General features: G+C 72.1%; 45 protein-coding genes and 2 tRNA genes (1 of these 47 running past the window's edge). 9 read left to right on the top strand and 38 right to left on the bottom strand.

Going from position 1 to position 57671, the window contains the following annotated elements; all coding sequences use genetic code 11:
• Positions 1–59: 59 nt before the first annotated feature.
• Entirely contained in the window at positions 60–1196 is a 1137-nt protein-coding gene (dnaJ, locus tag ACTWP8_RS11655; RefSeq protein ID WP_443314850.1) for a molecular chaperone DnaJ, read from the bottom strand.
• Complete coding sequence (gene hrcA, locus ACTWP8_RS11660; RefSeq protein WP_443314849.1) at positions 1197–2213, bottom strand: heat-inducible transcriptional repressor HrcA; 1017 nt, start codon at positions 2211–2213, stop codon at positions 1197–1199.
• A gap of 203 nt (positions 2214–2416) precedes the next feature.
• On the opposite strand from hrcA, the gene ACTWP8_RS11665 reads away from it, so the two are divergent.
• Together ACTWP8_RS11665 and ACTWP8_RS11670 are read left to right on the top strand one after the other, a co-directional pair.
• Positions 2417–3154 carry an MBL fold metallo-hydrolase gene (locus tag ACTWP8_RS11665; RefSeq protein ID WP_443322072.1) on the top strand — a complete coding sequence of 246 codons (738 nt, stop codon included), beginning with the start codon at positions 2417–2419 and terminating at the stop codon, positions 3152–3154.
• A 35-nt stretch (positions 3155–3189) separates the two neighbouring features.
• A complete protein-coding gene (locus ACTWP8_RS11670; protein WP_443322073.1) occupies positions 3190–4017 on the top strand; it encodes a DUF3097 domain-containing protein in 828 nt (275 codons plus the stop codon).
• A gap of 50 nt (positions 4018–4067) precedes the next feature.
• Here the strand turns inward: ACTWP8_RS11670 and hemW are convergent, their stop codons facing one another.
• The 4 genes from hemW to lepA all read right to left on the bottom strand — a co-directional run bounded on the left by hemW (position 4068) and on the right by lepA (position 10261).
• Positions 4068–5300, bottom strand: a complete 1233-nt coding sequence (gene hemW, locus ACTWP8_RS11675) for a radical SAM family heme chaperone HemW (RefSeq protein WP_443314846.1) — start codon at positions 5298–5300, stop codon at positions 4068–4070.
• A 170-nt stretch (positions 5301–5470) separates the two neighbouring features.
• Positions 5471–7345, bottom strand: coding sequence for an AMP-dependent synthetase/ligase (locus ACTWP8_RS11680; protein WP_443322225.1), 1875 nt, complete (start codon positions 7343–7345; stop codon positions 5471–5473).
• Positions 7346–7631: 286 nt separating this feature from the next.
• On the bottom strand, positions 7632–8177 hold the full coding sequence (locus ACTWP8_RS11685; protein WP_443322074.1) for a hypothetical protein: 546 nt from the start codon (positions 8175–8177) through the stop codon (positions 7632–7634).
• Positions 8178–8386: 209 nt separating this feature from the next.
• A complete protein-coding gene (lepA, locus tag ACTWP8_RS11690; RefSeq protein WP_443322075.1) occupies positions 8387–10261 on the bottom strand; it encodes a translation elongation factor 4 in 1875 nt (624 codons plus the stop codon).
• A gap of 230 nt (positions 10262–10491) precedes the next feature.
• Here lepA and rpsT point away from each other — a divergent pair, with 230 nt between their 5' ends.
• Together rpsT and ACTWP8_RS11700 are read left to right on the top strand one after the other, a co-directional pair.
• Entirely contained in the window at positions 10492–10758 is a 267-nt protein-coding gene (gene rpsT / locus ACTWP8_RS11695; protein ID WP_443322076.1) for a 30S ribosomal protein S20, read from the top strand.
• Between the two features lie 745 nt (positions 10759–11503).
• Positions 11504–12151 carry a hypothetical protein gene (locus ACTWP8_RS11700; protein WP_443322077.1) on the top strand — a complete coding sequence of 216 codons (648 nt, stop codon included), beginning with the start codon at positions 11504–11506 and terminating at the stop codon, positions 12149–12151.
• 140 nt (positions 12152–12291) lie between these two features.
• Here the strand turns inward: ACTWP8_RS11700 and holA are convergent, their stop codons facing one another.
• A complete protein-coding gene (gene holA, locus ACTWP8_RS11705; RefSeq protein ID WP_443322078.1) occupies positions 12292–13344 on the bottom strand; it encodes a DNA polymerase III subunit delta in 1053 nt (350 codons plus the stop codon).
• A 56-nt stretch (positions 13345–13400) separates the two neighbouring features.
• Here holA and ACTWP8_RS11710 point away from each other — a divergent pair, with 56 nt between their 5' ends.
• Positions 13401–13646: a hypothetical protein gene (locus tag ACTWP8_RS11710; RefSeq protein ID WP_443322079.1), complete on the top strand. Its 246-nt coding sequence runs from the start codon at positions 13401–13403 to the stop codon at positions 13644–13646.
• A gap of 4 nt (positions 13647–13650) precedes the next feature.
• Here the strand turns inward: ACTWP8_RS11710 and ACTWP8_RS11715 are convergent, their stop codons facing one another.
• From ACTWP8_RS11715 to leuS, 6 genes are all read right to left on the bottom strand, one after another.
• Positions 13651–14436, bottom strand: a complete 786-nt coding sequence (locus tag ACTWP8_RS11715; protein WP_443322080.1) for an arylamine N-acetyltransferase family protein — start codon at positions 14434–14436, stop codon at positions 13651–13653.
• Entirely contained in the window at positions 14334–17390 is a 3057-nt protein-coding gene (locus ACTWP8_RS11720) for a ComEC/Rec2 family competence protein (protein ID WP_443322081.1), read from the bottom strand. Before ACTWP8_RS11720 ends, ACTWP8_RS11715 begins: the two co-directional genes overlap by 103 nt.
• The gene (locus ACTWP8_RS11725; RefSeq protein ID WP_443322082.1) at positions 17387–18574 is read right to left on the bottom strand and encodes a helix-hairpin-helix domain-containing protein; all 1188 of its coding nucleotides are present in this window, start codon (positions 18572–18574) and stop codon (positions 17387–17389) included. Before ACTWP8_RS11725 ends, ACTWP8_RS11720 begins: the two co-directional genes overlap by 4 nt.
• A gap of 246 nt (positions 18575–18820) precedes the next feature.
• The gene (locus ACTWP8_RS11730) at positions 18821–19669 is read right to left on the bottom strand and encodes a DegV family protein (RefSeq protein ID WP_443322083.1); all 849 of its coding nucleotides are present in this window, start codon (positions 19667–19669) and stop codon (positions 18821–18823) included.
• Between the two features lie 115 nt (positions 19670–19784).
• The gene (locus tag ACTWP8_RS11735; protein WP_443322084.1) at positions 19785–20672 is read right to left on the bottom strand and encodes a hypothetical protein; all 888 of its coding nucleotides are present in this window, start codon (positions 20670–20672) and stop codon (positions 19785–19787) included.
• Positions 20673–20901: 229 nt separating this feature from the next.
• Entirely contained in the window at positions 20902–23844 is a 2943-nt protein-coding gene (gene leuS / locus ACTWP8_RS11740) for a leucine--tRNA ligase (RefSeq protein WP_443322085.1), read from the bottom strand.
• Between the two features lie 357 nt (positions 23845–24201).
• Between leuS and ACTWP8_RS11745 the strand changes: the two genes are divergently transcribed.
• Both ACTWP8_RS11745 and ACTWP8_RS11750 read left to right on the top strand, forming a co-directional pair.
• On the top strand, positions 24202–25674 hold the full coding sequence (locus tag ACTWP8_RS11745; RefSeq protein ID WP_443322086.1) for a hypothetical protein: 1473 nt from the start codon (positions 24202–24204) through the stop codon (positions 25672–25674).
• The gene (locus tag ACTWP8_RS11750) at positions 25671–27230 is read left to right on the top strand and encodes a ferredoxin (RefSeq protein ID WP_443322087.1); all 1560 of its coding nucleotides are present in this window, start codon (positions 25671–25673) and stop codon (positions 27228–27230) included. Before ACTWP8_RS11745 ends, ACTWP8_RS11750 begins: the two co-directional genes overlap by 4 nt.
• A gap of 113 nt (positions 27231–27343) precedes the next feature.
• On the opposite strand, the gene ACTWP8_RS11755 is transcribed toward ACTWP8_RS11750, so the two are convergent.
• The 9 genes from ACTWP8_RS11755 to ACTWP8_RS11795 all read right to left on the bottom strand — a co-directional run bounded on the left by ACTWP8_RS11755 (position 27344) and on the right by ACTWP8_RS11795 (position 32384).
• Positions 27344–27416: transfer RNA gene (locus tag ACTWP8_RS11755), tRNA-Ala, on the bottom strand.
• A gap of 99 nt (positions 27417–27515) precedes the next feature.
• A complete protein-coding gene (locus ACTWP8_RS11760; RefSeq protein WP_443322088.1) occupies positions 27516–27749 on the bottom strand; it encodes a hypothetical protein in 234 nt (77 codons plus the stop codon).
• 3 nt (positions 27750–27752) lie between these two features.
• A complete protein-coding gene (locus ACTWP8_RS11765) occupies positions 27753–27914 on the bottom strand; it encodes a hypothetical protein (protein WP_443322089.1) in 162 nt (53 codons plus the stop codon).
• A gap of 496 nt (positions 27915–28410) precedes the next feature.
• Positions 28411–28483 (bottom strand) — tRNA-Ala (locus ACTWP8_RS11770).
• A gap of 130 nt (positions 28484–28613) precedes the next feature.
• The gene (locus ACTWP8_RS11775) at positions 28614–29267 is read right to left on the bottom strand and encodes a histidine phosphatase family protein (RefSeq protein ID WP_443314870.1); all 654 of its coding nucleotides are present in this window, start codon (positions 29265–29267) and stop codon (positions 28614–28616) included.
• A complete protein-coding gene (rsfS, locus tag ACTWP8_RS11780) occupies positions 29264–29701 on the bottom strand; it encodes a ribosome silencing factor (protein WP_443314827.1) in 438 nt (145 codons plus the stop codon). Before rsfS ends, ACTWP8_RS11775 begins: the two co-directional genes overlap by 4 nt.
• Before the next feature lie 72 nt (positions 29702–29773).
• Positions 29774–31552: an LCP family protein gene (locus ACTWP8_RS11785; RefSeq protein WP_443322090.1), complete on the bottom strand. Its 1779-nt coding sequence runs from the start codon at positions 31550–31552 to the stop codon at positions 29774–29776.
• Between the two features lie 22 nt (positions 31553–31574).
• Positions 31575–32198, bottom strand: a complete 624-nt coding sequence (gene nadD, locus ACTWP8_RS11790; protein WP_443322091.1) for a nicotinate-nucleotide adenylyltransferase — start codon at positions 32196–32198, stop codon at positions 31575–31577.
• A gap of 18 nt (positions 32199–32216) precedes the next feature.
• Positions 32217–32384: a hypothetical protein gene (locus tag ACTWP8_RS11795; protein ID WP_443314824.1), complete on the bottom strand. Its 168-nt coding sequence runs from the start codon at positions 32382–32384 to the stop codon at positions 32217–32219.
• Between the two features lie 152 nt (positions 32385–32536).
• On the opposite strand from ACTWP8_RS11795, the gene ACTWP8_RS11800 reads away from it, so the two are divergent.
• On the top strand, positions 32537–33652 hold the full coding sequence (locus tag ACTWP8_RS11800) for a M48 family metallopeptidase (protein ID WP_443322092.1): 1116 nt from the start codon (positions 32537–32539) through the stop codon (positions 33650–33652).
• Here ACTWP8_RS11800 and ACTWP8_RS11805 read toward each other — a convergent pair.
• The 5 genes from ACTWP8_RS11805 to proB form a co-directional block, all read right to left on the bottom strand.
• Positions 33621–34706 carry an SCO2583 family membrane protein gene (locus tag ACTWP8_RS11805; RefSeq protein ID WP_443322093.1) on the bottom strand — a complete coding sequence of 362 codons (1086 nt, stop codon included), beginning with the start codon at positions 34704–34706 and terminating at the stop codon, positions 33621–33623. The two genes, ACTWP8_RS11800 and ACTWP8_RS11805, sit on opposite strands and share 32 nt — an antisense overlap.
• 77 nt (positions 34707–34783) lie before the next feature.
• Entirely contained in the window at positions 34784–35404 is a 621-nt protein-coding gene (locus ACTWP8_RS11810; protein ID WP_443322094.1) for an SCO2584 family spore wall biosynthesis protein, read from the bottom strand.
• Between the two features lie 69 nt (positions 35405–35473).
• Positions 35474–36778: a glutamate-5-semialdehyde dehydrogenase gene (locus ACTWP8_RS11815; protein WP_443322095.1), complete on the bottom strand. Its 1305-nt coding sequence runs from the start codon at positions 36776–36778 to the stop codon at positions 35474–35476.
• Between the two features lie 130 nt (positions 36779–36908).
• The gene (locus ACTWP8_RS11820) at positions 36909–37424 is read right to left on the bottom strand and encodes a hypothetical protein (protein WP_443322096.1); all 516 of its coding nucleotides are present in this window, start codon (positions 37422–37424) and stop codon (positions 36909–36911) included.
• A gap of 198 nt (positions 37425–37622) precedes the next feature.
• Entirely contained in the window at positions 37623–38768 is a 1146-nt protein-coding gene (proB, locus tag ACTWP8_RS11825) for a glutamate 5-kinase (protein ID WP_443322097.1), read from the bottom strand.
• A 392-nt stretch (positions 38769–39160) separates the two neighbouring features.
• On the opposite strand from proB, the gene ACTWP8_RS11830 reads away from it, so the two are divergent.
• A complete protein-coding gene (locus tag ACTWP8_RS11830; protein WP_443322098.1) occupies positions 39161–41239 on the top strand; it encodes a hypothetical protein in 2079 nt (692 codons plus the stop codon).
• A 145-nt stretch (positions 41240–41384) separates the two neighbouring features.
• On the opposite strand, the gene obgE is transcribed toward ACTWP8_RS11830, so the two are convergent.
• The 11 genes from obgE to mreD form a co-directional block, all read right to left on the bottom strand.
• Positions 41385–42821 carry a GTPase ObgE gene (gene obgE, locus ACTWP8_RS11835; RefSeq protein WP_443314816.1) on the bottom strand — a complete coding sequence of 479 codons (1437 nt, stop codon included), beginning with the start codon at positions 42819–42821 and terminating at the stop codon, positions 41385–41387.
• Positions 42822–42965: 144 nt separating this feature from the next.
• Positions 42966–43223, bottom strand: a complete 258-nt coding sequence (gene rpmA / locus ACTWP8_RS11840; protein ID WP_443314815.1) for a 50S ribosomal protein L27 — start codon at positions 43221–43223, stop codon at positions 42966–42968.
• A gap of 14 nt (positions 43224–43237) precedes the next feature.
• Positions 43238–43558, bottom strand: a complete 321-nt coding sequence (gene rplU / locus ACTWP8_RS11845; RefSeq protein ID WP_443314814.1) for a 50S ribosomal protein L21 — start codon at positions 43556–43558, stop codon at positions 43238–43240.
• Between the two features lie 302 nt (positions 43559–43860).
• Positions 43861–47556, bottom strand: a complete 3696-nt coding sequence (locus ACTWP8_RS11850) for an Rne/Rng family ribonuclease (RefSeq protein ID WP_443322099.1) — start codon at positions 47554–47556, stop codon at positions 43861–43863.
• Positions 47557–47773: 217 nt separating this feature from the next.
• Positions 47774–48574: a TIGR03936 family radical SAM-associated protein gene (locus ACTWP8_RS11855; RefSeq protein WP_443322100.1), complete on the bottom strand. Its 801-nt coding sequence runs from the start codon at positions 48572–48574 to the stop codon at positions 47774–47776.
• A 48-nt stretch (positions 48575–48622) separates the two neighbouring features.
• Complete coding sequence (locus tag ACTWP8_RS11860) at positions 48623–49855, bottom strand: hypothetical protein (RefSeq protein ID WP_443322101.1); 1233 nt, start codon at positions 49853–49855, stop codon at positions 48623–48625.
• A 97-nt stretch (positions 49856–49952) separates the two neighbouring features.
• On the bottom strand, positions 49953–51878 hold the full coding sequence (locus ACTWP8_RS11865) for a TIGR03960 family B12-binding radical SAM protein (RefSeq protein WP_443322102.1): 1926 nt from the start codon (positions 51876–51878) through the stop codon (positions 49953–49955).
• A gap of 151 nt (positions 51879–52029) precedes the next feature.
• The gene (locus ACTWP8_RS11870) at positions 52030–53643 is read right to left on the bottom strand and encodes a CYTH and CHAD domain-containing protein (RefSeq protein ID WP_443322103.1); all 1614 of its coding nucleotides are present in this window, start codon (positions 53641–53643) and stop codon (positions 52030–52032) included.
• Between the two features lie 220 nt (positions 53644–53863).
• Positions 53864–55066 (bottom strand): rod shape-determining protein RodA, encoded by a 1203-nt coding sequence (gene rodA, locus ACTWP8_RS11875; protein WP_443322104.1) that lies wholly within the window; start codon positions 55064–55066, stop codon positions 53864–53866.
• Positions 55066–57249, bottom strand: coding sequence for a penicillin-binding protein 2 (gene mrdA, locus ACTWP8_RS11880; protein WP_443322105.1), 2184 nt, complete (start codon positions 57247–57249; stop codon positions 55066–55068). Before mrdA ends, rodA begins: the two co-directional genes overlap by 1 nt.
• On the bottom strand, positions 57246–57671 hold the 3' portion of the coding sequence (mreD, locus tag ACTWP8_RS11885) for a rod shape-determining protein MreD (RefSeq protein WP_443322106.1). The gene runs 276 nt beyond the window's last position; only the last 426 of its 702 coding nucleotides appear in the window; its start codon lies beyond the right edge, outside the window; its stop codon occupies positions 57246–57248. The genes mrdA and mreD overlap by 4 nt, the downstream gene beginning before the upstream one ends.

The following is a 57671-nucleotide window of genomic DNA, read 5'->3' on the forward strand; positions in this document are numbered from 1 at the left end:
TTTTGGGGGGGAGGGGGGAACCCCCCCCCCCCCCCTAAAAAAGACCCCCCACACCACGGCTAGCGGCCGTTGAAGGCGTCCTTCAGGCGGGAGAAGAGGCCCTGCTGACCCGGCTGGAACTGGCCCAGCGGCCGTTCCTCGCCGCGCAGCTTCGCCAGTTGCCGCAGCAGGTCCTCCTGCTGCGGATCGAGCTTCGACGGGGTCTGGACCTCGACGTGGACGACCAGGTCGCCGCGCCCGCCGCCGCGCAGGTGCGTGATCCCGCGCTGGTGCAGCGGGATCGACTGCCCGGACTGCGTCCCCGGCCGGATGTCGACCTCCTCGAGCCCGTCCAGCGTCTCCAGCGGCACCTTCGTGCCGAGCGCGGCCGCCGTCATCGGGATGGTGACCGTGCAGTGCAGGTCGTCGCCGCGGCGCTGGAACACCGCGTGCGGCAGCTCGTGGATCTCGACGTACAGGTCGCCCGCCGGGCCGCCGCCCGGGCCGACCTCACCCTCGCCCGCGAGCTGGATGCGGGTGCCGTTGTCGACACCGGCCGGGATCTTGACGGTGAGCGTGCGCCTCGACCGTACGCGCCCGTCGCCCGCGCACTCCGGGCACGGGTTCGGCACGACCGTGCCGAACCCCTGGCACTGCGGGCACGGCCGCGAGGTCATGACCTGCCCGAGGAAGGACCGCGTCACCTGCGAGACCTCGCCGCGGCCGCGGCACATGTCGCAGGTCTGCGCCGACGTCCCCGGCGCCGCGCCCTCGCCGCTGCACGTGGTGCAGACGATGGCCGTGTCGACCTGGATGTCCTTCGTCGTTCCGAAGGCCGCCTCGTCCAGCTCGATGTCGAGCCGGATCATCGCGTCCTGGCCGCGCCGCGTACGCGACCGCGGCCCGCGCTGCGACGCGGTGCCGAAGAAGGCGTCCATGATGTCGGAGAAGTTGCCGAAGCCCGCGCCGAAGCCGCCCGCGCCGCCACCGGCGGCGGCGCCGGAGAGCGGGTCGCCGCCGAGGTCGTAGACCTGCTTCTTCTGCGGGTCCGAGAGCACCTCGTAAGCGGCGTTGATCTCCTTGAACCGCTCCTGGGTCTTCGGGTCCGGGTTGACGTCCGGGTGCAGCTCACGAGCGAGGCGCCGGAACGCCTTCTTGATCTCGTCCTGCCCTGCGTCGCGGCGCACGCCGAGGACGGCGTAGTAATCCGTGGCCACTTACGACTCCGCCAGGATCTGTCCGACGTAACGTGCCACTGCGCGTACCGCTCCCATCGTTCCGGGGTAGTCCATGCGGGTCGGTCCGACCACGCCGAGTTTGGCGACTGCCTCGTCGCCCGAACCGTAGCCGACCGCGACGACCGACGTGGAGTTCAGTCCTTCGTGAGCATTCTCATGCCCGATTCGTACGGTCATGCCCGGGTCCTTGGCCTCCCCGAGCAGTTTGAGGAGCACCACCTGCTCCTCGAGAGCTTCCAGCACTGGCCGGATGGTCAGCGGGAAGTCGTGCGCGAAGCGGGTGAGATTGGCGGTGCCGCCGATCACCAGGCGCTCCTCGGTCTCCTCGACCAGGGTCTCGAGCAGGACGGCCAGGACCGTGGAGACGGTGGCCTGGTCCTCCGGGTCGAAGGAGTCGGGCAGGTCCTGCACGAGCTGGGGCACATCGGAGAACCGCCGGGCGACGATCCGGCTGTTGAGCCGCGCCCGCAGGTCGGCGAGCGAGGTCTCGCCGAAGGGCGCCGGGAGGTCCACCATGCGCTGCTCGACGCGGCCGGTGTCCGTGATCAGCACGAGCATGATCCGGGCCGGGGCCAGCGACAGCAGCTCCACGTGCCGGATGGTCGAGCGCGTCAGCGACGGGTACTGCACCACCGCGACCTGCCGGGTCAGCTGCGCGAGCAGCCTGACCGTACGGCCCACCACGTCGTCCAGGTCGACGGCGCCGTCCAGGAAGTTCTGGATGGCCCTGCGCTCGGCCTGGGACAGCGGCTTGACACCCGCCAGCTTGTCGACGAAGAGCCGGTAGCCCTTGTCGGTCGGGATACGGCCCGCGCTCGTGTGCGGCTGGGCGATGTAACCCTCGTCCTCCAGCACCGCCATGTCGTTGCGGACGGTCGCCGGGGAGACGCCGAGGCCGTGCCGCTCCGTGAGCGCCTTGGAGCCGACCGGCTCCTCCGTGCCCACGTAGTCCTGGACGATGGCGCGCAGCACCTCGAGTCTGCGTTCGCTGAGCATGCGCACACCTCCAGCTGCGGTTCCTCGGCCCTCTGCTTGGCACTCACTGTGTCTGAGTGCCAGCTTCCCCCGAGCCAGTGTACGGCGCACTGGTATGACCAGGGCAAGGGCGGCCCACCTGCCGGGTTCCCGCCGGCCGGGGATGGCGGCCGGCGGGAACCCGGCAGCGGGCAACGCTACCTGGCTGCGACTAGCGTCGTCGTATGAACCGGACTTGGGAAGAGGCGGGCTGGGAGCAGCTTGCGCCGGGCGTCGCCCGGCGGAGGCTGCCCGGCTGGGACGCGACGGCGGGCCTCGTCCACGGCCCGTCCGCGGTGCTGATGGTGGACGCGGGAGCCACCCTGCGCGAGGGCGCGGAGCTGCGGCGGCAGGCGGAGGAGATGCTCGGCCGCCAGGTGACGCATCTCGCGCTCACCCACCCGCACTTCGATCACGTCCTGGGCGCCGCGGCCTTCGCGGGGACGCAGGTGTACGGCGCGATCCGGATGGACCTGATGATGGGCGGGCAGCGGGCGCGCGCGACGCTGCGCGAGGACGCGATCCGGCACGGGCTCGACCGGGAGGCCGCGGCGGAGGCGGCCGAGTTGCTGGTCCGGCCGCACCACCTGATCAGCGGGGACATGACGGTGTCGCTCGGCGACGGGCGCGAGGCGGTGCTGGTGAACGTCGGACCCGGGCACAGCGGCCACGACCTGGCGGTGCTCGTGCCGGGCCGCGGGGGCGCGCCGAGCGTCGTCTTCTGCGGCGACCTGGTGGAGGAGTCGGGCGAGCCGCAGGCCGGGCCCGACGCCATTCCGTCGCAGTGGCCCGCGGCGCTGGACCGCCTCCTGGACCTGGGCGGCGAGGACGCGCTGTACGTGCCCGGGCACGGAGCGGTGGTCGACGCCCGCTTCGTCCGGGCCCAGCGCGACGAGCTGGCGGCGCGCTTCGGCGTGTCGTAGGCGCACGGGGGCGACGGCTCCGTAGTGTCGGCCGGATGCGCAGCAGCAGACAGTACGGGCCGGATCTCACGCCGCCGTGGAAGAAGCAGAAGCCCGCGCCCGAGGTGCCGGCCGAGATCGACCTGGTGGTCGAGGAGGTCACCACCGGCTTCTGCGGTGCCGTCGTCCGCTGCGAGAAGACGGCCCAGGGCCCGACGGTCACCCTCGAGGACCGCTTCGGCAAGCACCGCGCCTTCCCCATGGAGCCCCGCGGCTTCCTGCTGGAGGGGCGCGTCGTCACGCTCGTACGCCCCTCGGTGGCGGCCCCGCGTACGCCGACCCGTACGGCGTCGGGCTCGGTCGCCGTCCCCGGGGCGCGGGCAAGGGTCGCGCGCGCCGGGCGGATCTACGTCGAGGGGCGGCACGACGCCGAGCTCGTCGAGCGGGTCTGGGGCGACGACCTGCGCATCGAAGGCGTGGTCGTCGAGTACCTGGAGGGCGTGGACGACCTTCCGGCGATCGTCCGCGACTTCGCGCCCGGCCCGGACGCCCGCCTCGGCGTGCTCGTCGACCACCTGGTCCCGGGTTCGAAGGAGTCCCGGATCGCGGCGGAGGTGACGGGCCCCGACGTGCTGGTGGCCGGACACCCCTACATCGACGTCTGGGAGGCCGTGAAGCCGTCCTCGGTCGGCATCCCGGCCTGGCCCGCCGTGCCGCGCGGCCAGGACTGGAAGACGGGGGTTTGCCGGGCGCTCGGCTGGCCGGAGAACACGGGCGCCGCGTGGCAGCGCATCCTGCGTTCGGTCCGCAGCTACAAGGACCTGGAGCCCGCCCTGCTGGGCCGGGTCGAGGAGTTGATCGACTTCGTCACGGCTCCGGCCTGACCCGCACATCGTCCCCAGGCCCCGGGAGGATGGGCGGGCAGGGGAGCGCGCTAGTCGACCAGATCACGTACGACCGCGTCGGCCAGCAGCCGCCCGCGCAAGGTCAGCACCGCCCGGCCCGCCTCGTACGGTCCCCGCTCCAGCAGTCCGTCCGCCAGCGCCCGTGCCGCGGCCCGCGCGCCCGCCGGGGCGAGCAGGTCCAGCGGGCACCCCTCGCCGAGGCGCAGCTCGAGCAGGATCCGCTCGACCCGGCGGTCCTCGGCGCCGAGCACCTCGCGGCCGGCCCCCGGGGAGCGGCCCTCGCTCAGCGCCTGCGCGTACGCGCCCGGGTGCTTCGCGTTCCACCAGCGGACGCCGCCGACGTGGCTGTGCGCGCCCGGCCCCGCGCCCCACCAGTCGGCGCCGGTCCAGTACAGCTCGTTGTGACGGCAGCGCCCGGCTTCCGACGTGGCCCAGTTCGACACCTCGTACCACTGGAAACCGGCGGCCGACAGCGTCTCCTCGGCCATGAGGTAGCGGTCGGCGTGCACGTCGTCGTCCGTCATCGGCACCTCGCCGCGCCGGATGCGGCGGGCGAGCTGCGTGCCCTCCTCGACGATCAGCGCGTACGCGGAGACGTGGTCGGGGCCCGCTCCGATCGCCGCGTCCAGCGAGGCGCGCCAGTCCTCGTCGCTCTCCCCCGGCGTCCCGTAGATCAGGTCCAGGTTCACATGCTCGAACCCGGCGGCGCGGGCCTCCGCGACGCAGGCCTCAGGGCGCCCGGGGGTGTGCGTACGGTCGAGTACCTGCAGGACGTGCCGGCGCGCGCTCTGCATCCCGAAGGAGACGCGGTTGAAGCCGGCGTCCCTGAGCTCTGCGAGATAGCGCGGATCCACGGACTCCGGGTTGGCCTCGGTCGTGATCTCGGCGCCGTCCGCGAGGCCGAACTCGTCCCGGATCGCGGCGAGCATCCGCCCCAGGTCGTCAGCGGCGAGCAGAGTCGGCGTCCCGCCCCCGACGAATACGGTCTCGGCCCGGCGGGGGTCGTCGCCGAGCACCTTCCGGGCGAGCCGGATCTCCTCGGTCAGGGTGTCGGCGTAGTTGTCGCGCGAGGCCAGAACGCCGCCGGAGCTGCGCAGCTCGCTCGCGGTGTAGGTGTTGAAGTCGCAGTAGCCGCAGCGGGTCGCGCAGTACGGCACGTGCAGGTAGAAGCCGAGGGGACGGGCGGCCGCGCCGGCGAGCGCGTGACGGGGCAGTGCGCCGTCGCTGGGCATGGGCTCGCCGTCGGGCAGGGCGGATGGCATGCCCCCATTGTCCCCCGCCCCGGGGAACCGCCGACCGGGGAGCCCCGGCCACGCTTCCACCCGACCGGCGCTTCGCGCCGGAACCTTCCCGCCCACCTGCCCTTGAAAGGGCAGGTGGGCGGGAAACGGCGCGAGGCCGGGTGGGGGTGCCGGGGCCGCGCCGGAGGGGGTTACGCCTCGCGTGTGCCGTCGTACATCTCGTCGATCAGGTACCTGAACTCGCGCTCCACCACGGGCCTCTTCAGCTTGAGGCTCGGCGTCAGCTCACCGTGCTCGACGTCGAGATCGCGCGGCAGGATCCGGAACTTCTTGATCGTCTGCCACCGCTGCAGCCCCTCGTTCAACCGCTTGACGTAGCCGCCGACCAGCTCCTCGACCTCCTTGGACATGACCACGTCGGCGTACGGCTTGCCGCCGAGGCCGTGGTCGGCGGCCCAGGCCGTGATCGAGGGCTCGTCGAGCGCGATGAGCGCCGTGCAGAAGTTCCGGTCGGCCCCGTGGACCAGGATGTTGGAGACGAACGGGCAGACCCCCTTGAACTGCCCCTCGACCTCGGCCGGCGCGATGTACTTCCCGCCCGACGTCTTGATCAGGTCCTTCTTCCGGTCGGTGATCCGGAGGAAGCCGTCGGGGGACAGCTCGCCGATGTCGCCGGTGTGCAGCCAGCCGTCGGGCTCCAGCACCTCGTAGGTCTTCTCCGGCAGCCCGTGGTAGCCCTGCATGATGCCCGGGCCGCGCAGCAGGATCTCGCCGTCGTCGGCGATCCGTACCTCCGTGCCGGGCAGCGGCTTGCCGACCGTGCCCGTGAGGTAGTTCTCGCCCGGGTTGACGAAGCTGGCGGCGCTGGACTCGGTGAGGCCGTAGCCCTCCAGGATGTGGATGCCGGCGCCGGAGAAGAAGTAGCCGATGTCGGGCGCCAGCGCGGCGGACCCGGACACGGCGGCGCGCAGATTGCCGCCGAAGGCCTCGCGCAGCTTGGCGTAGACGAGCTTGTCGGCGATGGTGTGTTTGACCGTGAGGCCGAGGGGCACCGACCTGACGCCGGTGCGGCGCAGGCTGTCCTGCGAGACCTTCGCGTACTCGCGTGCGACGCCCGCCGCCCACTGGAAGATCTTGTACTTGGCAGCGCCGCCCGCACGGGCCTTGGCCGCGACGCCGTTGTAGACCTTCTCGAAGATCCGGGGCACGGCGGCCATGTAGGTCGGCTTGACCACCGGGAGGTTCTCGATGATCTTGTCGATGCGGCCGTCCACGGCGGTGACGTGGCCGACGCCGATCTGGGCCGAGATCAGCACCTTGCCGAAGACGTGCGCCAGCGGCAGCCACAGGTACTGCACGTCCTCGCGGTTCACCATGCCGTTGGCCTCGATGGCCCGGGCCATGTACGACCAATTGTCGTGCGGCAGCCGCACGCCCTTGGGGCGGCCGGTGGTGCCGGAGGTGTAGATCAGCGTGGCCAGCTGCTCGGGAGTGATCGCGCTGATCCGCTTGTGTACGACGTCCGGGTTCTGCTCCAGGTGGACCGTACCGCGCCACTCCAGGTCGGCGAGCGAGAGCACCCAGCCGTCCGGGTCGCCCGGAGCGGGCTGCGCGTCAGCCTGCTCGATCACCACGACGTGCGCCAGCGCGGGGAGCTCGGCCCGCCGCTCGCGGACCTTGGCCAGCTGCTCGCCGTCCTCGGCGATCAGGATCCGGCTGCCGGAGTCCGCGAGGATGTACGCCGTCTCCTCTGCGTTGGTGGACGGGTAGACCGTGGTCGTGGCCGCGCCCGCGCAGAGGATGCCGAGGTCGGCGAGGATCCAGTCGAGGCGGGTGGCGGAGGCGATGGCCACCCGCTCCTCGGGACGTACGCCGAGGTCGATGAGGCCGGCGGCGATGGCCAGAACCCGGTCCGAGGACTGCTTCCAGGTGAGCGAGCGCCAGTCGTCCGGGCCCTCGCCGGAGGCGGGCGGTACGGGGTAGCGGAAGGCCTCCGCATCCGGCGCGGCCTCGACCCGCTCCAGGAAGAGTGTCGCCACGGAGGGCGGCCGGCTTTCGATCAACATCTTTGTGTCGCTCACGACATCCTCCGAGCCCCGTGGCAGCGCTGTGTGGGAGCTGTTCATCTGCCAACTGTTTAACTGGCGAGTAACCTCGAGCAAGGCATCAGCGTAGGGCGCGTTCCGCCTTTGCGTAAGGGGTGAAAGCGCATTCGTTGAGGCGCTTCCCCGCTAGCGGAGGGAACGAATCCGTCATCTGCCGGTCATGGCGAACGAACACGGAGAAGCGGGCCCGGATCGACATGTCCGGACCCGCTCGCGCGCTGCGCACAGCGCAGGCGGCGGCCCGGGCTCAGCCCGCCGCGGGCAGGCCACCGAGCAGCCCGCCGTTCCCGCCGGGGCCGCCCCTCTTCCCGTCGACGTTCGCGCCGACGTTCCCGGAGGCACCGTTCCCGCTGCCGTTCCCGCCGACGTTCCCGGAGCCGCCGACGTTCCCGGAGCCGAGGCCGGTCACGCCGAGCAGCCCGGGGGCCCTGGTGTTCCCCTGGCCGCCCTGGCCGCCCTGACCGCCCTTGCCGGGCGTGCCCTGGTTCCCCTGGAGGGCGGCCTTGTGCTTGCCTGCGGCCTTGTGGGCGGCCTCGGTCGTCCTCGGGTCGAGCTTCTGACCGCTGCCCTGCAGCGCCCGGGCCACGGACCCCAGCAGGCCGTTGACCGGATGGTCCGCCGGGTTCTTGACGTTCGCGAACGGCTGCTCCTCCAGCAGGTTGATCTTGCCCGCCGGCGTCCTCGCGTAGGCGGCGGGGGAGTCCTGGCCGCCGCCGTCGGCAAAGGCGGATGATCCGGTTCCGAGGGCCATGACGGAGCCGACGACGACGGCGGCAGCCTTCGTGTACTTCACTTCAGCATCCCTTCCCGGGCGGTGTCCGCGCGGCACGACCGTCGTACCGCCCGGGGGGCCACGCGCCGCGGCCTGCCCGGAACACCGCTGCCGCCGTGCGTAACGGCACGTTTCTCCCGGGAGAAACAGGAACGCCCGGCATTCACCCGGATGCCACACGAAGACGCCCGCCCCCCGGATGCAGAGAACGGGCGCCTTACGTCCTGGTCCTACTTCTTCGCCTTCGCCTCGCCGCCGGACTCGTCGGTGGACAGCACCGCGATGAAGGCCTCCTGCGGGACCTCCACGCTGCCGACCATCTTCATCCGCTTCTTGCCTTCCTTCTGCTTCTCCAGCAGCTTCCGCTTACGGGAGATGTCACCGCCGTAGCACTTGGCGAGGACGTCCTTGCGGATCGCGCGGACCGTCTCGCGGGCGATGACGCGGCTGCCGATGGCGGCCTGGATCGGCACCTCGAAGTTCTGCCGCGGGATGAGCTCGCGGAGCTTGGCGACCAGCCGCACCCCGTACGCGTACGCCTTGTCCTTGTGCGTGATCGCGGAGAAGGCGTCGACCTTGTCGCCGTGCAGCAGGATGTCGACCTTGACCAGGTCGGCGGTCTGCTCGCCGGTGGGCTCGTAGTCGAGCGAGGCGTAGCCGCGGGTCTTGGACTTCAGCTGGTCGAAGAAGTCGAAGACGATCTCGGCGAGCGGCAGCGTGTAGCGCAGTTCGACGCGGTCCTCGGAGAGGTAGTCCATGCCGAGCAGCGAGCCGCGCCGGTTCTGGCAGAGCTCCATGATCGCGCCGATGAACTCGCTCGGGGCCAGGACGGTGGCCCGTACGACCGGCTCGTGCACCTCGGCGATCTTGCCGGTGGGGAATTCGCTCGGGTTGGTGACCGTGTGCTCGGTGCCGTCCTCCATGAGCACGCGGTAGACCACGTTGGGCGCGGTGGCGATCAGGTCGAGGCCGAACTCGCGCTCCAGCCGCTCCCGGATGACGTCCAGGTGCAGCAGGCCGAGGAAGCCGACGCGGAAGCCGAAGCCGAGCGCGGCCGAGGTCTCCGGCTCGTAGACCAGCGCGGCATCGTTGAGCTGCAGCTTGTCCAGGGCCTCGCGGAGTTCCGGGTAGTCGGAGCCGTCCAGGGGATAGAGGCCCGAGAACACCATCGGCTTCGGGTCCTTGTAGCCGCCGAGCGGCTTCTCGGCGCCCTTGGTCAGCTGCGTGATGGTGTCGCCGACCTTGGACTGGCGGACGTCCTTCACGCCGGTGATCAGATAGCCCACCTCGCCGACGCCGAGGCCGTCCGCCGGGGTCATCTCGGGCGAGTTGGTGCCGATCTCCAGCAGCTCGTGCGAGGCGCCGGTCGACATCATCCTGATCCGCTCGCGCTTGCTGAGCTGCCCGTCGACGACGCGAACGTACGTGACGACGCCGCGGTACGAGTCGTAGACCGAGTCGAAGATCATCGCGCGGGCCGGGGCGTCGGCGACGCCCACCGGGGCCGGGATCTCGGCGACGACCTTGTCCAGCAGCACGTCCACGCCGATGCCGGTCTTGGCGGACACCTTCAGGACGTCGTCCGGCTCGCAGCCGATGAGGTGCGCCAGCTCCTCGGAGAACTTCTCCGGCTGGGCCGCCGGCAGATCGATCTTGTTGAGGACCGGGATGATCGTGAGGTCGTTCTCCATCGCCAGATAGAGGTTGGCGAGGGTCTGCGCCTCGATGCCCTGGGCCGCGTCCACCAGCAGGATCGTGCCCTCGCAGGCCGCGAGGGAGCGGGAGACCTCGTAGGTGAAGTCCACGTGGCCCGGGGTGTCGATCATGTTGAGGATGTGGGTGCTGCCCTCACCCTCCCCGGTGGTCGGCGCCCAGGGCAGCCGGACCGCCTGGGACTTGATCGTGATGCCGCGCTCGCGCTCGATGTCCATCCGGTCGAGATACTGGGCGCGCATCTGGCGCTGCTCGACGACGCCGGTGAGCTGCAGCATGCGGTCGGCGAGCGTCGACTTGCCGTGGTCGATGTGCGCGATGATGCAGAAGTTGCGGATCCGCGCCGGGTCGGTACGGCTCGGCTCCGGCACGTTGATAGGGGTCGCGGGCACGCAGGGTCCTGTTTCTTGAGGCGTCTGCCGCCTCTGGTCGGATCGATACGTAGCCTCCATAGTCCCACGGCCGCCGGGGGACGACCGGTTTGGGAGGCCATCACGGCTGCTGGTAGCCTGGGGCGCTGTGCCTCGTGCCCTCTCACACGCGGCGCAGCTCGGGGATCCCTCAGGGATCCGGCCCGAGAACCAAGCGCAAGAATCCAGACGAACCTGCAAAGGCTCTTTACGTGGCGAACATCAAGTCCCAGATCAAGCGGAACAAGACGAACGAGAAGGCGCGCCTGCGCAACAAGGCCGTCAAGTCCTCGCTCAAGACCGCGATCCGCAAGACCCGTGAGGCCGTCGAGGCGGGCGACGTCGAGAAGGCCACCGCGGCCGCTCGCGAGGCGACCCGCAAGCTCGACAAGGCCGTCAGCAAGGGCGTGATCCACAAGAACCAGGCCGCCAACAAGAAGTCGGCGCTGGCTCAGCGGGTCTCCACCCTCCAGGGCTGACACCCCGGGCTCCAGGGCTGCTGCCCCGGGGCCGACACCGAACGGCAGCCCTCGCGCCGCACGCGCCCTGGCTTTCGCAAGCCGGGCCGACTGTCGATGCGGCACCTTCGAGCCCTCTACCTCGAAGCGCGACAGGCCACGTAGTACGCCACGCTACGTCGATGCCCCCGGACCCACTCCGGGGGCATCGCTGTTTTTCCACGCTGCTTTCTCTCGGGTTTCTCTCCGGTTTCTCTCCGGTTTCTCTCGGGCAACTCGCCAACCGGACCGGTGTTTCCGTCCGCACTCCGCTCCTGGTCGGACGTCGGCGTGCCGCCGCCCGATCGACGGCCCGAGGGCGGCTACCGGCTGTACGGAGCCGAGGCCATCGCCCGCCTCGAACTTCCTGGCGCAGGCACTGCGAGCCGACCCTGCGGCGTGCACGTGCAGTTGGCGCAGTTCCGTACACGTACACGTCCGGTATCTTCACCGCATGTCGACAACGGGGGATCAGCCGAATCCATACGCCGCCCAGCCGTACGGGGCTCAGCCGCAGCAGCCGCCTGGCCTGCCGGGCCCGCCCGGCCATGCCCAACCCGGGGGACCTGGTGGGCCTGGTGGGCCTGGTGGGCCTGGTGGGCCTGGTGGGCCTGGCGGGCCTGGCGGGCCTGGCCCGCAGGGGCCGTACGTGCCGCCGCAGCCGGGTGGATACGGCTTCGGCCCTCCCGTGCCTCCCGGGCCGCTCGCACCCGGTGGGCCGTCCGCCGTGGGGCGGAGCCGCAGCTGGCTGTGGGCGCTGGGCGGGGCGGTCCTCGCCTCCGCCGTGTGGACCGCCGTCGTCTTCGCGCCCGGCGGGTTCGCGGACCAGGGGCAGGAAGGGAGCGGCAGCCCCGACCTCGCGGGCTACGAGTTCCGCAAGAACATCTGCCCGGACACCGACCTCTCGGCCCTCAAGGAGGAGTACCCGGAGGAGGAATCGAAGCCGACGAGCGAGGCGACCACCCACAAGGCGCTGGACGCCATGTGGTGCACGACCACGCTGAAGCCCTCGGGCGCCGAGTACTCGAACGCGACCGTGAGCGTGGAGATGTGGCTCTACAAGAAGACCGACCCGGCCGCCAACTTCGCCGCCCAGTACGAGAGTTTCGAGCAGCGGGGCGACGACGAGAACGCGTACGCCGTGCGGAAGGTCGCGGGCATCGGCGACGTGGCGTACCTGGTGACACCTGAAGAGCCGCGGGAGACCGGCTCGTCGGCGTATCTCGCGGTGCGCGAGGGCTGGATGACGTACCAGATCAGCTGGAGCAACTACGTCTCCTCCAACGACACCGGAGTCACGGAGCCGGACCTCTCGGAGGTCGAGGAGATGCTGAAGCTGGACACGAAGGCGACGCTGGCGAAGCTGAAGAGCTAGCGGGGCCTCTCGCGGGGGCGGGAAGGTCCGCGGGGCGGGAACCCCGGCGGGGACGGGACGGCGGGTTTCCGGCGGGGCGAGAAGGCCGCGGGACGGGAAGGCGCGGATTCCGGCAGCGCGTACCGCGGCTCCGACGCCGGTCAGCGGCGGCGCGCGGGGCGGGCCGCGCGGGCCACCGCCACCACGGCCTTCTCCAGCGCGTACCCGGGGTCGTCCCCACCGCCCTTGACCGCCCCGTCCGCCTCGGCCACCGCCCGCAGCGCGGCCGATACGCCGTCGGCCGACCAGCCGCGCATCTGCTGCCGCACCCGGTCGATCTTCCACGGCGGCATGCCCAGCTCGCGGGCCAGGTCGCCGGGGCGCATGCCGCGCGGTGCGGAGGCGAGCTTGCCTATGGCCCGTACGCCCTGGGACAGCGCGCTGGTGATCAGGACGGGAGCGACGCCGGTGGCCAGCGACCAGCGCAGCGCCTCGAGGGCCTCCGCGGTCCTCCCCTCCACCGCCCGGTCGGCGACCGTGAAGCTGGATGCCTCGGCGCGGCCCGTGTAGTAGCGGGCGACGACGGCGTCGTCGATCGTGCCCTCGACGTCCGCGGCGAGCTGCGAGCAGGCGCTCGCCAACTCGCGCAGGTCACTGCCGATCGCGTCGACCAGCGCCTGGCACGCCTCGGGCGTCGCGGAGCGGCCCGCGCCGCGGAACTCGGACCGTACGAACGCCAGCCGGTCGGCGGGCTTGGTCATCTTCGGGCAGGCGACCTCGCGGGCCCCCGCTTTGCGCGCCGCGTCGAGCAACGCTTTGCCCTTGGGGCCGCCCGCGTGCAGCAGGACCAGCGTGATCTCCTCGGCGGGGGCGGAGAGATACGCCTTGACGTCCTTGACCGTGTCGGCGGACAGGTCCTGGGAGTTGCGGACCACGACGACCTTGCGCTCGGCGAACAGCGACGGGCTGGTCAGCTCGGCGAGCGTGCCGGGCTGCAGCGCGTCGGGGGTGAGCTCGCGCACGTCGGTGTCCGCGTCGGCGGCCCGCGCCGCGGCGACCACGTGCTGCACGGCGCGGTCGAGGAGGAGGTCCTCCTGGCCCACGGCGAGCGTGACGGGGGCGAGCGCATCGTCGGTCGTCGAAGTCGTCGTCGCGGTAGTCGCGGTAGTCGCGGTAGTCGCGGTAGTCGCGGTAGTCGCAGTCTTCCTGGCCATCGTGGTCCAGCATCCCACGTGCCACTGACAATCCGGCCCTGGCGCAGAATGACCTGGTGAGCGACGTTCGACATGTACTGGTCCTGCCCGACCGCGACGCCGCGGAGGAGGTGGCCGAGGCCCTCGCCCGCCGCTTCGGGATCACCGAACAGCCCCGCCTCGTACGGGACGCACTCGCCGGCGAGGACGACGCCGAGGACGCGCAGTGGCTCGTGGTGGTCGAGGACCCTGCCGGGCGGCTGGACGCGGCAGCGCTGGACGCGCTCGCGGAGGAGTACGAGGGCTGGCTGGAGTCGGAATAGGACGCTACGGCTCCCGCACGGTCGGGACGCGGTCCAGCTCGATGCCGAAGCTGGTGCGGTAGGCGGCCAGCACCTCGTCGTCCGTGGTCAGGGCCTCCTCCCGGCGCCCGCCCGCGATCGTGGTCACCAGCCTGCGGCCGCTGAGCGTGACCCGGCCGCCGCCCTCGGTGAGGCGGGAGCAGACGAGCGAGCGGGTGAACTTGGACTTCGGCGAGGTCCTGTGCCACCAGCAGGTCGCCTCGAAGTCGCCCAGCTCGCGCGGGCGCAGGTCGAGCCGGAACTGCGGCTTGCCGTCCTTGAGGACCTCCAGGTCGCCGTCCGGGACCTCGGCGATACGGAACGTACCCCGGGGGTCGGTCTGGTCCCCGCGGTCGGCGAGCCGGAGGGGGTGGTGGCAGTGGTCGCCGAACCCGACGTCGGCGAGCCAGGCGTCCCCACCGTCCGGGCTCTCGACGCGCAGTACCAGGTGGTCGTACGGCGGACCGAGGCGGCCAGGCTCGCTGATGACACGGGCGGCGAGCAGGGTCACGGACCAGCCGAGGGCGACGAGCAGACTGCCGAACGCGCCGTTCAGTTCGTAACAGAAGCCGCCGCGCCGGGCCCGTACGACCTTGTCGACGAGCGGCTTCTCCTCGAGGACGATCTCCTCGCCGAGATGGACGCTGAGGTTCTCGAACGGCACGGCCATCAAGTGGTGCAGCTGCAGCTCGCGGAGGGCTTCGGCGTCGGCGCGCGCCGGGCGTGCGGCACCGATCCGCTGGAGGTAGGCGTCGGTCTGGGCGGAGTCCATGCACCAGTTATCACCCAACGCGCGGGGCGTACGCCATCGGTCCGCCATCGGTCCATCGACCTACGCCGTGGGCGAACCGGACGCACGGGCTTCCGGAACGGCGAGGCGCCGGTGATCCGCGGCGGGGCGCGTGACGGCGGAGCGCGGAGGCGGCGGCGTGCGTGCCGGGTGCGCTCGGCCGCCCTGAGACGGTGGGGCACGCGGCCGCCCCTTACGGCAGCGGCGAGGCGGGACGCCGGACCGCCCGTCACGGCGATCGCGCCGTCGGTGTCGGTGCGGAGGACGGTGGTGCCGTGCTGACGGAGCGCGGCGACAGTGTGCGGGGAGGGGTGTCCGTACGGGTTGTCTTCTCCGGCTGAAATCAGGGCGAGGCGGGGGCGGGCTCGGCGCAGGAGCTGCGGATCCTGGTAGGCGGAACCATGGTGGGCGACCTTGAGGACGTCCACGGGCGGCAGCTCCGGCACGGCTGCCAACAGTCCCTGCTGGGCGGGTGGTTCGAGGTCGCCGAGCAGGAGCAGGGTGAGTCCTGCCGTCCGGACCAGCAGCGTGATGCTGGCGTCGTTCGGACCTTCGAGCGGGGGTTCCGCGGACAGGGACGGCGGGGAGGGCACGTAGGCCGGGGCTTGGGGCGGGGCCGGGGCCGAGCCCGAGCCCGGGGCCTGGGTCGGGGCCGAGCCCGAGCCCGGGGCCTGGGTCGGGGCGGAGCCCGAGCCCGGGGCCTGGGTCGGGGCTGGGGCCAGGCCTTGGGCCGGGGTCGGGGCCTGGGGCGGGGCCGAGCCCGGGGCCTGGAGCGGAGCCGGGCTGGGTGGCCACAGGACGCGCCAGCGGAGCGGACCCAGCCGCCGCTCCCCCGGAGCCGTACGGACCACGGGGACGCCGGCGTCGCGCGCCACCCGACGTACGAACTCCGCCTGGTCCGCGGGCTCTCCGAGCGTCGTGGTCTCGATCACGCCGACCGCGCGGCCGCGCAGCACCCCGGGCAGACCGGTTACATGGTCAGCGTGGAAGTGCGTGAGCACGACCAGCGGGACTCGGGTGACGCCGAGGGCGCGCAGGCAGCGGTCCACGAGCGCGGGGTCGGGTCCCGCGTCCACGACCACGGCGGTGCCGCCGCCCGCCGCGAGAGCCAGCGCATCGCCCTGGCCAACGTCGCAGACCGCGAACCGCCAGCCGGGCGGTGGCCAGCCGGTGAGCAGCCGCGGCAGCGGCGCCGGGCGGGTGATCGCCATCAGCAGGAGCGCCGCGCAGGCCGCGGACAGCCACGGGCGGCGCAGCAGCCGGGGCGCGACCGGCACGGCGGCCGCTGTCAGGGCCGCGAGCAGCAGGCCTCCGGCCCAGCCGCCCGGCCAGTCCAGCTCGGCGCCGGGCAGCGCGGCACCGGTGCGGGCCACGGCCGCGATCCACTCGGCAGGCCAGCCGCCCAGCCACGCAAGCCCGGTGGCCACCGGTATCGCGACGGGCGCGGCAGCCAGCGCGGCGAAGCCGAAGACGGTCGCGGGGGCGACGGCGAGTTCGGCGAGCAGATTGCATGGGACGGCGACCAGGCTGACCCGCGCGGCCAGTACGGCGACAACGGGCGCACAGACGGCCTGCGCGGCCGCGGCTGCCGCAAGTACCTCGGCGAGCCTGGGCGGCACCCGGCGCCGCTGGAGCGCCGCGCTCCAGCGCGGCGCGATGGTCAGCAGCGCGCCCGTGGCGAGGACGGAGAGCAGAAAGCCGTAGGAGCGGGCGAGCCACGGGTCGTACAGGACGAGCACCAGCACTGCCGTGGACAGGGCGGGCAGCAGTGATCTGCGACGGCCGGTGGCGATCGCGAGCAGGGCGACCAGCCCGCAGGCTGCGGCCCGCAGCACGCTCGGCTCGGGTCTGCAGACGACCACGAACGCCAGCGTGAGCAGCCCGCCGAGGAGCGCGGTCGTGCGCAGGGGCATGCCGAGCAGCGGCGCAAGACCGCGGCGCTCGGCGCGCAGCGCGAGGTGCGGAGGGCCGATGAGAAGCGCGAGCATGATGGTGAAGTTGGCTCCGCTGACGGCCGTCAAGTGGACCAAGTCCGTTGCGTGGAAGGCCTCTTCGAGGTCCGGCGGCATCCTGGAGGTGTCCCCGACGACGAGCCCGGGCAGCAGGGCGCGGGCGTCGGACGAGAGTCCATCGGTGGCCTTCCGCAGCCCACCGCGCAGCTCCCCTGCGACCCTCTGGAGCGCACTCGGCTCCTCGATCACCTCCGGCGGCCGCCCGTCACCGGCGACACGCAGCACCGCTGCGACGGGCTCGGCGCCCCCGCTCGACAGCGGCGGCGCGGGCCGAGCGCGCACCCGCAGCCGCGTGGACGGCAGCACCTCCAGCCAGGCCGCCCGCGGCGAGGCTTCCTGGAACCGGCTGCGGTCTGTGGCCGTACCGTCGCCCGAGCGCCGCCCATGCGGCGAGCCGTGCTGCTGGACGACGACGAGCACGGGCGTACGCGTCGCCGTGACCGTGCCGTCAGCGGTCGTCACCCGCTCCGCCTCCGCCTTCAGGACGACCGCGGCGGGGGCGCGCTGCGCACCGTGCACGCGAGGGCGGGTGAGGCGGGGATCGCCGGTCACGGTCAGCTCGACCGTGACGTCCGCGTACTGCCGGGCCGGCTCGGACAGTGGACCGCGCCGCAGATCCGCCGCGTGCAGCGCGCCCGAGACCGCCGCGGCTGCCGCACAGAGCAGCGCCGCCACGGCGACGAAGCGCACGCCGCCGCGCTCGCGGCGGGCTCTCGCTCCGCGGAGCAGGAGGAGCAACGCGACTGCCAGGCACGCCGCGGCCGTTGCGGCTGCCCAGCTCGCGGGGGTGCCCACGGCGAGCGCCGCCGCGGCCCAGGCGGCGAGGGCTGGTGGGACGAGGCGGAGGTCCGCGGGGCTCTCCTGATGCGGGGCGGACGCGCCGAGGCGGTGGCCCGAGTCCGCGTGCGCTGCGGATCGCGTCATGGCTGCACGAGGGATCGGAGTTCGGCGAACCGGCGATCGCCGATGCCATTGACCTCGCGGAGTTGGTCCACGGAGGTGAAACCGCCGCTCTGCTCGCGGTAGTCGAGGATGTGCTGGGCCAGGACCGGGCCGACGCCGGGCAGTGCGTCGAGCTGCTCGGCAGTGGCGGCGTTCAGGCTGACCGGGCCCGCCGCCGCGCCCGAAGAAGCACCTGCCGCACCCGACGTGCCACCCGCGCCCGCCCTACCGGGGGCGCCCGCCCCACCGCCGCCCGCGCCGGCATCCGCGCCTGGTGCCGCCGCCGGTGGTGGCACGCCAACCACGATCTGCTCGCCGTCGTTGAGAATGCGGGCCCGGTTCAGCGCACGCGTGTCCGTGCCCGGCCGCACCCCGCCCGCCGCCTCGAGCGCGTCGGCGACCCGAGAACCGGCCGCCAGCTCGTGAATACCGGGCCTCCTGACCTTGCCCGCGACATCGACCACGATGCGGTGCGCCCCGCCGCCCGCGGCCGGCGCACCCGGCGCAGGGCTCGGTGCCATGGCTCCGGAGGCGGGCGCATGGCCGCCGCTGTGGCCGGGCGGAGGCTCGGCCGCAGGGGCCCGTACGGTCTGGGGGCGGCCGGTCCAGAAGTGATACACGGCCACGCCTCCGGCCAGCACGAGCACGACGGCCAGAGCGGCGAGCGTCCGCGGCTCGACGCCACACCTCAACTGCATCCATAACGGGAGCCGTTCGCGGATCGCGAGGCGCCACCGGGTGCGCCGTGGCAGGGCGTCCTCGGGCGGCGAGCCGGACGCGTCGGGGCCCGAGCCGCCCGACGGCGCTTCCGGGCTGCCCCCTGACGGCACCGGCCGTTCGGGATCCGGCTCCGCCGAGCCCGGCGGACTGCCCCCGCCTCCGTACCCCGGAGCTCCCGGGCGAGGAGGCGCAAGGAGTGGCGAGGGCGCGCGTACGGCTGCCGCTCCCTGCATGACCGCAGGCGACTCGTACGCCTCGTACGCCTCATACGCGCTCCGAGCGTCGTACGCGTCAAACGCCTCGTAATCCGCCTCGCCCGCGCGGGCTGCGGCACCCCGTCCGGGCCCGCCCGGCGGGGCGAACAGCGCCGCGGCGCGGGCGCGCAGCGCCACCGATCCGGGCGCCGTACCCGACCGGGCGACGGCGCGGCGGCGGGCGGCGCGCATGCCGGGACCGCCGACGCGTCGCACACCATGGCGGCGGCGAACTCGCTGATCGGATCCGGGCGCACGGCCCGGCCCACTGGTTACACTCCGTGATCGCATCTCCATGCCGACGACGGTAGACACGATCCGCGCGACCCGCTGAGCAGCACCAATTCCCGTGGATAACCCGCGAGTTGTGGAAAACCTCGTCACCCGCACGAGTGACCCGACCCCACATGCCACGCACAAGGCGTGGCGCCCGTCGCCTCAGCCCCTCGGCGACAGCACCGCGCCGAGCAGCCCCGGGCCCGTGTGGGCGCCGATCACCGCGCCCACCTCGCTGACGTGCAGCTCGCCCAGGCCCGGTACGCGGCCCCGCAGGTGCGAGGCGAGTTGGTCGGCGCGGTCGGCCGCGGCGAGGTGGTGGACCGCGATGTCCACCGGGGTGGCGCCCGCGCGTTCGACCACGAGCTCCTCGAGACGGGCGATGGCCTTGGAGGCCGTGCGTACCTTCTCCAGCAGCTCGATCCGGCCGCCGTCCAGCTGCAGCAGGGGTTTCACGGCGAGCGCCGAGCCGAGGAGCGCCTGCGCCGCGCCGATACGGCCGCCGCGGCGCAAGTAGTCGAGGGTGTCGACGTAGAAGTAGGCGGAGGTGCCCTCGGCGCGCTTCTCGGCCGCGGCCACCGCCTCGTCCAGCGTGCCGCCCGCCTCCGCGGCCTCCGCGGCCGCGAGCGCGCAGAAACCGAGGGCCATGGCGACCATTCCCGTGTCCACCACGCGAACCGGCACGGGTGCTTCGCGCGCGGCGAGGGCCGCCGCGTCGTACGTCCCGGACATCTCGGCCGACAGGTGCAGCGACACGATCCCGTCCGCGCCCGCCTCCGCTGCGGCCCGGTAGGCGGCTGCGAACATCGCCGGGCTCGGCCGGGACGTTGTCACCGGAGTACGGCGCTGCAGCGCCTGCGCCACGGAGCGGGCGGAAACCTCGGTGCCCTCTTCCAGCGCCTTGTTGCCGAGCACCACGGTCAGCGGAACCGTGGTGATGCCGTGCCGCTGCATGGCCGCCTGGGGCAGGTAGGCCGTGGAATCAGTGACGATAGCGACATGGCGGGACATGACTTGGAGGTTATCCGGGGACGCCGACGGCGGACAGTGCGGGCCCACGCAACACTCGGAACACCCTCTCAGTCACCAACTCAGGTCCTGCACCCGGCCCCCACCCCGGCCCCTGTCAGGTCGTGCTCTCCGGCCGGCGGGCGGCCTTCTCCCAGGGGTACGCGGTCTGCTGCCGGGGATCCCGCGCGGTGATGGCGGGCGGCGGCTCCTGTGACGCCGCGTCCGGCATGGAGACGTCCGGCCAGGTCGGAGTCGGTGTGGCGGCCGGCGGCGTGGCAGCCGACGGCCGGGCAGCGGGCTCCGCGGCAGGCGCCGGCGCAGCCGGACCGGGCGCCCGCCCGGCCTCCGTCGCCCCGGACACCCGCCCGGCCTCCGCCGACTTGGGCACCTCTTCCGCCGACCCAGCCGGCGGCCCCGCGTTCGTCGCCCCGGCCGCCGGTCCCGCCTCCGCGTCCGCCTCCGTCGTCCAGTGCCGCAGCGCCCCCGTCTCGACCTCGATCTGGTTCCCCAGCGCCGAGAGATCGTCGTCCGCGAACTGCTGAGCCCTGTCCTGCGCTGCCCACCGAAGGGAGTCCGCGTGGCCGACGAGCCGGCGGGTCCGCTCGCGCAACTCCGGCAGCCTGGCCACGAGCCTGCCCTTGTCCGGCTCCTGTTCCAGCCGCTTGAGCTCGCCGTCCAGCTCGCGCCCGTGCGCGCTCAGCCGCTCGAAGAGGCCGCGGGCCTCGGACAGGGACGCATCCTCGGGCGGGGCCCCGTACAGCGCGTCCTGCGTGGCCCGCATGGACGTGCGCAGCGAGAGCCGCAGCTCGGCGAGCTGGCCGACGGGGCCCGGCTGCGTGAGCTGCCTCGCCCTGAGCGTGGTGTCCTCGACGGTGCGCCGCGCCTGCGCGACCGTGCGGTCCACGCCGCGCTTCGCGGCGCCCACCACCTTGACCGTCACGTACGCGCCGAGCACGACGAACGCGAGGAAGAGCAGAGCGAGGATGAGGATCGCGGCTTCCATGGGCGCTCGCTCCTTCGCGGTGACGGGGGCCCGACCGGCTGTGCCGTGCCGGCATGGCCCAAGTGCACCGTGACGACATGGACCATGACGACGTGGACCGTGAGGACGTCGTGTCTCCACCCTAAACGGCCGAGGCCGGTCGAGGGTTCCATCGGAACCCCCAACCGGCCCGTAGGGGAAACCCCCGGAGTCCGCCGGCTACCGCCGGCGACCGGCCCCAGCCGGCCGCCTACGCCGGCACGATGTTGACCAGCTTCGGCGCCCGCACGATGACCTTGCGGATGTCCGCGCCACCCAGCGCGGCCACCACGCCCGCGTCGCCCAGCGCCAGCTTCTCCAGCTCCTCGTCGGCGATCGACGGCGACACCTCCAGGCGCGCCCTGACCTTGCCCTTGATCTGCACGACGCAGGTCACGGTCTCGTCGACGACGTACGCCGGGTCGGCGACCGGGAAGGGCTGGTACACGACCGTCGAGTCGTGACCCAGCCGGTGCCACAGCTCCTCGGCGATGTGCGGTGCCAGCGGGGCGATCAGCAGCACCAGCTGCTCGGCGACCGTCCGCGGAACCGGGCCTCCCGCCTTGGTCAGGTGGTTGTTCAGCTCGGTCACCTTGGCGATGGCGGTGTTGAAGCGCAGGTTCTCCATGTCCTGCCTGACACCGTCGATCGCCTTGTGCAGCGCGCGCAGCGTGTCCTCGTCCGGCTCCGCGTCGGCGACGGTCACCTCGCCCGTGTTCTCGTCCACGACGTTCCGCCACAGCCGCTGCAGCAGCCGGTACTGGCCGACCACCGCGCGCGTGTCCCAGGGCCGGGAGACGTCCAGCGGGCCCATCGCCATCTCGTACAGCCGCAGCGTGTCGGCCCCGTACTCGGCGCAGATCTCGTCCGGAGTGACCGCGTTCTTCAGGGACTTGCCCATCTTGCCCAGCAGCCGGGTGACCTTCTCGCCCTGGTAGTAGTACGCGCCGTCGCGCTCCTCCACCTCGGCTGCCGGGACCGCGATGCCGCGGCTGTCCCGGTAGACGTAGGCCTGGATCATGCCCTGGTTGAACAGCTTGTGGAACGGCTCGTACGAGGAGATGTGGCCCAGGTCGTACAGCACCTTGTGCCAGAAGCGGGCGTACAGCAGGTGCAGTACGGCGTGCTCCGCGCCGCCCACGTACAGGTCGACGCCGCCCGCGGGCTGCCCCTCGCGCGGCCCCATCCAGTACCGCTCGGCATCCGGGTCGACGACCTTCTCGCTGTTCCTGGGGTCCAGGTAGCGCAGCTCGTACCAGCACGAACCGGCCCAGTTCGGCATGGTGTTGGTCTCGCGGCGGTACGGCTTGACGCCGTCACCCAGGTCCAGCTCGACGTTGACCCAGTCCTGGTTCCGGGACAGCGGGGTCTCGGGGGAGGTGTCGGCATCGTCCGGGTCGAAAGTGCGCGGCGAGTAGTCGTCGACCTCCGGCAGCTCGACCGGCAGCATCGAGTCGGGCAGCGCGTGCGCGATGCCGTCCTCGTCGTAGACGATCGGGAAGGGCTCGCCCCAGTAGCGCTGCCGGCTGAACAGCCAGTCGCGCAGCCGGAAGTTGACCATGCCCTCGCCGATGCCCTGGGCGGTCAGCCACTCCGTCATCTTCGCCTTGGCGTCGACGACCCCCAGCCCGTCCAGCGAGACACCGGGACCGGTCGAGTTCACGATCCTGGCGTCGTACGAGACGAAGGCGTCGTCCCACGTCGAGGGGTCGGTCCCCCGGCCCGCTCCGGAGGAGCTATCGGATGCAGTGGAGGGATCAACGACGCAGCGCATCGGCAGCTCGAAGGAGCGCGCGAAGACGAAGTCGCGGCTGTCGTGCGCCGGGACGGCCATGATGGCGCCGGTGCCGTAGCCCATCAGCACGTAGTCGGCGATGAACACCGGGACCCGCTCGCCGCTGACCGGGTTGGTCGCGTACGCGCCGGTGAAGACACCGGTCTTGTCCTTGACCTCGGCCTGCCGCTCGACGTCGGACTTGGCCGCGGCCTGCTTGCGGTACTCGGCCACGGCCTCGGCCGGGGTGGCGTGCCCGCCGGTCCACACCTCGCGCGTCCCTTCCGGCCAGGCCGCCGGGACGATCGCGTCCACCAGGTCGTGCTCGGGCGCCAGCACCATGTAGGTGGCGCCGAACAGGGTGTCCTGACGGGTCGTGAAGACGGTGATCGCGCCCTTCTCGCCCGCCGGGTTCTGCTTCTCGACGGAGAAGTCGATACGCGCGCCCTCGGAGCGGCCGATCCAGTTCCGCTGCTGCAGCTTGATGGCCTCGGGCCAGTCCAGCGCGTCCAGGTCGTCCAGCAGCCGGTCCGCGTAAGCGGTGATCCGCATGTTCCACTGGCGCAGTTTGGCCTTGAAGACGGGGAAGTTGCCGCGCTCGGAGCGGCCCTCCGCGGTGACCTCCTCGTTGGCCAGCACGGTGCCCAGGCCTGGACACCAGTTGACCGGCGCGTCGGAGGCGTACGCCAGCCGGTACCCGCCCAGGACGTCGGCGCGCTCGGCGGCGCTCAGCTCACTCCAGGGGCGTCCTCCCCCAGAGCCTTCGGCCTGGGTGGGGGTACCCCCGGGAGTCGCGCGCTCCCCGCTCTCGAACTGCGCCACCAGATCGGCGATCGGCCGGGCCTTCTTCGCCTCCTCGTCGTACCAGGAGTTGAAGATCTGCAGGAAGATCCACTGGGTCCACTTGTAGTAGTCCGGGTCGATCGTGGCGAACGACCGGCGCTTGTCGTGGCCCAGGCCCAGCCGGCGCAGCTGGACCTTCATGTTCTCGATGTTGGCCTCGGTGGACACGCGCGGGTGGGTGCCGGTCTGCACCGCGTACTGCTCGGCGGGCAGGCCGAAGGCGTCGAAGCCCAGCGTGTGCAGGACGTTGTGGCCGGTCATGCGCTGGAAGCGGGCGTACACGTCGGTGGCGATGTAGCCCAGCGGGTGGCCGACGTGCAGTCCCGCGCCCGAGGGGTACGGGAACATGTCCATGATGTACTTCTTGGGCCTGGCCGCTCGCTCCGGGTCGCCCTCCAGGTCACCCGACGGGTTCGGCGCCTCGTACGTCCCCTCGGCATCCCAGATGTCCTGCCGGCGTGCCTCGATCTCGGCGGCCAGCGCGGCCGTGTAACGGTACGGCGCGGCCACCTCGGCAGCAGAATTCGTCTCGCTCATGATCCCTAAAGCTCCATCGATCGTCTCTGCCGGCGATTCCGGTTGCGACTTTTCAACCGAAACGAAAAATCCCCTCGCACAGGAGGGGACGCCGCGCCGATTCCGACCGGTATGTCCACCGGCCGGGATTGATCAGCGCGGCCCGCTAAGCAGAAGGCGTACGGCACGCATGCGCTCAGAGTACCGCAGCGCCCCTGTGGGCCGCACAGAGCCACCATCCACTTGCAGACAGCAACTTTTGCCGCCCTCTCCGCAATTGACATTGGAGCAAATAACGAAACAGCCACGATGATCTTCGCCGTGCGACCTAGCATGCGGAGCCGGGACCCCTCTCCCCGCACCACTGGAGTCGTCCGCATGAACCCTCACCGCAAGATCCGACCATCGTCCCCACCGCTCGATGTGCCGCGCCCGGTCATGATCGCCGGAGCGTTCGCCGTCATCGTCCTGATTCCGGCACTTGCACTTGCGACCGGCGGATGGCTTCGCGGCCTGCTCGAGTTCGGCGTCGGCGTGCTCGCCCTGGTGTCACTGACCTCCTCGGTCGTCTGGGGGCTGATAGCCACCGACCGCATTCTCCTCGTCCCGCGCCACCGGCTGCTCGCCCAGGGAATCCACCGCGCGCTGGCCGTTGCCTCCCTGGCCTTCCTCCTCATCCACATCACCCTCAAGATCGCCGCCGATCACGTCGGGCTCCTCGGTGCCCTGGTGCCGTTCGGGCTCGGGTTCACGGGCTCGGCAGGGCTGATCGGGCTCGGCTCCCTCGCCGCGTACTTCATGGTCATCGCGGGGGCGACCGGGGCGCTGCGCAGCTCCTTCGCCGCGCCCGAGCAGGCCGCGAGCCGCTGGCGCTCCCTGCACTCCCTGGCGTATCCGGCCTGGTTCGCGGGCCTGCTGCACGGGCTCTACGCCGGTCGCCCGGCCGCTGCCTGGGTGACCACGCTGTACGCGCTCAGCCTCGCCGCCGTGGCCGGCGCCCTGACCCTGAGGATCCTCCCGCAGCCGCAGCGGCGGCGCATCGCGCGGATGCTGATGTCCTTCACCCGGCCGGAGACGCTGGCCGGCAGGGGAGGAGCCAGGGACGAGGCGCCGCCCGCGCGGGACCCGGCCGTCGCACCGCTCCCCGGGATCCGGAGGGTTCCGGGCCAGCGGGCCGACACCGCGGTGGGCCAGCCGCCCCTGCGCCTCGACACGACCCGTCCCGCGCCGATCTCCGCGAGCCGCGGGGCGGGCATCTCCGCCGCGTACCGGGCCGTCTCCGCGGCGCCCCAGCCCCAGCCGCAGGAACGCTACGGACCGCCCCCCACAGGGCCCGTCCCTCCCCTGCCGCTGTCCGACCCGACGGACTTCTCCGAGGCGCCCACGACGATCTCCGGGCCCCTCCTGTCCGACCCCCCGCCTGCGGCGCCCCTCTATGACCCGGCGCTGTCCGACCCACTGTCCGACCCGCTGTCCGACCCGCTGTCCGACCCGCTGTCCAGCCCCACAAGGCTGTCGGACCCCCTGACCGAGCAGACCGCCCCGTACGAACAGCCCGCCCCATACGAGCCGGCCGCGCGGTACGAGACGACCGCGCAGTACGAGGCCCTGTACGAGCCCGAGCCCACCGAGCCGATGCCCACCGTGTCGTCGTACGCGACCCCCGGACCGGCACCGGCCGACCAGACCGTGGAGCGCTGGCCCGCGCCGTCCCCGCCGCCGCCCGCGGAGCACGTCAGGCCCCAGCAGGAGCCGTACCCCACATCCCCCACGTCGCGGCGCCGGACGGGACCGCCGTACCCGCCCTCACCCGGTGAGCCGTGGCACGAGCCCGCAGGAGACCGGCCATGAACGCACCCCTGCCCGACGTCCCGGATGTCCGGGTCGTCGGTCTTCCGCAGCTGACCAGCGGGTTCGATCTGGTCCACCGGCTCGACCTCCCCATGCACCTGAAGGTGCACGGGGCCCTGGAGCCGATGGTCGGCGAACGGCTCGCCGACCTTGCCGAGGCCGTCTCGCTGAATGGCCGCGGCGGCGCGCACTTTCCCTTCGCGAAGAAGCTGCGGGCCGTCGCGAAGAGCGCGATCCGCCGCGGCGTACGCCCCGTGGTCGTCGTCAACGGCAGCGAGGGCGAGCCCGCCTGCCGCAAGGACACCGTGCTGCTCTGCCGCGCCCCGCATCTCATACTCGACGGCGCCCTGCTGGCCGCCGAGGCGCTGGGCGCCCGCCAGCTGGCCATCGCCGTGACCCGCGACTCGACCGAGGCGTCCATGCGCGAGGCGCTGGCCGAGCGGGGCCTGTCCGACCGGCGCGGCCGGGGGCTTCGCGCGCGTGTGGTCAGGACCCCCGAGCGGATGGTGTCGGGCGAGGCGTCCGCGGTGGTCCGGGCCGTGAACGGCGGCCCGTCGCTGCCGCCCGGCCGCAAAGTGCGGGCCTCCGACTCGGGTGTGGCGGGGGCGCCGACGCTGCTGTCCAACGCGGAGACGTTCGCCCAACTCGCCGTCGCCGCACGGCTCGGGCCGCACCGCTACTGCAACACGGGCCTGACCGACGAGCCGGGCACCACGATGCTCACGGTCTCGGGCTCCGTGGGCCGGCCGACCGTCCTCGAGGTGCCCCTCGGCACTCCGCTGCGCTACGTGATGGAGCTGTGCGGGGCGCCCCCGATGCCGCAGGCCGTCCTGTCCGGCGGCTACCACGGCAACTGGATCGACGGGCTGACCGCCCAGGGAGCGATCATCTCCCGCAAGGCACTGGCCACGGCGGGCGGGGCGCTCGGGGCGGGCGCCCTGCTGCCCATCGGTCCCGACACCTGCCCGCTCGGCGAGTCGCTGCGGGTGGTGAACTGGCTGGCCGCCGAGACCGCGGGGCAGTGCGGGCCCTGCAAGCTGGGGCTCCCCGCGGCGGCCGCCGGTTTCTCCGAGGTGCTGGGCGGCGGGGGCCCGACCTCCCTGGAGGCCGTACGTCAGGTGACCCAGGCCGTGCGCGGCCGCGGGGCGTGCAAACACCCGGACGGCTCCGTGCGCTTCATCCAGTCCGCGCTGCAGGTCTTCACCGACGACCTGGCCGCACACGTGCTGAGCGGCGGCTGCGGCCGGCCCACGCAGGGCGTACTGCCACTGCCGGCGCCCGGCTACGAGGAGGAGGGCGTGCCGAGCGGCGAGAAGGTGGCGGTGGACTGGACGCTGTGCGAAGGGCACGGCGTCTGCGCGGAGCTGATTCCGGAGCTCATACGGCTCGGGCCCGACGGCTACCCCGCGGTCGCGGACGCGACCGTCCCGATGCACCTGCGGGGGCGCGCGCAGCGCGCCGTACGCCGGTGCCCCGCGCTCGCGCTACGGCTCGAGGCGACGGCCACCGAGCAGCCTGCGCCCACCAGGAGGGCGCTCCCCCGCGGCGGCGGCTGACCCGCCGCTCCGGCCCCGGTCCCGGTCCCTATAGGGGCCGGGACCTGTCCTATGAGGCCGGGACCGGGCATACGAGAGCGGGCCGCCTATACAGGCGGCCCGCTCTCATGCTGTGGAGCTAAGGAGAATTGAACTCCTGACCTCTTGCATGCCATGCAAGCGCTCTACCAACTGAGCTATAGCCCCAGGTCCTCGTCGTCCACCCCGGTTCCCCGCGGCGGCTTCGCCAACATTACACGGCCCCCCTGGCCTTCCGCCAAATCGATGACCAGCCGCTCCCGGCCGTCAGGCCGTGACGAAGGAGTAGAACCGTTTGAGCGTGCAGTGCTCGTCGAGCAGCCGCCCGTAGATCGGCTCGCCCTCGAGCTCGCGGTACGTCTCGATCGGGTCCCCCTTTATGATCAGCGCCCGCGCGCAGTCCTCGCACCAGTACTGGTAGTCGGGGTTGATCGGCTCCATGTCGCGGACGATAGGAGTCCCGCTGCCGCACCAATCGCACTTCCGCCTGTGTGCCCCCATCAGTCAGCTCCAGCTGTGGCCGCAGGCCGTGCAGACGTACGAAATCCCACCGTTGTCTCCCAGGACCTGGGCGACATGGGCCGAACCACAGGAAGGGCACTCGAGAAGGGCCGCCTCGGCAGTATCGAGCAGATCGCCGACCTCCTCGACCATGCTCGTCGGCATGCGCTCTCCTCCCCTTCCGGTCGTCCGATTCTGCCACGGGACGGCGCCCAGGTCAGCGGGGCAGCCCATCTCGGCCAGGCTAGCGGCGCGGCTGCCGCTGGGTCAGTGGCGCCGCCCGTGGCATGCGGACCGGCCGACGCACCGGCAGCGGCGGCCGCAGTCGGCGCCGGAGCACTCACCACCAGCGCGTACGGCACGGATGCGCCCCCGGTGCCGCGTACATAACTGGCCCGCCGTCGCCTCCGTTACGCATCGCCGCGCCGAACGTGCCGAACGCCCGCGCGCCCTGAAGGTGCAGGGTCAGGACGAGCCGGAAGGCGATCAACTGGTCGGTGTCCGCGGCGAGTCCGCGGGCGAGCGACGCCGCGGTGAAGCCGGCACGCGTGTCGGTGCCACCATCGTTACTGGGTACGGGACTTGCCGGTGGTGACAGCTCCCGCGGGGCCGGAGAGGCAAAGAATCCCGCCCCCTGACGGGAACGGGATCCTGGCGACTGTGGAGCTAAGGAGAATTGAACTCCTGACCTCTTGCATGCCATGCAAGCGCTCTACCAACTGAGCTATAGCCCCGCTCTTCTCGGCGCCGGAGCGCGTCGAACGAGAAGTAGCTTAACGGGTGACCGGCCGGAAACGGAAATCCGTTGGGCGCCGTCCCAGCCCTCGGCCCACCCCCGCCCCAGGCCTCCCCTCAGGCGTGGCCTCAGTCGTCGTCGCCGAGCACCGGCTCCGGCAGCGATCCGGCGTTGTGCTCCATCAGTCGCCAGCCGCGCACGCCCTCGCCCAGCACCGACCACGAGCAGTTGGCCAGGCCGCCCAGCGCCTCCCAGCTGCGCGGCTCGAGGCCGAGCAGCCTGCCGAGGGTGGTGCGGATGGTGCCGCCGTGGCTGACCACGACCAGCGTGCCGCCGTCGGGCAGCTTGTTCACATGGCTCTGGACGACCGGAGCGGCCCGCTCGGCGACCTCGGTCTCCAGCTCGCCGCCGCCGCGCCGCACCGGCTCGCCGCGCTTCCACGCCGCGTATTCCTCGCCGTACTTCTCGACGATCTCCTCGTGCGTGAGGCCCTGCCAGACGCCCGCGTAGGTCTCTCGCAGGCCCTCGTGGTGCGTGACCTCGAGGCGCGTGATCGCGGCCAGCTCGGCGGCCGTGTGCGCCGCACGCTTCAGGTCGGAGGCGACGATCGCGTCCGGCTTCAGCGCCGCGAGCAGCCGGGCGGCCCGGCGCGCCTGGGCAATGCCGGTCTCGGTCAGTTCGATGTCGGTCGAGCCCTGGAACCTGCGCTCCAGATTCCAGGCGGTCTGGCCGTGCCGCCACAGGACCACGCGGCGGCCACGGGCGCTGTTCGTGCCGTTCAGAGCAGGTCTCCGTCCAGGTCGTCGGCGGCCTGCCGCTTCGCGTACTCCTCCGCCTTGCCGTGGGTGGCGAGGGCGTCCTCCGGAAGTCCGAGCTGGGGACAGTCCTTCCACAGCCGCTCCAGCGCGTAGAACACCCGCTCCTCGCTGTGCTGCACATGCACCACGATGTCCACGTAGTCCAGCAGGACCCAGCGGGCCTCGCGGTCGCCCTCGCGGCGCACGGGCTTGGCTCCCAGCTCCTTCTGCAGCCGCTCCTCGACCTCGTCGACGATCGACTTGACCTGGCGGTCGCTGGGCGCCGAGGCCAGCAGAAAGGCGTCGGTGATCGACAGAACGTCGCTGACGTCGTACGCGATGATGTCGTGCGCGAGCTTGTCGGCGGCCGCCTGGGCGGCGACGTTGATCAGCTCGATGGAGCGGTCAGTGGCGGTCACGAGCAAGCTTTCCTTCGGGATCAGGTTCCCCTCCAGGGTCTCACGGCCCGCCGACAGCACCCGACCGGTTTCCTACCCGGCCTCGTAGTCCTGACCGAGCACCACCGTCACATCCGCGTTGGCCGCGCCCTTGCCCTTCTTCACCGCGCTGTCCGGCAGGCCCAGGGTCCTGGCGACCTGCTTGGCCTTCTCCGCCTGCGCCGGGTCCGCGTAGGTCACCTGCGAGGCGGTCTGCGCGGCGCCCGCGGCGCCGCCGTCCACGAAGGTGAAGCCCCCGTTGACCAGGGCGACCTGGGCGCTGCTCGCGGCCTTCCGGTCGCCGGTGGCGTTCCGGACGCTCACCCGCGGGGCCGCGTCGGGGTCGGCGTTCCTGACCTTCCCGCCCAGGACGTTCTTGACCACGCTCTCGGCGGTGCGCTCGCTGAGCGTCCCGTCCGGCTGCACCGGCAGCAGCGCCGTCTCGTACGCGCCGCCCTTGGCCTGCTCGGCCAGCTGGGCGAGGGAGGCGCCCAGCTGGTTCTCGGTCAGCGACGGGTCCGGGATCTGATTGAGCGACTGCACGGTCGTGGTCGCCGCGTCCGGGTCGCTCGAGATCTTCTTCAGGACGGCCTGCATGACCTGACCGAAGCGCAGCAGCTGCTTGTTCCGCTCCTCGCCGCGCGCCCGGTGGGTGGCGTAGGCGACGGCGGCCTGCCCGGACAGCGTCTGCGCCCTGCCCGGCTTGACCAGCGGGTCGTCGCCCTTCTTCACGCCCGGCACGGTCGTGTCGGTGTCGACATCGATCCCGCCGACCGACTCGACCAGGTTCTCCAGGTACGGGGTGTCCAGGCGCCAGCTGCCCTGGATGTCCGAGCCGAGGAGAGTGCCGAGGGCGTCCCGGGTGGGCGTGGTGCCCTCGTCCTCGACGGACTTGCCGAGGGTGGTGCTGGCGCCGTCGTCGGTGCCGAGCACCAGGGAGTTGGGCAGCAGGACGGTGGTGCCCTTCTTGGTGGTCTCGTTGTCGACCAGCAGCACGGTTGAGCTGCCGCCGCCTTTGGTGTTCCGCAGGTGGACGACGATCACGTCCCGCTTCTGCGGGCCGCCTGCCGCCTGGGGGCCGGGGTCGGATCCCGGAAGGGCCGGCAGCTTGCCCGCGTACCAGAGGTAGCCGACGCCGCCCGCGAGGGCGAGGGCGAGGAGCACGACGAGCGCCACGACGCGGTTGCGCCCCTTGCGCTTGCGCTCGTCCCGCCGCTCGGTGCGGGTCTCGGCGAATTTCAGCCAGTCGATGACGTCTTCGGAGTCCTCGTCCCCCTCCTCGATGAACGAGAACTGCTCGGTCTGGTAGTCCCGGGAGGACGGGTCCGGCCCGCGGCCCCGCGGCGGCGCCTGGGGCGGGACCCGCGGCTGCTGCTGGGTCTGCTGCGGCGCGGGGGCCTGCCGGGGCGGGGCCTGCTGCGGGGGCCGCGGCGGCCGGGCCGGCGGCTGGGGCTGCGGCTGGGCATACGGGTCGTAGTACTGCTGTGGCTGCTGGGACTGCTGAGGCTGGCGGCCGTACGGGTCGTAGCCGTATCCCTGCTGCTGAGGCTGCTGTCGCGGTGGCGGCGGCGGTGGCGGCTGCTGTCGCGGTGGGGGTGGCGGCGGTGGCGGCTGCTGCCGCGGTGGGGGTGGCGGCGGCGGCTGCTGAGGCTGCTGCGGGCGCTGCTGCGCATACGGGTCGTAGTACTGCTGCGTGTACGGGTCGTAGGCGTAACCCGGCGGCGGTTCCTGCTGTTGTTGCGCGTAGGGGTCGTAGTACTGCTGTCCGTAGGGGTCCTGGCCACGCTCGGGCCCACCCTCGGCATGGTGCCGCCCGGAGTGTGCGTCGTTCACAGGTGCCCCTTCCAGTGCTCGGCTATCCGGCGTCCCGGTACAGCCCGCGCTTGTTGATGTAGCGCACCACCCCGTCCGGCACCAGATACCAGATGGGGTCCCCCGCCGCCACCCTCGCCCTGCAGTCCGTCGACGAGATGGCGAGCGCCGGAACCTCGACCAGCGAGACGCCGCCGTCCGGCAGTCCCGGGTCGTTGAGCGTATGCCCCGGCCTGGTCACACCGATGAAGTGCGCCAGCGAGAACAGCTCCTCGGCGTCCCGCCAGGTCAGGATCTGGGCCAGCGCGTCGGCCCCGGTGATGAAGTAGAGATCGGTGTCGGGGTTCAGTTCACGCAGCTCGCGCAGGGTGTCGATGGTGTACGTCTTGCCGGCGCGGTCGATCTCGATGCGGCTGACCGAGAACTGTGGATTGGACGCGGTCGCGATCACCGTCATCAGATAGCGGTCCTCGGCAGGGGACACCTCCCGGTGGCTCTTCTGCCAGGGCTGGCCGGTCGGCACGAACACCACCTCGTCGAGGTGGAACTGCGCGGCCACCTCGCTCGCGGCGACCAGGTGACCGTGGTGGATCGGGTCGAACGTTCCGCCCATCACACCGAGTCGCCGCTTAACCGGACCGGTCACAGCCCCTCCCTGGTCTTCCATGCGTGCCGAGCCTACGGCTCAGCGGTCCCGATTGAAGCGGGTGGTGATCCACAGCAGGAGCAGCAGGGCGAACAGCGCGCCGCCGCCCGTGAGGTACGGGCTGAGGCTCTCGTGGTTCCCACTGTGCTCGCCACCCTCGGAGGCGAGCGTGACCAGGGCGTGGGCGGTGCTGCTGGGAAGACTCATCGTCGGCAGGCCTATCCAGTTCGTGATCGGGCGTGGAACGCGCGGACGCGTACGTAGCGCCCTCATCGTAAGCGGGCGATCGCAACCTTTGGGCCTAGGGTGGGGTCTACCGGGGGGACGGGCCACAGCGAGGCCGACAAGGGGGCCAGGCAATGACCGAGCACAGCCAGGAGCGCGTACCGAGCCGCGACCGCAGGCGCTTCCCTGGGATCTCCTCCCGGGCGTACGAGCATCCCGCCGATCGATCGGCGCTGGTCGCGCTGCGCAAGCTGAGCGGCTTCGACACCGTCTTCAAGGCGCTGAGCGGGCTGCTGCCGGAGCGCAGCCTGCGGCTGCTGTACCTGTCCGACTCGGTGCGGGTCGGCGACCAGCAGTTCGCGCATCTCAACGACATGCTGCGGGACGCCTGCTACATCCTGGATCTGGAGAAGGTCCCGCCGATGTACGTGACGCAGGACCCGAAGCCGAACGCCATGTGCATCGGCCTGGACGAGCCGATCATCGTGGTCACCACGGGGCTCGTGGAGCTGCTGGACGAGGAGGAGATGCGGGCGGTCGTGGGCCACGAGGTCGGCCACGCGCTGTCCGGGCACTCCGTCTACCGCACGATCCTGCTGTTCCTGACGAACTTCGCACTCAAGGTCGCCTGGATCCCGCTGGGCAACATCGCGGTGATGGCGATCGTGACCGCGCTGCGCGAGTGGTTCCGCAAGTCCGAGCTGTCGGCGGACCGGGCCGGGCTCCTGGTCGGCCAGGACCTGCAGGCGTCGATGCGCGGCCTGATGAAGCTTGCGGGCGGCCACCATCTGCACCAGATGAACGTGGACGCGTTCCTGGCGCAGGCCGAGGAGTACGAGGCGGGCGGCGACCTGCGGGACTCCGTCCTCAAGATCATGAACGTGCTGCCGCGCAGCCACCCGTTCACGACCGTGCGCGCAGCCGAGCTGAAGAAGTGGGCGGCGGGCCGCGACTACCAGCGGATCATGGACGGCCACTACCTGCGGCGGGACGGGGACAAGGACGCGTCGGTCTCCGACTCCTTCAAGGACCACGCGAACCACTACGCCGACACCGTGCGGACCAGCAAGGACCCGCTGATGGCGCTGGTGCGGGACATCGCGGGCGGGGCCGGGGACCTGGGCGGGAAGCTGCGCGAGGCCTTCACCGGCCGCCCGGGCGGCCCCCCTCCCGGGCCCGGGAACAAGCCGTCCGGGGGCAACCCGCCCAGGGATGACGCTACGGGCTCTGAGGGGCCGACGGAGCCCTAGGCGCCAGCACCCCGCACACCGCGGCGGTCGGCCGGCCCGGCGCATACGGATCCGTGCCCGCCGGGCTGTCCGCCTTGGCGCTCTGCCCGGCCAGCAGCGGCCGCAGCTGCCCCGCGGGGTCGGCGGCGCAGGCCAGCGGGCCCGCCTGGAGGTAGCTCTGGACGACCTCGACGCGGTGGTCCCGCAGGTCGTCGCGGTCGAAGCGGAGCCGCACCTCGCGGCGCACGGTGAACAGCGAGGCCTCATCGGACGCGTCCGAGCCGCTCGGCGCGGCCCGCACCGCGTAAACGATCGTGTGGTCGCCGGTGACCTCCAGCTGGTCCGGGCCACTCTCCGAGACGTCCAGGCTGCCGTGGACCCGAATCTTCGGGTCGGCCAGGGCCACCTGGGCGGGGTCGAAGCGTATGAGCCAGCCGGTGGCCGCGTGCCGCCCGTCGTCGGACGGGCGCTCCAGGCTGCGGTCGAACTGGCCCAGCTGGCCCGGGTCGAGCAGCACGCGCACGGACCGCACGGCGCCGCCGGTCAGCACGTCCGGGTCGAGGGCGGACCGCACGACGTACTCCTTGGCGGACTCGAGCGCGGCCAGCACCTGGCTCTCGGAGAAGCTCCTGGTGGCGCGGGCAGCGGGCAGCGTGACCCCTTCGGCCCCCGACCTGTACGTGGCGGCCGGGCTGCGCTCGAAGAGGTCCGCGGGCGCCCCGCCGGGAACGCGGCCCTGCGGGGCCAGCGGTATCACGCTGGACCGCAGCGGCTCAGCGGCGCGCAGGGCCTGCTGCTGGTAGGGGTGGCGTACGCCCATGTAGATCGCCGTGGCGAAGGCCAGGGCTATGAGGATGACCAGGACCAGGGCCTGCCGGGATCCGCGCGCCCGCGACCAGGGGCGGCGGCTGCGCACGGCGGGCGCGTGGTCGTCCAGGCGCTCCTGGGCCGAGAATTCCTGGAGCCGGGCAGCGCGGACGAACGACTCGTCGAATACGACGGATCGGTACTCGTCCTCTCCACCTCCCGGAACGCCCTCGGGTGTCCCCTCAGGTGGCTCTCCAGGCCCGGCCATACCTTCAGAGTAGGTCGGAAGGCTTCCAGGTAAACGCCCTGCTGCGCGACAACTTCTGACGAATGCTCAGCGGTCTGTCAGTGGGCACGCGGCACGGCTGAAGCGGTCGGTGCGGCGGAGTCCGCTTCGGGTCTCGGCACTCCTCCGGGCTGCCCGGTGAGCTGCCCCACCTGCGGTCCGTCCACCCCGCTTGTGGCGGGCGGCGGCGCCGGTTCCTGCCGGCTGCCCGCAGTTCCACGGTAGACCGCGGCAAAGGCCAGCGCGACCATGCCAATGCCCATCACGACGGCGAGCACCCAGGCCACGGGGCGGTGCCAGCGGGCGTGGCTGCGGTAGGGGCCGAGGGCGCCGCCGTAGCGGCCGTACGGGCCGTAGCCCTCGCCGTCGGGGTCCTGCTCGAAGGCGTCGCCGTCGTGCCGCGCGAAGTCCGCGTCCGGGTCGTCGGGGTCGAACCCGTCGTCGTAGAACTCCTCCTCGGCGGGGCCTGAGCCGGCGCGGGACCTCCTGGCCTCCGCCTCGGCGCGCGCCTGAGCCGCGGCCAGCATGCGCTCGACCGCGGTGGGTTCATGGATCCGCGCGGACCGTACGAAGTCCTCGTCGAACACCACGGACGCGAACTCTTCGTCCGCTGCCCCGTGGCTGTGACTGTCGGGCTCGTCGCCGTCCGGGAACGGCCTGCCCCCCACGTCGTCCGGCACCCGTCCAGAGTACGGCCGACGGGACAGTTTGGGCAGGCCGAGACCGAAATACGGACCTGCCTGATCAGGTCACCGGGTGTGACCGTCGCCGGTCACCAGGTACTTGGTCGACGTCAGCTCCGGCAGCCCCATCGGGCCCCTCGCGTGCAGCTTCTGCGTCGAAATGCCGATCTCGGCACCGAAGCCGAACTGGCCACCGTCCGTGAACCGCGTCGAGGCGTTGACCGCGACCGTCGTGGAATCCACCAAACGGGTGAACCGGCGGGCCGCGGCCTGGGACGTCGTGACGATCGCCTCGGTGTGCCCCGAGCTCCACAGCCGGATGTGGTGGACGGCCGCGTCGAGGGAGTCGACGACGGCGGCGGCGATGTCGTACGAGAGGTACTCGGTCTCCCAGTCCTCCACGGTCGCCGGCACCACGGTGGCCTTCGTGCCGGCCTTCTCGGCGGCGTCCAGCACCCGCTCGTCGGCGTGCACGGTGACCCCGGCCTCGGCCAGCGCGTCCAGGGCCCGCGGCAGGAACTCCGCGGCGATGTCCTGGTGGACGAGGAGGGTCTCGGCGGCGTTGCAGACGCTGGGCCGCTGCGCCTTGGAGTTGATCAGGATGTCGACGGCCATGCCGAGGTCGGCCTGCGCGTCGACGTAGACGTGGCAGTTGCCGGTGCCGGTCTCGATGACCGGGACCGTGGACTCCGTGACGACGGTGCGGATCAGGGAGGCGCCGCCGCGCGGGATCAGCACGTCGACCATGCCGCGGGCGCGCATCAGCTCGCGTACGGACTCGCGGCTCTCACCGGGCACGAGCTGTACGGCGTCGGCGGGCAGCCCGGCCCCGCCGACGGCGTCGCGCAGGACGGTCACCAGGGCCTTGTTGGAGGCGTACGCGGAAGAGGAGCCGCGCAGCAGCACCGCGTTGCCCGACTTCAGGCACAGCGCGGCGGCGTCAACGGTGACGTTGGGCCGGGCCTCGTAGATGATCCCGACGACGCCCAGCGGCACGCGGACCTGGCGCAGGTCGATGCCGTTGGGGAGCGTGGAGCCGCGCACGACCTCGCCGACGGGGTCGGGCAGCGCCACCACGTCCCGTACGTCCGAGGCGATGGCCCGGACGCGCTCGGGGGTCAGGGTCAGCCGGTCGACGATCGCCTCGCTGGTCCCGGCGGCGCGGGCGCGCTCGACATCCTCGGCGTTGGCCTCGACGATCTCCTTCGTCCGCACCTCGAGGGCGTCGGCCATCGCCAGCAGCGCGTCGTCCTTGACCGCCCGTGGCAGGGTCGCCAGGGTCTGCGCCGCGTCGCGGGCCTTGTAGGCGGCGTGGATGACCGGGGACTTCGGCGTGGGGTCCGCCAGAGGGGAGGGGAAGTCGCTGCTCATGCCTAGCAGCGTACTGAGCCGCGGGGCACACCCGCCCTATGTCCCGCTCTGCGAGACGGTCCGCTGCCCGCTGCGGGAGGGGAAACGGCCCCCAGGACGGGCCGTCGGTACGGGCCGTCGGTACGGGCCGTCAGTAGGGGTGGACGCCCACGCGGGCGGCCGGGGGCGGGCCGTAGCCCTCCGCGATGCGCTGGTGGTACGTCTCGCGGTCGATGACCTCGAGGCCGACGATCTCCCAGGGCGGCAGCTTGGCCGTGGCGCGGTGCTCGCCCCAGAGTCGGAGGGCGACGGCGGCCGCGTCGTGAAGGTCGCGCGCCTCCTCCCAGTAGCGGATCTCGGCGTGGTCGTTGGCGTAGCGGCTGGTCAGCAGGAAGGGGTGGTCGTGGGCGAGCTGCTCGAGGGAGCGCCTGACCTCCTTCAGCGGGGCCTCCTCGCCCGAGACGCTGAGCGTGATGTGCCACAGCTTGGACACCCCGCGCTCGCGGGTCTCCGGCTCCCGCTCCTGCCCGGCACCGACGGCCGGCCCGGCCCGCCGCTCGGCGCCTTCCTCCGCGCCCACGCTGGCCAGTGCCCGCTCCTCCCCCGCAGCCCTTCTGGGGTGGGTGGTGCCACCTCGGGGCAACGCCCCTGGGCGCCCTCGTCTCACCGGCGGCCTCCTGCTGTGCTCGGCGCTCCGCTCGTGCGCAGGCGGAGCCGTGTCGTGCTGTCGTCCGCGGGACACCGCAGCGCGATGCGATGTCCGTGCATCAAAGTTGACCAGCCTGGCGCCTGGCTTCGGGCGGTTTTCCGGAAGGTCACCGTGGAATGACGGGACTTTTCACCGAACCTCCGCCGATGACGTCCGTCAGTGGTCCAGCACAACCAGGTCGTCCCGGTGCACGACCTCCCGCTCGTACGCCGGGCCGAGCTCACGCGCGAGATCCCGGGTCGAGCGGCCCAGGAGCAGGGGGATCTCCTTGGCGTCGAAGTTGACGAGACCGCGGGCGACCGCCCGCCCCTCGGCATCGCGCAGCTCGACCGGGTCGCCCGCGCTGAAGTCCCCCTCGACGGCGGCGATTCCGGCGGGCAGCAGCGACGTACGGCGCTGGACCACGGCCCGTACGGCGCCGTCGTCCAGGGTGAGCGCGCCGCGCGGGGTGGAGGCGTGGGCGAGCCACAGCAGCCGGTTGGCGGAGCGGCGCCCCGTGGGGTGGAAGTACGTGCCGGTGGCGCGGCCCGCGAAGGCGTCGGCCGCGTGCGTGGCGGAGGTGAGGACGACCGGGATGCCCGCGGCCGCGGCGATCCGGGCCGCCTCGACCTTGGTGACCATGCCGCCGGTGCCCACCCCGGCCTTGCCCGCGCTGCCGATCGCGATGCCCTCCGTGTCCTGGGGTCCGGTGACCTCGGGGATGCGGGAGGTGCCGGGGCTGGTGGGGTCGCCGTCGTAGAGACCGTCCACGTCCGAGAGGAGAACGAGCAGGTCGGCCCGTACGAGGTGGGCGACGAGCGCGGCGAGCCGGTCGTTGTCGCCGAACCGGATCTCGTCGGTGGCGACCGTGTCGTTCTCGTTGACGACCGGCACCGCACCCATGGCGAGGAGCTTGTCCAGGGTCCGGTAGGCGTTGCGGTAGTGGGCGCGGCGGCTGGTGTCGTCGGTGGTCAGCAGCACCTGGCCGACGCGGACGCCGTAGCGCGCGAAGGAGGCGGTGTAGCGGGCCACGAGCAGGCCCTGGCCGACGCTGGCGGCGGCCTGCTGCCTGGCCAGGTCGCGGGGGCGGCGGCGAAGGCCCAGCGGCGCGAGCCCGGCGGCGATGGCGCCAGAGGAGACGAGCACGATCTCCTTCTCTCCGCCGCTGCGGGCCTTGGACAGGACGTCCACGAGAGCGTCCACGCGGTCGGCGTCGAGCCCTCCGGCCGCGGTGGTCAGGGACGACGAGCCGACCTTGACCACGACTCTGCGGGCGGCCGCGACCCCGTCCCGTACCGCTGCTGACCCTGCTGCCCCTGACACCTGCGTCCCCACTGTTTCCACTGATCCACCGAGCTCTCCGCCTCGCAATCTACGTCAGCGGGGCCGGGCCGCGGCGAGCGGTCCGATCGGCGGACGGCACGGCGTACGACGCGGCGGACGACGCGGCGGACGACGCGGCGTACGACGCGGGCTGCGGCACGGCGGAGAACGGGCGCGCCGGGGTGGCGGATGACACAGTCAGCCATTTGGTTCACTGGCTATGGCCCGATTCGTGGTGATAGGGGTCACGGCAGATTGTCATGCGGGTGGCGCACGCAATACGGTCAGGGGTCGTCCTCCCGTCACCACCGCTTCATGTGGTGTTGGTGCGAGGCCGGCCGCCCCTGACGGCCCTCCCCCATCCGATCGCCTCCAGCCCAGGAGCCCAGCCCGTGCCCTCTGCCGGACTCGCCCCCCGCCGGATCGTGCAGCTCTCCGCGCTGCTCGCGATGTTCGCGGCCTTCACGGCCCAACTCGCGGGCGCACTGCTGCCCAACGTGCCGACCTTCGTCGCCGCCTCCGCTGCGGGCCTCGCCCTCGATCTCTATCTGCAGCACAAGCAGCCGGGGCTGCTCTCGCTGCTGGGCAGAATCCGGTTCGACGTCACGGTGCGTCAACTGCTGCGCGACATGCTGATTCTCGTCGGGCTGCTGCGCATCGACGGCATCAACCCGCTGAGCGAGCAGTCCCCGCTCACCATCGCGCTGCTCGGCTTCTACCTGCTGCACTTCGCCTGCCAGGCGGTCGCGGTGCTCGTGCGGCGCAGCCGGGCGCTGCCGATCGTCACCCGGAACATCGACACCTCCGCGCTCGGTCTCGTGGCCGCCCCGCCGCGCATCCTGGCCCGCCGCCCCGGCCACCGGCTGCTGACCTTCTCCGTGCCGGCCACGGCGGGCCTGCTGGCGACGGCGGCCACCACGGACGCGTACTGGGGCGGCATCGGGCTCGGTCTCGCGCTCTGCCTCGCCGGCGCCGGAACGATCCACCTGGGCACCTGGCTGCTGCCGGGGAAGCGGCCCGCGAGCGAGCAGAAGATCCTGGAGTGGCTGGACGCGTGGCTGGCCGAGTACCGGCCGACCGTCGGCATGTACTTCTCCGGCGGCACCACGTCCGCGTACCAGGCCAACATGTGGCTCTCGACGCTCGCCGCGCTCGACGGCAAGCCGCTCATCGTGCTGCGCGAGCGCTTCATGGTGCAGAAGATCGACGCGACGGACGTGCCGATCGTCTGCATCCCCAAGGTCGCGCACCTGATGCATCTGGAGCACTCGACGCTGAAGCTGCTGCTGCACCCGGCGAACTCGGGCAAGACCTCGCAGGTGCTGCGCATTCCGTCGATCAAGCACGCGTTCATCAACCACGGCGAGAGCGACAAGCTGTCCAGCTGCAACCCGTACGCGAAGGCGTACGACGAGGTGTGGGTGGCGGGTGCGGCGGCGCGCGAGCGCTACCAGCTCGCGGACATCGGCGTCGAGGACAAGGACGTCGTGGAGGTGGGCCGCCCGCAGCTGGCCCCGATCCGGCCGTACGCGGGTGCGTCGACCGGTCCGTACACGACCGTGCTGTACGCCCCCACCTGGGAGGGCTGGACCAACGACCCCGGCAACACCTCGGTGATCCTGGCGGGCGAGAACATCGTCCGCGAGCTGCTCGCCGACCCGAAGGTGCGGCTGCTCTACAAGCCGCACCCGATGACCGGCTCCGTAGACCCGCGCGCGGGGCTGGCCAACGAGCGCATCAAGGCGATGATCGCCGAGGCGAACGCGGCGCGCGGCGGTGAGCGGCCGGGACCCGAGGCCGCGGCCGAACTGGCCCGACGCACCGCCGAGTTGGACCGGCTCACCAGCACCGCTTTCCGGGCTGGCGCGGACGAGATGGAGCGGATGCTGCTCCAGGGCGCCCCGGACACCGGCCGGGCGGCGGCCGTCGCCGAGGCGACGGCGGCGTGGGAGGTCGCGTACTGGGCGTCCTTCCCGGACTGGGAGCACCAGATCATCACCACCCCCCGGCCGGCGATCTACACCTGCTTCAACCAGGCCGACCTGCTGATCAGCGATGTGTCGAGCGTCGTCTCCGACTACCTGACCAGCGAGAAGCCGTACGCGGTGGCGAACACCACGGGGCTGTCGGAGGAGGACTTCAGGACCGGGTTCCCGACGGTGCGGGCCGCCACGATCCTGGAGCCGAAGGCGAAGAGCGTCCCGGCGCTGCTGGAGTCCGTACGCCACCCCGAGAAGGACACGCTCGTCGCTGCTCGCGCGGAGCTGAAGGAGCACCTGCTCGGGCCCTCCGAGCCGCCGTCCCTCGTACGCTTCGACCGGGCGGCGCAGGCGCTGGCCACGAAGGCGGACGAGCGCCGCGCCCGGATGGAGGCGCGCCTGGCGAGCGAGATCCCGGGTCAGCGGGAGGCCGACGGCGCGGAGGAGGAAGCGGAGCTGGACGCGAGCGCCGAGGACTCCGTCAACGCGTAGCCATCGCCGGGCGGGCAGCACCCTCTTCCCGAGGCTTGGGACAGCGGCACCCCGGTGGTGGGCATTCGTTCCGCGGGGCGATGGGGGTGCCCCGCGGAACGAATGCCCACACCACGGCGAGATCGGCCCGCCGGCGAGGGCACGGCTACGCGAAGGGGTCGAAGTCCTCGTATTCGTCCTGGACCTCGTCGCGCGCCGCCTGGCGGTCGCGGCGGCGCTGCGCGGCCGGCCGCGGCGCCTCGAAGCGGTGATCCTCGCCGCGCCGCCCGAGCATCTCCGCGCCCGTCGCCATCGTCGGCTCCCAGTCGAAGACGACCGCGTCGTCCCCGCCCCCGATGACGACCTCGTCGCCCGCCCGGGCCCCGGCCTTCATCAACTCCTCCTCGACGCCGAGGCGGTTCAGCCGGTCCGCGAGGTAGCCGACGGCCTCGTCGTTGGCGAAGTCGGTCTGCCGGACCCAGCGTTCGGGCTTCTCGCCGAGCACCCGGTAGAAGCCGCTCTCCCCGGTGACCGTGAAGCCCGCGTCGTCCACGGCCTTCGGCCGGATGACGATCCGGGTCGCCTCCTCCTTCGGCTTCGCCGCCCGCGCGTCCGCGACGATCTTCGCGAGGGCGAAGGACAGCTCCTTCAGACCGGCGTGGGAGACCGCGGACACCTCGAAGACCTGGAAGCCGCGGGCCTCGAGGTCGGGCCGGATGATGTCGGCGAGGTCCTTGCCGTCGGGGATGTCGGTCTTGTTGAGGGCCACGATCCGCGGCCGTCCGTCGAGACCGCCGTACTCCGCCAGCTCGGCCTCGATCACATCGAGGTCGGTGACCGGGTCGCGCTCGGACTCCAGCGCCGCGCAGTCCAGAACGTGTACGAGCACGGAGCAGCGCTCGACGTGCCGCAGGAACTCCAGGCCCAGGCCCTTACCCTGGCTGGCGCCCGGGATCAGCCCCGGCACGTCCGCGATCGTGTAGACGGTCGAACCGGCCGTCACCACACCGAGGTTGGGGACGAGGGTGGTGAAGGGGTAGTCGGCGATCTTCGGCTTGGCGGCCGAGAGCACCGAGATCAGCGAGGACTTGCCGGCGCTCGGGTAGCCGACCAGCGCCACGTCGGCGACGGTCTTCAGCTCCAGCACGACGTCGCCCGCCTGGCCGGGCTCGCCCAGCAGCGCGAAGCCGGGGGCCTTGCGGCGGGCGGAGGCGAGCGCGGCGTTGCCGAGGCCGCCGCGGCCGCCCTGGGCGGCGATGAAGCGGGTGCCGTGCCCGACCAGGTCGGCGAGGACGTTGCCCTGCCTGTCCTGGACGACGGTGCCGTCGGGGACGGGGAGTACGAGGTCCGTACCGTCCTTGCCGGAGCGGTTGCCGCCCTCGCCGGGCTTGCCGTTGGTGGCCTTGCGGTGCGGGCTGTGGTGGTAGTCGAGGAGCGTGGTGACCGACTGGTCGACGACCAGGATCACATCGCCGCCACGGCCGCCGTTGCCGCCGTCGGGGCCCCCGAGCGGCTTGAACTTCTCGCGGTGCACGGAGGCGCAGCCGTGGCCTCCGTTACCCGCGGCGACATGCAGCTCGACGCGGTCCACGAAGGTGGTCATGCGGATTGCCTCCCGTTACGTTCTACGGCGTACGCCCGATGCGTACGGAATGTCGTTCTGCTAACGCGCCGAGGGCGGACCCGCTTCCCGTCGCCGGGAAGAGCGGTCCGCCCTCGGAAAAGGTGCTGTGTCGCGCCGGGCTGATTACTCAGCGACCGGGACGATGTTCACGACCTTGCGACCACGGCTGGTGCCGAACTCGACCGCGCCGGCGGCGAGGGCGAACAGCGTGTCGTCGCCGCCACGGCCCACGCCGGTGCCCGGGTGGAAGTGGGTGCCGCGCTGGCGGACCAGGATCTCACCGGCGCTGACGATCTGGCCGCCGAAGCGCTTCACGCCGAGCCGCTGAGCGTTGGAGTCGCGACCGTTCCGAGTGGACGATGCGCCCTTCTTGTGTGCCATCTCTCCTCAGTCCCTTACTTCGCAGCCGTGGGGATGCCGGTGATCTTCAGCGCCGTGTACTGCTGGCGGTGGCCCTGGCGACGCCGGTAACCGGTCTTGTTCTTGTAGCGCAGGATGTCGATCTTGGCACCCTTGTGGTGGTCCACGACCTCGGCCTGCACCTTGATCCCGGCCAGCACCCACGGGTCGCTGGTCACGGCCTCACCGTCGACAACGAGCAGGGTCGAGAGCTCGACCGTGTCGCCCACGTTGCTGGTGGGAATCTTGTCAACCTCAACGATGTCGCCGACAGCCACCTTGTGCTGGCGGCCACCGCTGCGCACGATCGCGTACACGCGGATCTCACTCTCTGCTCGTTCAACGGGAACCCATGACGCCAGCCGCTCACACGGGCTCAGGAGCCCGCGATATCCGGAAGGACGAGCGGCCTCTCCCGGCGGAGCCGAGAGGGAGTTGCTCAGGGGTTGGCGTACAGACGCCGACGGTCAAGATTACGGGGCCCCGACCGGCCGGTCAAACCGATCCCCTCGCCGGGGTGGCCGACTCCGGGCCGGGGTCGCGGCACCGGGCGTGGCCGCCCGCAGGGCATGCCGCCCGCCTGGCCCCGGAAGGGGCGCAGGCGGGCGGCGTCGCGGTGCTACGACTCGTCGGCCGGGGAGGAGACGGTCGGGGCGGACTGGTCCGCCGCCATCGTCTTCTTCGCGGCCTTCTTGGCCGTCGTCTTCTTCGCGGCCGCCTTCTTGGCCGTGGTCTTCTTCACCGCGGCCTTCTTGGCGGTGGCCTTCTCCGCCGCCGCCTTCTTGGCAGCCGACTTGCGGGCCGTCTTCTTCGCCGAAGCCGCGGCCTCCTCGTCCCCGGTCTCCGGGCGCTCCTCGCCCTCGCCGGACGGTACGACCGTCACCGCGGCCTCGTCCGCACCCTTCGGCGAGCCCGCCGGTGCCGTCGCCTTGCGCGTCACCCGGCGACGGGCCCGCGCGGGCTTCGGCTCCTCGGCCTCCTCCGCGGCCACCGGCTTCGGCCGCGGCTCCTCGGCCGCTGCCGCCTCGGGCTCGGTCTCACGGGCCGGGGTGACGACGACCGCCGCCTCCTCGGCCGCCTCCGCTGCCTTCGGCGGCCCGGCGGGTGCGGACACCTTGCGGGTCGCCCGGCGGCGCGTACGGCCTCGGGTGGCCGCTGCCTCCGCCTCGGCGGCGCTGCTGAACAGCTCCTCGTCCGGCGCGAACGCCGGCTCCGGCAGCGGCCTCGGCTCGGGAACCTCCGGCCGCGGCTCCGCCACCACCTCGGGCGCCGTCTCGGCCTCGGCCTCGATGACCTCCGGCTCGTGCTCGTGCGCGTGCGCGGGCGTCGGCTCGGGCTGGGCCGGGCCCTTGCCCTTCCGCTTGCGCTTGCCGCCGCCCCCGCCGCCGGCCACCGTCGGCTGGTCCATGTGGACGATGACGCCGCGCCCGTTGCAGTGCACGCAGGTCTCGGAGAAGGACTCCAGCAGCCCCTGGCCGACCCGCTTGCGGGTCATCTGGACCAGGCCGAGCGAGGTGACCTCGGCGACCTGGTGCTTCGTACGGTCCCGGCCCAGGCACTCCAGCAGCCGCCGCAGCACCAGGTCCCGGTTGGACTCGAGCACCATGTCGATGAAGTCGATCACGATGATGCCGCCGAGGTCGCGCAGCCGCAGCTGGCGCACGATCTCCTCGGCCGCCTCCAGGTTGTTCCTGGTGACCGTCTCCTCGAGGTTTCCGCCCTGACCGGTGAACTTGCCGGTGTTGACGTCGACGACGACCATGGCCTCGGTCCGGTCGATCACCAGCGAACCGCCGCTCGGCAGCCAGACCTTACGGTCCAGGGCCTTCATCAGCTGTTCGTCGATCCGGTACGTGGCGAAGACGTCGACGTCGGACGACCACTTCTGCAACCGCTCCGTGAGGTCGGGCGCGACGTGCGAGACGTAGCCGTGGATGGTCTCCCAGGCCTCCTCGCCGCTGATGATGACCTTGGTGAAGTCCTCGTTGAAGATGTCGCGGACGACGCGGACGGTCATGTCCGGCTCGCCGTAGAGGAGGGTCGGCGCGTTGCCGTTCTTCGACTTCTTCTGGATCTCCTCCCACTGCGCCTGCAGCCGCTCGACGTCCCGCCGCAGCTCCTCCTCGCTCGCGCCCTCCGCGGCCGTACGGACGATGACGCCCGCGTCCTCGGGGACGATCTTCTTGAGGATCTGCTTCAGGCGGGAGCGCTCGGTGTCGGGGAGCTTGCGGCTGATGCCGGTCATCGAGCCCTCGGGCACGTAGACCAGGTAGCGGCCGGGGAGGGAGACCTGGCTGGTCAGCCGGGCGCCCTTGTGACCGATCGGGTCCTTCGTGACCTGGACGAGGACCGACTGGCCGGACTTCAGCGCGGTCTCGATGCGGCGCGGGCCATTGGCCATGCCCAGCGCCTCGAAGTTGACCTCACCGGCGTAGAGGACGGCGTTCCGCCCCTTGCCGATGTCGACGAACGCGGCCTCCATGGACGGCAGGACGTTCTGGACCTTGCCCAGGTAGACGTTGCCGACGTACGAGGTGGCCTGTTCCTTGTTGACGAAGTGCTCGACGAGGACGTTGTCCTCGAGCACGCCGATCTGGGTGCGGTCGCCGTTCTGGCGCACGACCATCACGCGCTCGACGGCCTCGCGGCGGGCCAGGAACTCGGCCTCGGTGATGATCGGCACGCGGCGGCGGCCCTGCTCGCGACCCTCGCGGCGGCGCTGCTTCTTGGCCTCCAGGCGGGTGGAGCCCTTGATGGACTGCACCTCGTCGGCCGGTTCCGCCTTGGGGCGCGGCTCGCGGATCTTGACGACCGTACGCTCCGGCTCGTCGGCAGTCGGCTCGGCATCGGCGGCGTCGCCACTGCGGCGGCGACGACGGCGACGACGGCGGCTGGTGCTTGTACCGGCGCCGGTGGCGGCCTCCTCCTCGGCCTCCCGCTCCTCCGCGGCCTCTTCCGCTTCCGCTCCGGCCTCGGGCCGCTCCTCGGACTCGCCTTCGGCGGTCTCCGCGGCATCGGCGGGCTCGCCACGACGACGGCGGCGCCCGCCGCGGCGGCGACGGCGGGCCGGGCGGTCGCCCGACTCCTCCGCGGCCTCCTCGGTCTCCGCCTCGGCCTCGGTCTGCTCCTCCGCGGCCTCGGCGGGCTCCGGGGCGGCCTCCTCCGCCGCGGCGCCACGGCGGCGGCGACGGCGGCCGGTGGCGGCGGACCGCGGCTCCTCCTGCTCGAGCTCCTCGTCCCGCTCCTCGCCGGACTCGGCCGCCTCGGCGGCGGCAGCGGCGGCACGCTCCGGCGTCTGGAACATCGGCTCGGTGAACACCGGCGGCTGGAAGACGGCCGTCGGCGGGCGCCTCCGCCGCGACTTCGCCTCCGGCGCGGACTCGGGCTCCCGGGCCTCGCCGGGCTCCTCGGCCTGCGCTGCCGCCTGCGGCTCGGCTTCGGCGGTCGTCTTACGGGCGGCGCGGCGGCGCGTACGACCGCGGGGCGCCTCGGCCTCCTCGGCCGGGGCGGGTGCGGCCTCGCCGCTCTCCGGCGCGACCTCCTCCGCGGCGGCCTCAGCGGCAGGCGCGGCGGCCTTACGGGTCGCGCGCCGACGCGAACGGGCGGGCTTTTTGTCCTCGGCGGCGTCACCGGACGCGGCAGCCGCGGCCTCGGCGGGCTCGCCGGCCACGGCGGCAGCGGCCACCGCGGGCTCCTCGGCGGCCTCACCCGACCCGGCGCCTCCGGCATCGGCCGCGGCGGCCGTCAGGTCCTCCGCGGCCTCGGCCGCTTCGGTCTCCTCGACCAGGGGCGGCCCCGCCGGAGCGGTCGCCTTGCGGGTCGCGCGGCGGCGCGTACGAGCGGGCTTCGCCTCGTCCGCGGCCTCACCGGATGCGACGGCCTCGGCGGCAGGCACGACGCCGGATGCCCCGGACTCCGTGTCCTGCGCACCAGCGGCCTGGGGCTCTGCGGCTGCGGACTCCTCCGCATCAGCGGCCTCGCCCGAGACGTCACCGGTCGCGGACGCGACGGCGGCGTCGCCGACGCCGGTCGCAACGGGCTCGGTCGTCGCAGCAGCAGCGACCGCCTCCGATACGCCTGTGGTCTCCTCGGCAGCGGACCCCGTGGCCGGTATGGCCGACGCCGGGTCCGTGGACCCCATCGATCCCACCGGTCCCGCCGGGTCCGGTGTCGCGCCGCCGGGCGGCGGGCCCGCCGGGCGGGACGCCGCGCGGCGGCGCCGCGGCGGCAGGTGGTCACTGGGGCTGTTGTTCTCTGAGCTGTCCCCGGCGGCGCTGCCCAGCGCCGCCTCCTTGGGCTCGATCGGCTCAAGCATGCGGGCGGTTCTCCCGTCACGCTCCCGGGCGCCGCGCCGGATTCCGGCCGCGGCCCGCGTGATGTGCGCGGTGCCGCTGTCCGGGGCGCGGGCGCCACACGGGAGCTATGTGTCACTCGCCGGGGCCATGTGGCCGGCACCGGCGAAAGTCTTCTGTGTCAGTGCGCCTGCCGGACCCGGGTGGCTCCCTGGTGCATCGACGGCACATCGACGAGTCCTACGCGGAACCTTCCGGCGCTCCCCCGCGAGCGGGCGATGCTCCTGTCGCGGCGGTCAGCCCGGCGGCCGTGGGTGGGGCGGCCATGACTGCCTCGCGGTCGGGCGCGAGCGGGTCGGTCACCGTGCCGGACTCCTCATCGAGCGGCCCCTGCGCCAGCCTGGTCACCGCAGCGGGGACCGGCGGCGCCAGGTCGGCCGTAGCTCGGAGACCGGACAGGACGTCGTCGGGTCGTACGGCAGGTGTCGAATGCCGGACAACCAGCCGCAGTATCGCACAGGCCCCCTCCCCGGGCCTATCAGCCGCCCCTTCGACCGCCTCGAGGCGCGCGACCGCACCACGCGCGTCGAAGGTGCGCAATCCATTTTTCGTACGCCGCTCGACCTCCACGGACTCCGCCGCGAGGAAGCTCGCGACGGCCCGCTGGGTCTCCGGCAGCCCGACCCCGTCGAGCCGCAGCTCCCAGACCGACGCGCCGAGACGGTCGGCGAGACCGGACGTCCGCGCCTCGACGGCGTCGGTGACGTCGAGCCCGGTCGGCAGCGACTCGTCGAGCAGCTCGCGCAGCTTGTCGGGGTCGCGCGGCTCGGTGAGGGCGATCTCCAGATACTCGGCCTCGCTGCCCGTGCCGGTGGGTGCGGCATTGGCGTACGACACCTTCGGGTGCGGCGTGAAACCGGCCGAGTAGGCCATGGGCACCTCGGCACGGCGCAGCGCCCGCTCGAAGGCGCGCTGGAAGTCGCGGTGGCTGGTGAACCGGAGGCGGCCGCGCTTGGTGTAGCGCAGTCGGATGCGCTGCACCGCGGGCGCGGGCGGAGGGCCTTCGGGCTGTCGCTTGCCCAGAGTCGTTCAGTCCTTCGTCAGAGCGGTCGTACTGCTACCTAGAGTACGTGTCTCCGGCGCGGTGGGTTCCCGGCGGGGCGCCCCGAAGAGCAGACGGCGGACTTCGGCCCGTGTCTGCCGTGCGGACGCGCGCGCGGACGCCAGGGCCTGCCGCGCCCCGCGGCCCGCGTCCCGTACGGCACGGGCCGCCGGGCGCCAGAAGTGGTCGCGTACGACATGTCCGACGGGCGTGAGGAGTGTGCGGTACGCCCAGCGGACCGGCTCGACAAAGATCCACCGGAAGATCGTTGCGAAGAAGCGCCCTACGGCGCGGGAGACGTACCCCGCGACCCGCCACGCGTGGCCGAGCGCATCGCCGATCTCACGGCAGACCACGGCAGCGGCATGCCCGAACGGTTTGAGGACCCACCGCCAGACGGCGACGAGCGGGACGACGACGAGGACCCGGCCGAGCCACAGCAGGCCGTGGCCGGCGGGGGTGAGGACGTAGCGGTGGAGGGCGACGGCGGGGATCACGATCAGGGTGCGGCCCAGCCAGGCGAGGGCGGTGCCGATGCCGCGCGCGGTTGCGGCCGCGCCCGCCCGGAGGGCGCGGCCGAGCCGGACGAGGGCGCGGCCGACGGGCCTGAGCACATGGGCGTACAGCGCGATGGCGGGAATCGCCACGAGGTGCCGGGCCAGCCATGCGGCGGCCGTGGCGAGGGCCCGGCCTGCGGGCGCGAGGACGTACCGGTAGAGGGCGGCCCACGGCCAGACGAAGAGCGCCTTGGCCAGCCAGACCAGGGCGATGCCCAGGCCACGGGCCGCCGGGGCCACCACCCTCCGCCAGAGCCAGGAGAGCGGCGTGACGATCAAGGTCCGGCCGAGCCATGCCAGGGCCCGCCCCACGGCGGTGCACGGGACGACGACCACGGTGCGCCACAGCCACGCCAGCGCCCGGCCCACCGCGGTTGCGGGGATGACCACCAGGGTCCGCCACAGCCATCCCAGCGCCCGGCCGAGCGGCCGCAGCACCGTACGCTCCAGCGCCTTGCCGCAGACGACGAGCGCGTCCCACACCATCCGTACGGGCACGACGACGAGCAGGACCACGATCCGTACGGGGATGCGGACGGCGACGGCCACGCAGCCGTCCGCGGGCGCCGGGTGGTCGGGCAGCCCGCCGGGCAGCCGCTCCGGCGCGGCGGGCCCGCGCTCCTTGACCAGTGAGATCTTCGGCACCTGTGACACCTGCTCCATGCGGCCCTCCCCCGTTGGGTCCCACCTGGCAATACGTCACCGCGGCCCCGCGCGGTTGCGGGGCCGCGGTGACGAACTGATCTCGCGCCGCTGCCTGCTAGTTGACGACCGTCAGGGGCAGCAGCTTCTTGCCCGTCGGGCCGATCTGGATCTGCGTGTCCATCTGCGGGCAGACGCCGCAGTCGAAGCACGGGGTCCAGCGGCAGTCCTCGACCTCGGTCTCGTCGAGCGAATCCTGCCAGTCCTCCCAGAGCCAGTCCTTGTCGAGACCGGAGTCCAGGTGGTCCCAGGGCAGGACCTCCTCGTAGGCCCGCTCGCGGGTCGTGTACCAGTCGACGTCCACGCCGAACTCCGGCAGCGTCTTCCCGGCGCACGCCATCCACCGGTCGTACGAGAAGTGCTCGCGCCAGCCGTCGAAGCGTCCCCCGTCCTCGTACACGGCCCGGATGACCGCCCCGACCCGCCGGTCGCCGCGCGAGAGCAGGCCCTCGACGATGCCGGGCTTGCCGTCGTGGTAGCGGAAGCCGATCGAGCGGCCGTACTTCTTGTCGCCGCGGATCTTGTCGCGCAGCTTCTCCAGGCGCGCGTCGGTGTCCTCGGCGGACAGCTGCGGCGCCCACTGGAAGGGGGTGTGCGGCTTGGGCACGAACCCGCCGATCGACACCGTGCAGCGGATGTCGTTCTTGCCCGACACCTCACGGCCCTTGGCGATGACCTTCGTCGCCATGTCGGCGATCTGCAGCACGTCGTCGTCGGTCTCGGTGGGCAGGCCGCACATGAAGTAGAGCTTCACCTGCCGCCAGCCGTTGCCGTACGCCGTGGCGACGGTCCGGATCAGGTCCTCCTCCGAGACCATCTTGTTGATGACCTTGCGGATGCGCTCGGAGCCGCCCTCGGGGGCGAAAGTGAGGCCGGACCGGCGGCCGTTGCGGGTCAGCTCGTTGGCCAGGTCGATGTTGAAGGCATCGACCCGGGTCGATGGCAGCGAGAGGCCGATCTTGTCCTTCTCGTAGCGGTCGGCGAGGCCCTTGGCGATGTCGCCGATCTCGCTGTGGTCCGCGGAGGAGAGGGAGAGGAGGCCGACCTCCTCGAAGCCCGTGTTCTTCAGGCCCTTGTCGACCATGTCGCCGATGCCGGTGATCGACCGCTCGCGCACCGGGCGGGTGATCATGCCCGCCTGGCAGAAACGGCAGCCGCGGGTGCAGCCGCGGAAGATCTCCACGGACATCCGCTCATGGACGGTCTCGGCCAGCGGAACCAGCGGCTGCTTCGGGTACGGCCACTCGTCGAGGTCCATGACGGTGTGCTTGGACACGCGCCACGGGACGCCGGAGCGGTTCGGTACGACGCGGGAGATCCGGCCGTCGGACAGGTACTCCACGTCGTAGAACTTCGGCACGTACACGCTGCCGGTCTTCGCGAGGCGGAACAGCAGCTCGTCACGGCCGCCCGGGAGGCCCTCGGCCTTCCACGCCCGGATGATCTCGGTGATCTCCAGGACCGCCTGCTCGCCGTCGCCGATGACCGCGCAGTCGATGAAGTCCGCGATCGGCTCGGGGTTGAAGGCCGCGTGTCCGCCCGCCATGACCAGCGGGTGGTCCTCGGTGCGGTCCCTGGCCTCCATCGGGATGCCGGAGAGGTCGAGGGCGGTGAGGAGGTTGGTGTAGCCCAGCTCGGTGGAGAAGGAGACGCCGAGCACGTCGAAAGCGCTGACCGGGCGGTGCGAGTCCACCGTGAACTGCGGGACCCGGTGCTCGCGCATCAGCTCCTCGAGGTCCGGCCAGACGCTGTACGTCCGCTCGGCGAGGACGCCCTCGCGCTCGTTGAGCACCTCGTAGAGGATCATGACGCCCTGGTTGGGCAGTCCGACCTCGTACGCGTCCGGGTACATGAGCGCCCAGCGCACATCGCAGGCGTCCCAGTCCTTGACGGTGGAGTTGAGCTCTCCGCCGACGTACTGGATCGGCTTCTGGACATGCGGGAGAAGCGCTTCCAGGCGTGGGAAGACCGACTCGACAGGCATCACTGTGTCTCTCGTGAGCGGGCAAGGGTGACCATCCAGCGTACCGTGCGCGCCGGGTGTGCCCGGGGCCGCCGGATCGGTCCGCATATCGGCGCACGCATCGGCCCCCGCAGCAGCCGCGCGATTCGCGGCCACGGTCAGCCCCGCGCCTTCAGCGCCGCAGCGCTGCCAGCAGTCCCTTACGGGAGGCCTCCTGCCACGCCTGGGGCAGCTCGTCCTCACGGGCGGCCGCGCGAGCCTCCTCGTGGCCGTACAGCAACCCGAAGGTGAAGGCGCTCTCCCCGGCCTCGTGCGCCTGGTCTGCGAGGTCGCGGAGTGCCTCGCGGGCGACCACGCTGTCCTGGTGGTCGCCGAGGGCGTCCTGGAGCGCCTTCATGTGCTGGACGAGCCGCTTCGCCGGCTTGCCGATCGCGGGCTGCGCGGCCTCGGCTGAGTAGCGGGTGCGCTTGGCGGCCTTGCGTGCCTCGTGCATGGCGACGTCCCGGTCGTGCCCGCGCGGGGCCGCGAGCGCGGAGTCCACGCACTTCGCGAGGCGGTCGAAGTCGGCGAGGACGGAGCCGGGGATGACGTCGAGCGCAGGGCGTCCGGCGGCGGGGCGCAGCGGCGGGTCGGCGAGCAGGGCGTCGAGGGTGTCGAGGAGGCCGGTGTAGCGCGTGCTGTCGAGAACGCCGATGACATGGCGGCGCGAACCGCGGCGCCTGGCGTTGGACCAGGTGCGGAGCCTGCTGCGCACGGGCCCTACGAGAAGGGGGCGTGGCAGCTCGTCCAGCCGCTCGTAGAGCCGGGCGGTCAGCACCTCGCGGTCGCGGTCCACGCCCAGCTCGGCCGCGAGCCACTTCAGCTCGTCGCCGATCGGGTCGGTCACGCTCCGGTCGAGGACTTCGCGGAAGGACTTGAAGGCGCTGCGCAGGCGGCGGGTGGCGACGCGCATACGGTGTACGGAGTCGGGCTGGTCGCGGCGCACGGCGGGGTCGAGCTCGACGATGGCGGTGATCTGCGCGCGCAGGTACCGCAGGAGGTGGTCGCCGGCGGTGGGCGTTGCCTTGCCGCGCTTGGCGGCCTTCTCCGGCTTCCCAGGCTTGGCCCGCTTCCCGGCCTTCCCGGCCTTCCCGGCCTTCCCGGCTTTTTCGGCCTTCCCGGCCTTCTCCGGCTGCGCGGGCTCGGCGCCGGGCCTCGTCTCATCGAGCGCCCGAGCGAGCTTCGAGGGCCCGGCCGCCCGCCGTATGCCGGCCTCCGTCAACGTCCGTTCGACCGCGTCGAGGAGGCCCGGCTCCGCGGCCTCGCCGAGCTCGACCTCGATCTCGGTCCAGTGGGCGGTCCCGTCGCCGCCGGTCAGCCGTTCCGCGGCGACCTCGTCCACGCTGACCTGCGCGAGCACCTTCCCGTCGGAGTCGACGAGATGCCGCAGGTCACGCTCGGAGCGCAGCCGGACGATCGGTACGAGCGGGGCGGTCCTGACCCGGGACCGTACGAGCCCGGCCAGCTCCTGCGGCAGTTGCTCGGACAGCGGGACGCGGATCTCCTCGCGTACGTCCTCGTCGACGGGCAGTTTCAGATGCCAGCCCGCGTCGTCCCCGCCCGTACGGCGGCGCAGCGTGATGCCGTCCGCGGCGAGCCGTTCGGCCTCGGTGTCGTAATAGGTGGCGTCAAGGCTGGTCACGCCCTTGTCGACCACGGCCGCCACCCCGGGAACGGCGGCAAGGTCGGGCAGCCCGTCCTGGGTGGCCTCGTACTTGCGCTCGATCTCGCGTACCTGGTCCGCCATAGAGTGAATCTACCGGGGCCGCCTGGCGAACGGGAGCACTGCGGAGCGTCACCCCCGCGCCTGTGGCGGGCAATCCCCCGACCCGCCCCTTCCCGGCTGCGGACGATATGCGGCTCCGCCGCGTGGGGGGCTCCGCCCCAGACTCCTGGCTCCAGGGGCGAAAGCCCTGGTTACGGGAGTCTTTGGGGTGAGGAAAGGTCCGCCGGACAAGGCCCCGGCCCTAGGCAGACACCGGCCGCTGCACCTTGATCGACTGAAGCAGTCCGACGGCGATCCAGCCAGCGAACATCGATGTGCCGCCGTACGACATAAAGGGCAGCGGGAGGCCCGCGACCGGCATGATGCCGAGCGTCATGCCGATGTTCTCGAAGGACTGAAAGGCGAACCAGGCGATGATCCCGGCCGCCACCACCGTGCCGTACAGCTCGGTCGTGTCCCGGGCGATGCGGCAGGCGCGCCACAGCACGATGCCCAGCAGCAGGATGATCAGGCCCGCGCCGAGGAAGCCCAGCTCCTCGCCCGCGACCGTGAAGATGAAGTCGGTCTGCTGCTCGGGCACGAACTGCCCTGTGGTCTGGTGGCCGTTGAAGAGGCCCGTGCCGGTGAGGCCGCCGGAACCGATCGCGATCCGCGCCTGGTTGGTGTTGTAGCCGACGCCCGCCGGGTCGAGTTCGGGGTTGGCAAAGGCCGCGAAGCGGTTGAGCTGGTACTCGTCGAGGAGGCCGAGCTGCCAGACGGCGACGGCGCCTGCCGCGCCGGTGGCGACGAGGCCGATCACCCAGCGGTTGGACGCGCCCGAGGCGAGCAGGATGCCCAGCACCATCACGACGATCACCATCACCGAGCCGAGGTCCGGCATCAGCATGATGATCCCGATGGGCAGCGCGGCCAGGGCGAGCGCCTGGACGACCGTACGGTGGTCGGGGTACACCCGGTCGCCCGCGTCCACCTGGGCCGACAGCAGCATCGCCATCCCCAGGATGATCGTGATCTTGGCGAACTCCGAGGGCTGCAGGGAGAATCCGCCGCCGACCTGAATCCAGGCGTGCGAGCCGTTGATGGTCGAGCCGAGCGGGGTGAGGACGGCGGCGGTGAGCAGGATGGAGAAGCCGTACAGCACGGGCACGGCGCCGCGCAGCGTGCGGTGGCCGAGCCAGAGCGTGCCGATCATCAGCGCGAGCCCGATGCCGGTGTTCAGCACGTGCCGGAAGAGGAAGTAGTACGGGTCGCCCTGGTTGATCTCGGTGCGGTTGCGGGTCGCCGACCAGACGAGCAGCGTGCCGACCGCGTTCAGCAGCAGGGCGGAGCCGAGCATCATCCAGTCGAGGCGCCGGATCAGGGAGTCGCGCGCGGTGAGCTTGCCCCAGAGGCCGAGGTCGGGCCGGTAGCGGCTGATGGAGAAGCTGGTGTGGAGTCCGGCCACTAGCCCCTCCGCCTCTGCAGGGCGGCCGCCAGCTCGACGGGGGACGCGGAGTCCGACGGCTTCGGGGGCTGGTACGGCTTGGCCGGCTTGGACTCGATCGTGCCGTCGCTCTCGATCTTCGGCAGGTCCTTCTGCGGCTCGGGGAGCAGGGCGCGCTTCTTGTCGATGCCGCCCTTCTCGTCGACTCCGTAGAGCGCGTTGTAGATGTTGCGCACCGCGGGACCGGAGGCGCCGGAGCCGGTGCCGCCCTGCGAGATCGTCATCACGATCGCGTAGTCCTTGGTGTAGGTGGCGAACCAGGAGGTGGTCTGCTTGCCGTAGACCTCGGCCGTACCGGTCTTGGCGTGCATCTTGATCTTGTTCTGGGGCCAGCCGCCGAACCGCCAGGCCGCGGTGCCGCGGGTGGCGACGCCTGCGAACGCGTTGTCCATCTTCTTCAGGTTCGTCTTCGTCACCGGCAGCTTGCCGTGGGACTTGGGCTCGATCTCCTGGACGTGCCTGCCGTCGGGGCTGACGATGGCCTTGCCGACGGTCGGGTCGTAGAGCGTGCCGCCGTTGCTGACCGCGGAGTAGATCGTCGCCATCTGGATCGGGGTGACAAGGGTGTCGCCCTGGCCGATCGAGTAGTTGATCGCGTCGTAGGCGTGCAGCTTGAAGCCCTCGAGGCAGCTCTCACGCGCGAAGATGGTGTCGAAGTCCTTCTTGTCCTTGCCGCCCTTCTTGGCCTGCTTGCACCAGCCGTCCTTGTTGGCCTTCCAGAAGTCCTTCTTCCACTGGCGGTCGGGAACCCGGCCCTTGACCTCGTTGGGCAGGTCGATGCCGGTCTCGGCGCCGAGGCCGAACTGGTGGGCCGTCTTGTAGAACCAGTCCTTGGCATTCTTCTTCGGCTTGAGCCCGCCGTCCTTCTGCCACTGCTTGTGCGCCAGCGCGTAGAAGACGGTGTCGCAGGAGACCTCGAGCGCCCGGCCGAGGCTGATCGAGCCGTGGCTCTGCGACTCGAAGTTCTTGAAGGTCTGGCCGCCGATGCTGTACGAGCTGGTGCAGGGGTAGCCGCCGTTGAAGTCGTAGCCCGCGTTGAGCGAGGCGGCGGTGGAGATGACCTTGAAGATCGAGCCGGGCGCGGCCTGGCCCTGGATGGCCCGGTTGAGCAGCGGGTAGTTGGACGCCTTGCTGGTCAGCCGCTTGTAATCCTTGGCGTCGATGCCGCCGACCCAGGCGTTCGGGTCGTAGTCGGGATTGGAGGCCATCGCCACCACGCGCCCGGTCTTCGCCTCCATGACCACGACCGCGCCCGCGTCCGCCTCGTACGGGCGGCCGGTGTTGCGGTCCATCTGCTTGCGCGCCTCCTTCATCGCCTTGTCCAGCTCCTGCTCCGCCATGGCCTGCACGCGGGCGTCGATGCTGGTGACGACGCTGGAACCGGCCCTGCCCTTGTCGCTCTGGGTCTGGCCGATGACGCGTCCGAGGTTGTCCACTTCGTAGCGGGTGACGCCGGCCTTGCCGCGCAGGTACTTGTCGTAGGTCCGCTCCAGCCCCGAGCGGCCGATCTGGTCCGAGCGCAGGAACGGGGAGTCGGTGTCCTTGGCCTTCTGGATCTCCTCGTCGGTGACCGGCGAGAGATAGCCCAGGACCTGGGCGGTGTTGGCCTTCAGCGGCGAGGGGTAGCGGCGTACGGCGGTGGGCTCGGCGGTGATGCCGGGGAAGTCCTCCGCGCGCTCCCGGATTTGCAGCGCCTGCTGGGTGGTGGCCTCGTCGGTGATCGGGATGGGCTGGTAGGGGGAGCCGTTCCAGCAGGGCTGCGGGGTCTTGGAGTCGCAGAGCCTGACCTTCTGCTGGACCTCCTTGGGCGTCATGTCGAGGACGTCGGCGAGCTTGGTGAGCACGGCCTTGCCGTCGTCCTTCATCTTGAGGAGGTCGGTGCGGCTGGCGGAGACGACGAGGCGGGTCTCGTTGTCGGCGAGCGCCACGCCGCGGGCGTCGAGGATGGAGCCGCGGACGGCGGGCTGGACGACCTGCTGGACGTGGTTGGTCCGGGCCTCATGCGCGTATTCCTCGCCGTTGCGGACCTGGAGATACCAGAGCCGGCCGCCGAGCGTGAACAGCAGCGAGAACACCAGGATCTGGATGGCGATCAGCCGGATGGTGACCCGCGGGGTACGGCCTGTCGGCGGGATATTGCTCATAGGCGCTTGACCCCCTTGATGCGTCCCGCCTTGAGGCGTCCGGCCTTGAGGCGTCCGGCTCTTGACTTGGTCCGGTACGACCGGCCGAGCAGACCGGCGCGGCTCGTACGGGTGCCCAGCAGGCTGTCGGCCGTCGCGAAACTCCGCAGCGCGTGGTCGGGTCCGGCGGTGCCGCCCGACGCCTCCGTCATCGGATCGTTCTCGGCTCTCCGGGCCAGCCACATGATCCCCGGCACCACGAAGGGCGCCAGCAGCAGGTCGTAGAGCGCGGCGGTGAAGATCAGGCTGGTGACGCCGACGTGGCGGGCGGCCGTGTCGCCGACGAGGGCGCCCACCACCGCGTACAACAAGGTGGTGCCGATGGCGGCGCCGACGACGACCAGCAAGGGTCCGGTGGCCGAGCGGACCTGGCCGCTGTCGGG

This window comes from Streptomyces sp. 7N604 (assembly GCF_052245475.1).
Classification (GTDB): Bacteria; Actinomycetota; Actinomycetes; order Streptomycetales; family Streptomycetaceae; genus Streptomyces.

Bases quoted from the DNA above. Each gene is read 5' to 3' on its own strand.
- hrcA (WP_443314849.1), bottom strand. From the start codon at position 2,213: ATGCTCAGCGAACGCAGACTCGAGGTGCTGCGCGCCATCGTCCAGGAC.
- ACTWP8_RS11665 (WP_443322072.1), top strand. From the start codon at position 2,417: ATGAACCGGACTTGGGAAGAGGCGGGCTGGGAGCAGCTTGCGCCGGGC.
- ACTWP8_RS11670 (WP_443322073.1), top strand. From the start codon at position 3,190: ATGCGCAGCAGCAGACAGTACGGGCCGGATCTCACGCCGCCGTGGAAG.
- hemW (WP_443314846.1), bottom strand. From the start codon at position 5,300: ATGCCATCCGCCCTGCCCGACGGCGAGCCCATGCCCAGCGACGGCGCA.
- ACTWP8_RS11680 (WP_443322225.1), bottom strand. From the start codon at position 7,345: ATGTTGATCGAAAGCCGGCCGCCCTCCGTGGCGACACTCTTCCTGGAG.
- holA (WP_443322078.1), bottom strand. From the start codon at position 13,344: ATGGCCAGGAAGACTGCGACTACCGCGACTACCGCGACTACCGCGACT.
- ACTWP8_RS11715 (WP_443322080.1), bottom strand. From the start codon at position 14,436: ATGGACTCCGCCCAGACCGACGCCTACCTCCAGCGGATCGGTGCCGCA.
- ACTWP8_RS11720 (WP_443322081.1), bottom strand. From the start codon at position 17,390: ATGACGCGATCCGCAGCGCACGCGGACTCGGGCCACCGCCTCGGCGCG.
- ACTWP8_RS11725 (WP_443322082.1), bottom strand. From the start codon at position 18,574: ATGCGCGCCGCCCGCCGCCGCGCCGTCGCCCGGTCGGGTACGGCGCCC.
- ACTWP8_RS11730 (WP_443322083.1), bottom strand. From the start codon at position 19,669: ATGTCCCGCCATGTCGCTATCGTCACTGATTCCACGGCCTACCTGCCC.
- ACTWP8_RS11735 (WP_443322084.1), bottom strand. From the start codon at position 20,672: ATGGAAGCCGCGATCCTCATCCTCGCTCTGCTCTTCCTCGCGTTCGTC.
- leuS (WP_443322085.1), bottom strand. From the start codon at position 23,844: ATGAGCGAGACGAATTCTGCTGCCGAGGTGGCCGCGCCGTACCGTTAC.
- ACTWP8_RS11745 (WP_443322086.1), top strand. From the start codon at position 24,202: ATGAACCCTCACCGCAAGATCCGACCATCGTCCCCACCGCTCGATGTG.
- ACTWP8_RS11750 (WP_443322087.1), top strand. From the start codon at position 25,671: ATGAACGCACCCCTGCCCGACGTCCCGGATGTCCGGGTCGTCGGTCTT.
- ACTWP8_RS11760 (WP_443322088.1), bottom strand. From the start codon at position 27,749: ATGGGGGCACACAGGCGGAAGTGCGATTGGTGCGGCAGCGGGACTCCT.
- ACTWP8_RS11765 (WP_443322089.1), bottom strand. From the start codon at position 27,914: ATGCCGACGAGCATGGTCGAGGAGGTCGGCGATCTGCTCGATACTGCC.
- nadD (WP_443322091.1), bottom strand. From the start codon at position 32,198: ATGGAAGACCAGGGAGGGGCTGTGACCGGTCCGGTTAAGCGGCGACTC.
- ACTWP8_RS11795 (WP_443314824.1), bottom strand. From the start codon at position 32,384: ATGAGTCTTCCCAGCAGCACCGCCCACGCCCTGGTCACGCTCGCCTCC.
- ACTWP8_RS11800 (WP_443322092.1), top strand. From the start codon at position 32,537: ATGACCGAGCACAGCCAGGAGCGCGTACCGAGCCGCGACCGCAGGCGC.
- ACTWP8_RS11805 (WP_443322093.1), bottom strand. From the start codon at position 34,706: ATGGCCGGGCCTGGAGAGCCACCTGAGGGGACACCCGAGGGCGTTCCG.
- ACTWP8_RS11815 (WP_443322095.1), bottom strand. From the start codon at position 36,778: ATGAGCAGCGACTTCCCCTCCCCTCTGGCGGACCCCACGCCGAAGTCC.
- obgE (WP_443314816.1), bottom strand. From the start codon at position 42,821: ATGACCACCTTCGTGGACCGCGTCGAGCTGCATGTCGCCGCGGGTAAC.
- rpmA (WP_443314815.1), bottom strand. From the start codon at position 43,223: ATGGCACACAAGAAGGGCGCATCGTCCACTCGGAACGGTCGCGACTCC.
- ACTWP8_RS11850 (WP_443322099.1), bottom strand. From the start codon at position 47,556: ATGCTTGAGCCGATCGAGCCCAAGGAGGCGGCGCTGGGCAGCGCCGCC.
- ACTWP8_RS11860 (WP_443322101.1), bottom strand. From the start codon at position 49,855: ATGGAGCAGGTGTCACAGGTGCCGAAGATCTCACTGGTCAAGGAGCGC.
- ACTWP8_RS11865 (WP_443322102.1), bottom strand. From the start codon at position 51,878: ATGCCTGTCGAGTCGGTCTTCCCACGCCTGGAAGCGCTTCTCCCGCAT.
- ACTWP8_RS11870 (WP_443322103.1), bottom strand. From the start codon at position 53,643: ATGGCGGACCAGGTACGCGAGATCGAGCGCAAGTACGAGGCCACCCAG.
- mrdA (WP_443322105.1), bottom strand. From the start codon at position 57,249: ATGAGCAATATCCCGCCGACAGGCCGTACCCCGCGGGTCACCATCCGG.